General features: G+C 37.8%; 61 protein-coding genes (1 of these 61 running past the window's edge). 54 read left to right on the top strand and 7 right to left on the bottom strand.

Going from position 1 to position 57,671, the window contains the following annotated elements; all coding sequences use genetic code 11:
* Positions 1-121: 121 nt before the first annotated feature.
* A complete protein-coding gene (locus KQI58_RS14110; protein ID WP_253295959.1) occupies positions 122-628 on the bottom strand; it encodes a transposase in 507 nt (168 codons plus the stop codon).
* A 690-nt stretch (positions 629-1,318) separates the two neighbouring features.
* Between KQI58_RS14110 and KQI58_RS14115 the strand changes: the two genes are divergently transcribed.
* From KQI58_RS14115 to KQI58_RS14180, 14 genes are all read left to right on the top strand, one after another.
* Positions 1,319-2,104, top strand: coding sequence for a glycosyltransferase family A protein (locus tag KQI58_RS14115; RefSeq protein WP_216409702.1), 786 nt, complete (start codon positions 1,319-1,321; stop codon positions 2,102-2,104).
* Positions 2,105-2,120: 16 nt separating this feature from the next.
* Complete coding sequence (locus tag KQI58_RS14120) at positions 2,121-2,870, top strand: glycosyltransferase family 2 protein (protein ID WP_437177534.1); 750 nt, start codon at positions 2,121-2,123, stop codon at positions 2,868-2,870.
* Positions 2,860-3,234 carry a DUF2304 domain-containing protein gene (locus KQI58_RS14125; protein ID WP_216409704.1) on the top strand — a complete coding sequence of 125 codons (375 nt, stop codon included), beginning with the start codon at positions 2,860-2,862 and terminating at the stop codon, positions 3,232-3,234. The genes KQI58_RS14120 and KQI58_RS14125 overlap by 11 nt, the downstream gene beginning before the upstream one ends.
* A gap of 168 nt (positions 3,235-3,402) precedes the next feature.
* Positions 3,403-4,311 carry a glycosyltransferase family 2 protein gene (locus tag KQI58_RS14130; protein WP_216409705.1) on the top strand — a complete coding sequence of 303 codons (909 nt, stop codon included), beginning with the start codon at positions 3,403-3,405 and terminating at the stop codon, positions 4,309-4,311.
* 474 nt (positions 4,312-4,785) lie between these two features.
* Positions 4,786-5,631, top strand: coding sequence for a LicD family protein (locus KQI58_RS14135; RefSeq protein ID WP_216409706.1), 846 nt, complete (start codon positions 4,786-4,788; stop codon positions 5,629-5,631).
* A gap of 114 nt (positions 5,632-5,745) precedes the next feature.
* Positions 5,746-7,161, top strand: coding sequence for an oligosaccharide flippase family protein (locus KQI58_RS14140; protein WP_216409707.1), 1,416 nt, complete (start codon positions 5,746-5,748; stop codon positions 7,159-7,161).
* 1,028 nt (positions 7,162-8,189) lie between these two features.
* Positions 8,190-9,362, top strand: a complete 1,173-nt coding sequence (gene mltG, locus KQI58_RS14145) for an endolytic transglycosylase MltG (protein WP_437177539.1) — start codon at positions 8,190-8,192, stop codon at positions 9,360-9,362.
* A 95-nt stretch (positions 9,363-9,457) separates the two neighbouring features.
* Positions 9,458-9,937 (top strand): transcription elongation factor GreA, encoded by a 480-nt coding sequence (gene greA, locus KQI58_RS14150; protein ID WP_216409708.1) that lies wholly within the window; start codon positions 9,458-9,460, stop codon positions 9,935-9,937.
* A gap of 132 nt (positions 9,938-10,069) precedes the next feature.
* Positions 10,070-10,792 carry a cell wall-active antibiotics response protein LiaF gene (gene liaF, locus KQI58_RS14155; protein ID WP_216409709.1) on the top strand — a complete coding sequence of 241 codons (723 nt, stop codon included), beginning with the start codon at positions 10,070-10,072 and terminating at the stop codon, positions 10,790-10,792.
* Positions 10,789-11,856 (top strand): sensor histidine kinase, encoded by a 1,068-nt coding sequence (locus KQI58_RS14160; protein ID WP_216409710.1) that lies wholly within the window; start codon positions 10,789-10,791, stop codon positions 11,854-11,856. The genes liaF and KQI58_RS14160 overlap by 4 nt, the downstream gene beginning before the upstream one ends.
* Positions 11,857-11,912: 56 nt before the next feature.
* Complete coding sequence (locus KQI58_RS14165) at positions 11,913-12,545, top strand: response regulator transcription factor (protein ID WP_016180612.1); 633 nt, start codon at positions 11,913-11,915, stop codon at positions 12,543-12,545.
* A gap of 120 nt (positions 12,546-12,665) precedes the next feature.
* The gene (locus KQI58_RS14170; protein ID WP_016180613.1) at positions 12,666-13,331 is read left to right on the top strand and encodes a potassium channel family protein; all 666 of its coding nucleotides are present in this window, start codon (positions 12,666-12,668) and stop codon (positions 13,329-13,331) included.
* A gap of 11 nt (positions 13,332-13,342) precedes the next feature.
* Positions 13,343-13,636, top strand: coding sequence for a HesB/YadR/YfhF family protein (locus tag KQI58_RS14175; RefSeq protein WP_216409711.1), 294 nt, complete (start codon positions 13,343-13,345; stop codon positions 13,634-13,636).
* Between the two features lie 13 nt (positions 13,637-13,649).
* Positions 13,650-14,582: a glycosyltransferase family 2 protein gene (locus tag KQI58_RS14180; protein ID WP_216409712.1), complete on the top strand. Its 933-nt coding sequence runs from the start codon at positions 13,650-13,652 to the stop codon at positions 14,580-14,582.
* A 12-nt stretch (positions 14,583-14,594) separates the two neighbouring features.
* Here the strand turns inward: KQI58_RS14180 and KQI58_RS14185 are convergent, their stop codons facing one another.
* On the bottom strand, positions 14,595-15,542 hold the full coding sequence (locus KQI58_RS14185; RefSeq protein WP_216409713.1) for a phosphoglycerate dehydrogenase: 948 nt from the start codon (positions 15,540-15,542) through the stop codon (positions 14,595-14,597).
* 237 nt (positions 15,543-15,779) lie between these two features.
* Between KQI58_RS14185 and KQI58_RS14190 the strand changes: the two genes are divergently transcribed.
* Positions 15,780-17,054, top strand: a complete 1,275-nt coding sequence (locus tag KQI58_RS14190) for an ISL3-like element IS1476 family transposase (protein ID WP_216409714.1) — start codon at positions 15,780-15,782, stop codon at positions 17,052-17,054.
* Positions 17,055-17,139: 85 nt separating this feature from the next.
* Here KQI58_RS14190 and KQI58_RS14195 read toward each other — a convergent pair whose 3' ends face one another.
* A complete protein-coding gene (locus KQI58_RS14195; RefSeq protein ID WP_216409715.1) occupies positions 17,140-17,955 on the bottom strand; it encodes a DUF1189 domain-containing protein in 816 nt (271 codons plus the stop codon).
* A gap of 161 nt (positions 17,956-18,116) precedes the next feature.
* Here KQI58_RS14195 and KQI58_RS14200 point away from each other — a divergent pair, with 161 nt between their 5' ends.
* The 3 genes from KQI58_RS14200 (at position 18,117) to KQI58_RS14210 (ending at position 20,739) form a co-directional block, all read left to right on the top strand.
* Entirely contained in the window at positions 18,117-18,584 is a 468-nt protein-coding gene (locus KQI58_RS14200) for a GtrA family protein (protein ID WP_216409716.1), read from the top strand.
* Positions 18,585-18,657: 73 nt separating this feature from the next.
* Complete coding sequence (locus tag KQI58_RS14205) at positions 18,658-19,266, top strand: superoxide dismutase (protein ID WP_216409717.1); 609 nt, start codon at positions 18,658-18,660, stop codon at positions 19,264-19,266.
* A 246-nt stretch (positions 19,267-19,512) separates the two neighbouring features.
* A complete protein-coding gene (locus KQI58_RS14210) occupies positions 19,513-20,739 on the top strand; it encodes an LCP family glycopolymer transferase (protein WP_216409718.1) in 1,227 nt (408 codons plus the stop codon).
* 99 nt (positions 20,740-20,838) lie between these two features.
* Here KQI58_RS14210 and rlmD read toward each other — a convergent pair whose 3' ends face one another.
* On the bottom strand, positions 20,839-22,212 hold the full coding sequence (rlmD, locus tag KQI58_RS14215; protein ID WP_216409719.1) for a 23S rRNA (uracil(1939)-C(5))-methyltransferase RlmD: 1,374 nt from the start codon (positions 22,210-22,212) through the stop codon (positions 20,839-20,841).
* Positions 22,213-22,373: 161 nt separating this feature from the next.
* Between rlmD and recX the strand changes: the two genes are divergently transcribed.
* The 3 genes from recX to ntdP all read left to right on the top strand — a co-directional run bounded on the left by recX (position 22,374) and on the right by ntdP (position 24,946).
* Positions 22,374-23,171 carry a recombination regulator RecX gene (gene recX / locus KQI58_RS14220; protein WP_216409720.1) on the top strand — a complete coding sequence of 266 codons (798 nt, stop codon included), beginning with the start codon at positions 22,374-22,376 and terminating at the stop codon, positions 23,169-23,171.
* Positions 23,164-24,315 carry an A/G-specific adenine glycosylase gene (mutY, locus tag KQI58_RS14225; RefSeq protein ID WP_216409721.1) on the top strand — a complete coding sequence of 384 codons (1,152 nt, stop codon included), beginning with the start codon at positions 23,164-23,166 and terminating at the stop codon, positions 24,313-24,315. Before recX ends, mutY begins: the two co-directional genes overlap by 8 nt.
* 97 nt (positions 24,316-24,412) lie before the next feature.
* Positions 24,413-24,946 (top strand): nucleoside tri-diphosphate phosphatase, encoded by a 534-nt coding sequence (gene ntdP / locus KQI58_RS14230; RefSeq protein ID WP_010740416.1) that lies wholly within the window; start codon positions 24,413-24,415, stop codon positions 24,944-24,946.
* Between the two features lie 78 nt (positions 24,947-25,024).
* Here ntdP and KQI58_RS14235 read toward each other — a convergent pair whose 3' ends face one another.
* Positions 25,025-25,459, bottom strand: coding sequence for a GNAT family N-acetyltransferase (locus KQI58_RS14235; protein ID WP_216409722.1), 435 nt, complete (start codon positions 25,457-25,459; stop codon positions 25,025-25,027).
* A 76-nt stretch (positions 25,460-25,535) separates the two neighbouring features.
* On the opposite strand from KQI58_RS14235, the gene KQI58_RS14240 reads away from it, so the two are divergent.
* The 3 genes from KQI58_RS14240 (at position 25,536) to KQI58_RS14250 (ending at position 29,911) form a co-directional block, all read left to right on the top strand.
* Positions 25,536-26,660, top strand: a complete 1,125-nt coding sequence (locus KQI58_RS14240) for an AI-2E family transporter (protein ID WP_216409723.1) — start codon at positions 25,536-25,538, stop codon at positions 26,658-26,660.
* A gap of 112 nt (positions 26,661-26,772) precedes the next feature.
* Entirely contained in the window at positions 26,773-28,149 is a 1,377-nt protein-coding gene (locus KQI58_RS14245; RefSeq protein ID WP_216409724.1) for a hemolysin family protein, read from the top strand.
* A gap of 184 nt (positions 28,150-28,333) precedes the next feature.
* Complete coding sequence (locus tag KQI58_RS14250; protein ID WP_216409725.1) at positions 28,334-29,911, top strand: peptide chain release factor 3; 1,578 nt, start codon at positions 28,334-28,336, stop codon at positions 29,909-29,911.
* A gap of 72 nt (positions 29,912-29,983) precedes the next feature.
* On the opposite strand, the gene KQI58_RS14255 is transcribed toward KQI58_RS14250, so the two are convergent.
* Together KQI58_RS14255 and KQI58_RS14260 are read right to left on the bottom strand one after the other, a co-directional pair.
* Entirely contained in the window at positions 29,984-30,280 is a 297-nt protein-coding gene (locus KQI58_RS14255; RefSeq protein ID WP_016180631.1) for a DUF1827 family protein, read from the bottom strand.
* A 148-nt stretch (positions 30,281-30,428) separates the two neighbouring features.
* A complete protein-coding gene (locus tag KQI58_RS14260; RefSeq protein WP_216409726.1) occupies positions 30,429-32,648 on the bottom strand; it encodes an ATP-dependent Clp protease ATP-binding subunit in 2,220 nt (739 codons plus the stop codon).
* 439 nt (positions 32,649-33,087) lie between these two features.
* On the opposite strand from KQI58_RS14260, the gene KQI58_RS14265 reads away from it, so the two are divergent.
* The 30 genes from KQI58_RS14265 to KQI58_RS14410 form a co-directional block, all read left to right on the top strand.
* The gene (locus KQI58_RS14265; RefSeq protein ID WP_010740408.1) at positions 33,088-33,354 is read left to right on the top strand and encodes a phosphocarrier protein HPr; all 267 of its coding nucleotides are present in this window, start codon (positions 33,088-33,090) and stop codon (positions 33,352-33,354) included.
* Positions 33,354-35,081 carry a phosphoenolpyruvate--protein phosphotransferase gene (gene ptsP, locus KQI58_RS14270; protein ID WP_216409727.1) on the top strand — a complete coding sequence of 576 codons (1,728 nt, stop codon included), beginning with the start codon at positions 33,354-33,356 and terminating at the stop codon, positions 35,079-35,081. The genes KQI58_RS14265 and ptsP overlap by 1 nt, the downstream gene beginning before the upstream one ends.
* 257 nt (positions 35,082-35,338) lie before the next feature.
* Entirely contained in the window at positions 35,339-36,382 is a 1,044-nt protein-coding gene (locus KQI58_RS14275; protein WP_216409728.1) for a glycosyltransferase, read from the top strand.
* A 15-nt stretch (positions 36,383-36,397) separates the two neighbouring features.
* Complete coding sequence (locus tag KQI58_RS14280) at positions 36,398-37,636, top strand: glycosyltransferase family 4 protein (protein ID WP_216409729.1); 1,239 nt, start codon at positions 36,398-36,400, stop codon at positions 37,634-37,636.
* 63 nt (positions 37,637-37,699) lie between these two features.
* Complete coding sequence (locus tag KQI58_RS14285) at positions 37,700-38,566, top strand: NAD(P)-dependent oxidoreductase (protein ID WP_216409730.1); 867 nt, start codon at positions 37,700-37,702, stop codon at positions 38,564-38,566.
* 104 nt (positions 38,567-38,670) lie between these two features.
* Complete coding sequence (locus KQI58_RS14290) at positions 38,671-38,901, top strand: YkuJ family protein (RefSeq protein WP_016180637.1); 231 nt, start codon at positions 38,671-38,673, stop codon at positions 38,899-38,901.
* A gap of 245 nt (positions 38,902-39,146) precedes the next feature.
* Positions 39,147-40,310, top strand: coding sequence for an SAM-dependent methyltransferase (locus KQI58_RS14295; RefSeq protein ID WP_216409731.1), 1,164 nt, complete (start codon positions 39,147-39,149; stop codon positions 40,308-40,310).
* Positions 40,311-40,513: 203 nt separating this feature from the next.
* On the top strand, positions 40,514-40,954 hold the full coding sequence (fabT, locus tag KQI58_RS14300; RefSeq protein ID WP_216409732.1) for a fatty acid biosynthesis transcriptional regulator FabT: 441 nt from the start codon (positions 40,514-40,516) through the stop codon (positions 40,952-40,954).
* Complete coding sequence (locus KQI58_RS14305) at positions 40,951-41,913, top strand: beta-ketoacyl-ACP synthase III (protein ID WP_216409733.1); 963 nt, start codon at positions 40,951-40,953, stop codon at positions 41,911-41,913. Before fabT ends, KQI58_RS14305 begins: the two co-directional genes overlap by 4 nt.
* A gap of 51 nt (positions 41,914-41,964) precedes the next feature.
* Positions 41,965-42,192, top strand: a complete 228-nt coding sequence (locus KQI58_RS14310; RefSeq protein ID WP_010746005.1) for an acyl carrier protein — start codon at positions 41,965-41,967, stop codon at positions 42,190-42,192.
* Positions 42,193-42,256: 64 nt separating this feature from the next.
* Positions 42,257-43,201 carry an ACP S-malonyltransferase gene (fabD, locus tag KQI58_RS14315; RefSeq protein WP_216409734.1) on the top strand — a complete coding sequence of 315 codons (945 nt, stop codon included), beginning with the start codon at positions 42,257-42,259 and terminating at the stop codon, positions 43,199-43,201.
* A complete protein-coding gene (fabG, locus tag KQI58_RS14320; RefSeq protein ID WP_216409735.1) occupies positions 43,185-43,916 on the top strand; it encodes a 3-oxoacyl-[acyl-carrier-protein] reductase in 732 nt (243 codons plus the stop codon). Before fabD ends, fabG begins: the two co-directional genes overlap by 17 nt.
* Positions 43,917-43,933: 17 nt before the next feature.
* Positions 43,934-45,160 carry a beta-ketoacyl-ACP synthase II gene (fabF, locus tag KQI58_RS14325; protein WP_216409736.1) on the top strand — a complete coding sequence of 409 codons (1,227 nt, stop codon included), beginning with the start codon at positions 43,934-43,936 and terminating at the stop codon, positions 45,158-45,160.
* A gap of 2 nt (positions 45,161-45,162) precedes the next feature.
* The gene (gene accB / locus KQI58_RS14330) at positions 45,163-45,630 is read left to right on the top strand and encodes an acetyl-CoA carboxylase biotin carboxyl carrier protein (RefSeq protein ID WP_216409737.1); all 468 of its coding nucleotides are present in this window, start codon (positions 45,163-45,165) and stop codon (positions 45,628-45,630) included.
* A gap of 15 nt (positions 45,631-45,645) precedes the next feature.
* Positions 45,646-46,068, top strand: a complete 423-nt coding sequence (fabZ, locus tag KQI58_RS14335) for a 3-hydroxyacyl-ACP dehydratase FabZ (protein WP_216409738.1) — start codon at positions 45,646-45,648, stop codon at positions 46,066-46,068.
* 6 nt (positions 46,069-46,074) lie between these two features.
* Positions 46,075-47,439, top strand: coding sequence for an acetyl-CoA carboxylase biotin carboxylase subunit (locus tag KQI58_RS14340; protein WP_216409739.1), 1,365 nt, complete (start codon positions 46,075-46,077; stop codon positions 47,437-47,439).
* An 11-nt stretch (positions 47,440-47,450) separates the two neighbouring features.
* Positions 47,451-48,317, top strand: coding sequence for an acetyl-CoA carboxylase, carboxyltransferase subunit beta (gene accD / locus KQI58_RS14345; RefSeq protein ID WP_216409740.1), 867 nt, complete (start codon positions 47,451-47,453; stop codon positions 48,315-48,317).
* On the top strand, positions 48,317-49,102 hold the full coding sequence (locus KQI58_RS14350) for an acetyl-CoA carboxylase carboxyl transferase subunit alpha (RefSeq protein ID WP_216409761.1): 786 nt from the start codon (positions 48,317-48,319) through the stop codon (positions 49,100-49,102). The genes accD and KQI58_RS14350 overlap by 1 nt, the downstream gene beginning before the upstream one ends.
* Positions 49,103-49,345: 243 nt before the next feature.
* A complete protein-coding gene (locus KQI58_RS14355) occupies positions 49,346-50,188 on the top strand; it encodes a transporter substrate-binding domain-containing protein (RefSeq protein ID WP_216409741.1) in 843 nt (280 codons plus the stop codon).
* Positions 50,189-50,200: 12 nt separating this feature from the next.
* The gene (locus KQI58_RS14360) at positions 50,201-50,890 is read left to right on the top strand and encodes an amino acid ABC transporter permease (protein WP_216409742.1); all 690 of its coding nucleotides are present in this window, start codon (positions 50,201-50,203) and stop codon (positions 50,888-50,890) included.
* An 18-nt stretch (positions 50,891-50,908) separates the two neighbouring features.
* On the top strand, positions 50,909-51,643 hold the full coding sequence (locus KQI58_RS14365; protein ID WP_216409743.1) for an amino acid ABC transporter ATP-binding protein: 735 nt from the start codon (positions 50,909-50,911) through the stop codon (positions 51,641-51,643).
* A 127-nt stretch (positions 51,644-51,770) separates the two neighbouring features.
* Positions 51,771-52,295: a YqeG family HAD IIIA-type phosphatase gene (locus KQI58_RS14370; protein ID WP_216409744.1), complete on the top strand. Its 525-nt coding sequence runs from the start codon at positions 51,771-51,773 to the stop codon at positions 52,293-52,295.
* Entirely contained in the window at positions 52,296-53,405 is a 1,110-nt protein-coding gene (gene yqeH, locus KQI58_RS14375) for a ribosome biogenesis GTPase YqeH (RefSeq protein ID WP_216409745.1), read from the top strand.
* Between the two features lie 29 nt (positions 53,406-53,434).
* Positions 53,435-53,746, top strand: a complete 312-nt coding sequence (yhbY, locus tag KQI58_RS14380) for a ribosome assembly RNA-binding protein YhbY (protein WP_216409746.1) — start codon at positions 53,435-53,437, stop codon at positions 53,744-53,746.
* A gap of 35 nt (positions 53,747-53,781) precedes the next feature.
* Entirely contained in the window at positions 53,782-54,417 is a 636-nt protein-coding gene (locus tag KQI58_RS14385) for a nicotinate-nucleotide adenylyltransferase (protein ID WP_216409747.1), read from the top strand.
* Positions 54,407-55,003, top strand: coding sequence for a bis(5'-nucleosyl)-tetraphosphatase (symmetrical) YqeK (yqeK, locus tag KQI58_RS14390; RefSeq protein ID WP_216409748.1), 597 nt, complete (start codon positions 54,407-54,409; stop codon positions 55,001-55,003). The genes KQI58_RS14385 and yqeK overlap by 11 nt, the downstream gene beginning before the upstream one ends.
* A gap of 58 nt (positions 55,004-55,061) precedes the next feature.
* A complete protein-coding gene (gene rsfS / locus KQI58_RS14395) occupies positions 55,062-55,418 on the top strand; it encodes a ribosome silencing factor (protein ID WP_367397942.1) in 357 nt (118 codons plus the stop codon).
* Positions 55,418-56,146, top strand: coding sequence for a class I SAM-dependent DNA methyltransferase (locus tag KQI58_RS14400; protein ID WP_216409750.1), 729 nt, complete (start codon positions 55,418-55,420; stop codon positions 56,144-56,146). Before rsfS ends, KQI58_RS14400 begins: the two co-directional genes overlap by 1 nt.
* A 75-nt stretch (positions 56,147-56,221) precedes the next feature.
* Positions 56,222-57,361, top strand: coding sequence for a nucleotidyltransferase (locus tag KQI58_RS14405; RefSeq protein ID WP_216409751.1), 1,140 nt, complete (start codon positions 56,222-56,224; stop codon positions 57,359-57,361).
* Between the two features lie 72 nt (positions 57,362-57,433).
* Positions 57,434-57,671, top strand: partial view of a YebC/PmpR family DNA-binding transcriptional regulator gene (locus tag KQI58_RS14410; protein WP_216409752.1) — the 5' end (the start) only. 482 nt of this gene lie beyond the right edge of the window; 238 of the gene's 720 nt are visible here — the first part of the coding sequence; its start codon is at positions 57,434-57,436; its stop codon lies off the right edge, out of view.

The following is a 57,671-nucleotide window of genomic DNA, read 5'->3' on the forward strand; positions in this document are numbered from 1 at the left end:
GAAAGTCATCAAAAGAATCATGTATGGTCGTTGTAGCTTTGAAACGTTAAGGAAAAAGACCATTCAATTAGAATGGATGAGAAAAAAGCGGATTTTCAACTAACGCTGGAAAGAACCACCTTTATCTTGCCACAAACAACAGGAAAGCTTTTACCTTCTCTCCGCTATCCCGATCTATAAGAGATAATGTAGCTCCGGCCCAGTCAACTTCCATGATCTCACCGGGTTTTCTTTTGATCCGCATCGTCGCCTTATGTTTACGAGCATATTCTGTGTAGTACTGACAATAGGTTCGATAAGCATACGGAATCTTGCCTTCGTTTCTGCACCGCGCTTCGTATTCGTAATGCAGGAGAGAGAGCGTGACGTTTGGTTTCGCTAATTCTTGGTGAATGTACTCCAGATCTGGTAACTCGCGGCCTTTGGCTTCTCTTGTTTTAGCAGGGAATAGGGTCTCTGATAACCATGTATCTGTCATCTCTTCAGTCAGCGGACATTCGATGTCTTTTTCTTCCGCGGTCTTAATAATCTCTGCCACTTTTGGTCTTGAATTTCCGGTACTTGCGGCGATATTCCGCATACTATGACCTTGAAAGTGCAACTCCAAAATTTTCCGATAATGAAGCATAAATAAGAACCTCCTATAAAATGAATTTTCATGACTAAAGCATGAGCCTTCATTATATAAGAGGTTCTATTGATTTTCTTAGTGGTCAATTCTTTCGCCGAAGGTGGCTCATTTTAATGCCGAGGGTGATCATTTTTTATGCAGAGGTGGTCAATTCTCTATGCCGCCTTCAGTTGTGATTTAAAGGAAAACTAAATTAGTAAGATCGTCAAGAAATTAGTATCGAAAAAAACGACTATCTTGTCACTTCGATCCGTATAACTACTTAAAAAATTAAAGTAAATTGAGTATGTCTTTTCAAACTAGTTAAGGATATTACTGACGATTTCTTTTCTTGAGATGAAAATAATTTAGATTAGAATGTTATAAGGCATAAACCTGTTTGTTTGGTACCTTATTAAACTGATGAGTTCAAGAAATTCTGATTATTTCATTAGGACGAACTTATTGGATATGTAAAATGAATGGATTTATTATCCGTTTAAAGTCGAGTTTAATAAAATCATCAAGAGTTCATCCTTCCATTAATAATTTAAGTATAAGGATAAAAACGTATACTGTAAAAATTATATGGCTATCTGCTCCAATAATTGATGTATTTTCTCGTATTGAAAAAAGTAGTAATTAAAGTTAGAATGGGCTTTAGTGCAGAAATGCATTATCTTAGAATATTCGTAAGGAGATCGATTCATGGAGAAACATACTTTTGTTATTTGCGCCTTTAGGCAGTCTCCTTATTTGGAAGATTGCATTCAATCTTGTATAAATCAAAATTCAGTTATTACAGGAGAGTCAAAAGTTATTCTTTATACAAGTACACCTAATGATTATATTATTGACCAGTGTAGAAAGTATAATATTCCATTTTTTGAAAAAGAAGGTGGAGGAATTGGTAGAGATTGGAATAACGCGCTCTCTTTTGTTCAAACGAAATATGCTACGATTGCTCATCAAGATGACGTATACCTTCCTGAGTATGGCGAAAAGATTATTAGTGAATTTGAGAAATCAAAGGAATATAATATTGTTTTTTCAGATTATGAAGAAAATGATTCTAACGGGGAAATCAGAAAACGTGGAATAAATTTGAAAATCAAAACAATTGCATTAACATTGATGTTTCTTTTTAAAAATAAGAGATATCAAAGAAGAATTTATTCTTTCGGTAATTTTATTTCTTGCCCTGCTGTTTCATATAATCTTGAGCGATTAAAACATTTTCGCTTTAATGAACAACTAAAAATGACTTTGGATTGGGATGCTTGGGAGCGAATTATGAAATTACCAGGGAAGATTGGCTTTGTCAAAGATAAGTTAATGTATCATCGAATTCATGAAGACTCTGAAACGACAAATAATACAAAAGATCAGACGAGAGAGTTAGAGGAATTTGATATGTACAAACGCTACTGGGGCCCAACAATAGCAAGATTTTTGATGCGCTTTTATGTATTGAACCAAAAAAGCAATCAGTGATAAAAAATTGATAAGGATGAAAAAAATGGATTCGATTAAAATATTATTAATCATACCAGCGTATAACGAATCTGAAGGTATTTTGGACGTAATTCAAAAAGTAGATTCTTATAGGGCAAAATGTGATTATTATTTAGATTATATTGTAATTAACGATGGTTCTACAGATAACGAGGAAGAGATCTTGAAAAAAAATGATATCAACCATGTGGAATTAATTCAAAATCTAGGAATTGGTGGAGCAGTTCAAACAGGATACCTGTATGCATTCGAGAAAGATTATGATATAGCTATTCAGTATGATGGTGATGGACAACATGACATTGAATCTCTACCTAATTTAATTGAACCAATTCTCAAAAATGAGGCGGATTTTACAGTTGGCTCCCGGTTTGTTAGAAATAGTACATCTAAGTTTAAATCTTCTAGTGCACGTCAGTTAGGAATAAAATTTTTGTCTTCCTTAATAAAATTTTTATCTGGAGTAGAAATTAAAGATGTTACAAGTGGTTATCGAGCAGGAAATAAAAGAGTTATCAAACAGTTTGTAGATCGTTATCCAAGTAAATATCCTGAACCTGAAAGTTACATGCATTTGCTTGCACATAAAGTTCGTATCAAAGAAGTTGGAGTGAATATGTTTGAACGAGAAACTGGTGAATCGAGTATTAAGTTAATAAGTGCAATTAATTACATGGTTACCGTTTCTTTATCAATACTATTTGCTACAATAATTGGAAAGAGGGAAAATAAAAATGCCACTTAGACTTCAGATTATCGCTATTATTCTTGCTATAGGTTTCCTTATCTTTACAGTAAGGTTAATTCGCAAAGGAAATGCTGAAATTCGACAAATGGGTAAGTGGCTTGCAGTTTCAGTTATTTTGGTTGTAGGAGCCCTGTTTCCAGGATTAGGAAATGAGATAGCCCATTTTTTTGAAATTACAACTTTAACGTCATTAGCCCTATTTATTACGACTGCAATTTTGATAGTTTTCTCTTTAACTATGCATATTTCATTAATCAATAGAGAGAGGGAGAATAAAAAATTGATTCAAGAAGTTTCTTTAATGAAAAAAGAAATTTATGATTTACAGAAACATCTTAGCAAAGAGAAAAATTCAGAATAAAATTTCAAAGTCATTGTCCAATAGGGAGTCAAATTTTCTTAGTGTGTTTTATTTTATAAGAGTAAGTTATATTTATTTCTGCTTAGAAATGCAATATTGACTGTTTACCTATATTGATTAGCTGTCCAATTTAATTTAAATTTTAATAGGAAGTAAAGAGGTTTAACAATGAAAAAAGTAGCAATACTTATGTCAACCTATAATGGAGAACGATATATTGAAGAACAATTACAAAGTATCATAAATCAAACTTATGAGAACATAGATATTTACATACGAGATGATTGCTCTACTGATGGTACAGTAAAAATTATTGAAAAATATACTTCTTGTAAAAACTTACACTTTATAAAGGGTGTTAAGAACATGGGGTATCCAGAGGGATTTTATTATTTGATGTCTCAAGAAATTGAGGCCGATTACTTTAGTTTTAGTGATCAAGATGATGTATGGGAGCCTCAAAAAATTGAAAGAGCTGTTCAAAGCTTAGAGAAGTTAAACCAAGATATTCCATTATTATATTTTTCGGCATATGAGCTTTGTGATCAGTACTTGAAACCTATTAAGGTACTACCCAATATTAATTTTGAACCAAGTTTTAGAAATTCCTTATTTCAATGTTTAGCCTTAGGATATACTATGGTAATGAATAATAAGGCCAAAGATATTTGTGTCACTAAAAGATCTATCAAAACAATTTCTAAAGATGTTTGGATTGGTATGATCTGTTCCGGATTAGGTGAAATAATTTTTGATCGGAGAAGTTGCGCTAAATATAGACGTAATGATGGCGCCTTTTCTATTAGTGATACTAATTTTTTAGTAGTTCAAAAAGAACGTTTCTATAAATTATTTAAAGGTAATGGATTTGACAATATAACTAAGCTTTTATCAGAGTTTTATGAAGTTTTTTCTGAGGATTTATCACTTGAAAGAAAAAAAGAGTTAGAGCTATTTTTGCCTGGAAAGTACAAAATTCGAAAAACAATTAAAAAAATATTTTATCCCAATAGATTACGATACTCTCTTATAGACGAGATTATGTTAAGATTCATGTTTTTGTTAGGCAGGCTTTAGATGAGAGGGAGATTCATTAATATTGATGAGCGCCATTTTATTTATCTGAACTTTAACTATAGATTCTTTTGTAGTGAAGCACAAACGTTATATTATGACCATTTTAAGTAATTATTTCTAATCTAATCAGTTTAATGCAAAATTAATTTGATAAAGGAATTGGATTTTTTTTATAAAATCTAGTATTTTTGGAAAAGAAAAATTGTGGATTTTAATTAAAGTTTAGATTTGAGGTTATGCGAATGGTTAATTTTTCGCACCTTAATCAAACATATGGATTCTGATTTTATGAGTAACGAATATTTAAGTTTGAATAGTCAAATAATAGAGGCTATCAAATTAGAAATTTACCATCACTATTTATTTTAATTAAAAGTCATGCAAAGGTTAGGAATTTAGGAAGCCTATTTGGTTATTTACTTAGTTTTTAAATTTATTAAAGAATAAATAATTTAGATAAGGATGAATGATCTAATGCTATATGAAACATATGATGAAGAAACTTTAAAACAATTACAACAGATCGAACTAGGTATACTAAAGGAGTTTGATAAACTGTGTGATGAATATGGATTAGATTATTTTTTGATTGGAGGATCAGCAATCGGTGCAATTAGACATCAGGGAATTATTCCTTGGGATGACGATATTGATGTAGGAATGAATAGAGAAGACTATGATAAATTTATTAAAATAGCTAAACAAGATTTTTCAGATAAATATACAGTAGTTAACAACGAAACAAATCCTAATTTTCCTTTGATGAATACTCGTTGGGGGTTAAATGGGACTAAATTTAAAACTAAGGATCTAAAGAATGTACCAGGGGATTTTGGAATTTTTTTAGATATTTTTTGTTTTGACAACATTCCTGATGATGAAGGAAAGATGAAAGTGCAAGCAACTTTAGCATGGCTTTATGGAAAACTACTAGTATTGAGTGTGGTAGACCAACCTGTTTTATATATTGATGGATGGAAAAAACAATTTGTTTTATTGATGTGTAAGTGTGTACATATTATATTCAAATTCTTAAATTTAAAACCGACTTTCTTTTATAAGAAAGCTAAGAAATATATGCTTAAATATCAATATGAAGAAACGGAAAGAATGGCCTATATGTTCGAACCACAGAGATATATAAGCGTTGCTTATAAAAAAGATGTCTATCCAACAAGGAAAATGAAGTTTGAAACTTTTGAGGCAAAAGTTCCGAATAAAATAGAAGGATTTTTAGAAAAAAGATACGGAGATTATCTGACATTACCACCAGAAGAGAAAAGACATAATCATCCGCCTTTTGAATTGAAATTTAAATAATTGAAAAAATATTTCTTATAATGTTTTACTGTTAGATCTTGTAATTGTGGCGAACTTTACAAGGAGTAGTTCAAATTGATAGCAAGACAGAAAAGTTTCTTATGAGGTGTTTTATTGAAAAATAGAAGTATAATGTGGAATTTTTTTTATCAGGCAAGTTACCAGCTTTTAGTTGTAATGCTACCTGTAATAACAGTACCAATAGTTTCTAGAGCATTACAGCCTGAAGGTATTGGTACTTGGAATTATGTTAGTTCCATAGTGAGTTACTTTACATTAGTCGCAGGACTAGGTTTATCTAGTTATGGCGTACGAGAGATTGCTTTTGTTCGCGATGACAAACATCAGTTATCGCGAAAGTTTTGGGAAATTCAAGGATTCAATCTATTTTTTTCAAGTTTTGTTTTTATTATATATATAATATATGCTCTGCTATCTCCTTACAAAGTATTGTTTTTACTTCAAGCAATGGTTGTTTTTGCAACACTGTTAGATATATCTTGGTTTTTTCAAGGCATTGAAGATTTTAAAAGAATATCCCTTATTAATACATTAGTAAAAATCATGACTTTAATTCTAACGGTTTTATTAGTAAGAGAAAAAAATGATTTGAATGCCTATGTTGGTATTATTGGGTTGAGCTCTTTGGCTTCTGGGCTAGCGTTTTGGATTTTTATTCGAGGTAAAATTAAATGGATAAAAGTTTCTCCTAAAGAGATGCTCGCTCATTTCAAACCAGCTTTGAGTTTTTTCATTGTTAAGGCAGCCGCTACATTATTCAATAATTTGAACAAAACTATTTTAGGTATTATGACAACCATGAGCCTAGTGGGGATGTTCTCCAATTCATTGGTGATGATCATGTTGATAACTGCAATTGTGAACTCATTAAATACTGTTTTATTGCCAAGAATGTCTTCCCTTCAGAAAGAAAATCAAGAAAGTGAAATGATAGATTTACTGGGAAAAGCGATTGATATACAAGTATTTATGGCATCAGGTTGTATGTTCATTACTTTGGGAATAATTCGCGGAGTAGTAGAATTATTTCTGGGCTCCAGTTTTATAGATGTTACACATATTGTACCTATTCTTGTACCAGTTATGTTGCTTTCCTCTATTGAGCAAGCAATTGCAAATATGTACCTTGTCCCTAAAAATAAAATGAAATCATATACAAGATCAATAATAATAGCTACTCTGATTAATGTTCTTTTGTGTTTTGTTTTGATACCCCGATTAGGAGCGCATGGGGCGGCCTTCAGTTACACTGCAGGTCAACTTTATTTAGCTTTGTCTAGAGTAACTGTGTTAATTCGGGATACAACATATAGATTCAATTTCGAAAATTTATTTCTATGTTTCCTATCAGGTTCAGTAGCTCTTTTTGCAATTAAGATTATTTCTAGCGTAAATTTGAACATCTTTATGCTTACTTTTTTACAAGGTCTTGTAGGTTTAACAGTTTATATTTTGTTTACTTTTCTTCTTCATGTTAATCCTATGGTTAACGTGTTAAAGCAAAAATAGCCAAGCTTTATGGGGTTTAAACTTTTGTTTAATTCTTTCTAATCTTTTTAGAGTTTTATTTCTAATATAATGACAGCTCAGTTCATTTGAGATTTAATACAGTGAATAATTCCTAACGTATTTTTATTATAATGATTAATCGTACGGATGCGTTGCAATTTATTCTTTTTTTAAATCTAAAATTATGTAAAATACGTTCTAAGTTTTGGTGCACGAAAAGCTATAAAAGTTAAAAGTGAGTGTGTGATATTTGAAAGTTATCACATCGATTTTCTTTTACGTATGTATTTGTGCGAGTTTCAATGATCTGATAATAAACGATTTTGAGTTCCTAACTTTTCTGATATTTGTAACTAAATAGAAATACTATATATTTCCTTAACTAAATAAATTTTACATTTCCCTCCTCTTTCATTTCATGTATAATGGTTTAAGTTATGACATGAAGTAAGGAGGAGTTGTTTTTGTCTGAGGATCAAAACCAACACTCGGAAGAAGGATCTTTTAAAGAGCAGATCATGCGCGCTTTAGAAGAAGGCCGAAAGAATCGTGAAGTAGAACCAACGAAAAAAACGAGCTCGACATCCACTGGACCTTCGAAAATAAAAAAGGATACTAGTGATGATGACGATTTAGCTTCGTCCTATGAGCGTTTATTTGGTAATAGACAAAAGAAAGAATCGACTGCTACTGAGCAAAAGTCTAAGCCGATTGAAAAAGAAATAAAAAAAGAAGAATTTCGGAAGGAACAAAGTCATTCTGAAAAGAAGGTTCCTGATTATGCCTCTGAATCAAAGTCTAAGATAAGAAAAGAGATAAAAAAGTCAAAGGTAGAGAAGACGAGTCCGATAAAAGAAGAGCAAACCAAAGAATCTTCAACAATCCAAGAAAAGAAAGCAGCATCTCGCCATGGCGAATCAAGACGAGCTGATAACCCTGTTCCATCTAAGGAGAAACAGAAATCAGAGTTTATAAAACAGTCGAAGCCTGAGGAGCATGTTGAAGAAGAGCCATCAATTTTCCAACGTATTGGAGAGAAATTTGATGATCTTCGTCATATGGATGAAGATTTTGAAGGTGATTTAAGTGAGGAGAGCAACTTGAAACGAGCAGAACGTCGCAAAGAGGATCGAGTCGTCCGTAAAATTGTTTATATATTGACAATTGGAATTTTGATCGTCGCTGGAATTTTAGCAATCTCAGGATATAACTATGTGAGTGCCGGATTGAAACCATTGGATAAAAATGATAAGAAACTAGTTCAGGTAGAAATCCCAAGTGGCTCATCAAATCGTCAAATTGGTGATATTTTGGAAGATGGAGAGGTTATCCGTGATGGGATGGTCTTCAATTTCTACACGAAATTTAAAAACTTAACAAATTTTCAAGCGGGCTATTATCAATTTTCCCCAAATATGACTCTGGATCAAATTAGTAAAGAATTGCAGCAGGGTGGAAGTGCCGAGCCATTGGATGATGCTTCGAAACTGACTGTACCTGAAGGATATGATGTTGATAAGATCGCTAGCTTAGTCGCGAAGAAAACAGACTTCAAGAAAGAAGACTTTATCAAAGTAATGAAAGACGATAAATTCTTTGAACAGCTTAAGGCACAATATCCGGATCTATTAACGGATGCTGGTAATGCAAAAGATGTACGCTATCGTTTAGAAGGATACTTGTTCCCAGCAACTTATAATGTGCATAAAAATAGAAGCCTAGAGGATCTAGTAACTCAGATGGTGGATACGACAAATCAAATCTTAACTCCTTATTATAGTCAAATTAAGGAAAAAGGGTTAACGGTTCAAGAAGTCATGACTTTAGCATCGTTGGTTGAAAAAGAAGGAGTTACACAATCTGATCGCAAGAAAATTGCTCAAGTCTTCTTTAATCGGATTGAAGCGCAAATGCCGTTGCAATCAGATATTTCTATTCTTTACGCTTTAGGAGAACATAAAGAAGTTGTCACGATTAAGGATACAGAGGTTGATTCGCCATATAACTTATATACGAATACCGGCTTTGGACCTGGTCCGTTTGACAATCCAAGTCAAGAAGCGATCCTAGCTGTCCTTGATCCAACTGAGAATGATTACATTTATTTTGTTGCGGATATCTCAACAGGAAAAGTGTATTATGCTAAGACTTATGAAGAGCATATGGAATTGGTTGAAAAATATGTCAATAAAGAGAAATAAACAATTTACATTACAGTAATTACGTGGTAATCTTTTGTGGATTAAATCTATAAAGGATTACCTTTCGTAATTTTGTTGATTGAAGGAGAAGAAAAATGGTAGAAAAAACATATCCAATGACTCTAGAAGGAAAAGAAAAATTAGAGCAGGAATTAGAAGAACTAAAAACAGTTAAACGCGGAGAAATCATTGAGCGAATTAAAATTGCACGTAGCTTTGGTGATTTATCTGAAAACTCTGAGTATGAATCTGCTAAAGATGAACAAGCATTTGTTGAAGGACGAATCAGCACTTTAGAAAATATGATTCGTTTTGCACAAATTATTGATAATGAGAATGTTGATTCTGATGAAATCTCAATCGGTAAAACAGTTACTTTTGTGGAATTGCCTGATGAAGAAGAGGAAGAATACACGATCGTAGGAAAAGCCGAAGCAGATCCGTTAACTGGAAAGATATCTAACGATTCACCGATCGCGCAAGCATTGATTGGTAAAAGTGTTGGGAATATCGTAACGATCGCGACTCCTGGCGGAAATATGGAAGTTAAGATCGTGGATGTCAAACAAAACTAATAATGGATGAAAGAGGCGCTGGTCGCCTCTTTTCTTTTAGGGTTTAAAGAGGTTGCGACTTTAGACCGATAGTATTTAGAACGTAAAAAAAGTAGAATAAGGTATAAATAAAAAGTTGGGAGGAAAGACAAGATGAAAAGTCCATGGCGCTTTTTCATTGTAATTGAAGCCTTACTTGCAATTTTCTTATTATGGCAATTATCTTCAAACCCTGCGATGTTAATCATGCTGCTTTTTGGCGCATTAAATATATACTGGGCATTGCGAAAACATCGTCGTCGAAAATTTCAATTGATCTTAGGTTCAGTCATTTTGATCATCTGTTTAGTGAATAGTCCTGCGACTTGGTTGATGTTGATTTTTGCAGTAATATTTCTTGGGCTTAAGGGCTTCGAAATTGCGGGTATTTCAATGCCAAACCATTCCTTGAAAAATAAAAAAAGCATTGTAATGGTTGAAACAACTGATCCGACAGGTCATAATGGTGAACGAAGGAAACAAAGCTGGATTGGAAATGATCGAATCGGGACGCAGGTCTTCGAGTGGGATGATATTAATGTAGCGATTTTAGCTGGAGACACAATCGTCGACTTAGGAAATACATTGTTGCCTAAAGAAGATAGTATCGTAATTGTTCGTAAAGGCTTCGGTCGGACACGGATTTTGGTTCCATACGGGATTGGAATTCTTTTCGAACATGCGACGCTTTATGGCAAAGTTGATTTTGATGAGGACACACAAGTTCTACGTAATGAAACAATCAAAATGTATAGCGAGGATTATGATGAGAGTCCTCGGAGATTGAAAATAGTGACCAATACATTGGTAGGAGATGTCGAGGTGATTCGCGTATGATGGGGAAATATTCTCGTTTACAAATTTCCCTTTATTCGGGTTTGATCTCTTTTTTACTGATCCTGACGACGCTCTTTCTCTATATGTATGCGATAGGAAAAAGGCAATTATTCGGACAGTTGTTTGTGGCACGAATTTTTTATATTCCATTATTTGTTCATATCATTGTTATTTCTTTGACGGTATGCGCAGCGGTCTATTTTCTCGTAACATTTTTGGAAAAGCGACAATTGGGAAAAATAGAGGGAAAATTGCAAAATTTAGCTTCCGGTGATTATGAACAACCGTCTTTAGATGTGGCGATTTCACAAAATAAAGCGATGCTATTAGTTGATCATGACATCAAACGAATTAAAGAAAAATTAGTCAGTATGTCACGGGAGCTGCAGCAGTTAAGTAGTCAGCCACAGATGGTGGATGGTACGACGAGAGAAAAAATCTTGGAAGAAGAACGGCATCGTTTAGCACGAGAATTGCACGATTCTGTTTCTCAGCAGCTTTTTGCGGCAATGATGATGATGTCCGCCTTGAATGAACAATCACAGTATTCTGAAGAATTGGAGCCATATAAGAAGCAATTAGCGATGGTAGCCGATATTATCAATGCTGCCCAATCAGAAATGCGAGCATTGTTGCTTCATTTACGTCCGATCAGTTTAGAAGGCAAAAGTTTGCGCCAAGGAATTGAGCAATTATTAAAGGAACTGCAGACCAAAATTCAAATTCAGTTAAAATGGGATGTTCAGGATATTTGCGTTTCGCCTAGTATTGAGGATCAACTGTTTCGCGTAGTACAGGAATTATTATCTAATACACTACGACATGCAAAAGCGACCGAATTAGAGGTTTATCTGAAAATCGTTGGTCAAAGTATTTTGTTGCGCGTGATTGATGATGGTGTCGGATTTGAAGCCAAAGATGAGCATGCGGGTAGTTATGGATTGCGCAACATTCGTGAGCGAATCGCTGGTGTTGGTGGCTCCACTAAAATAATTAGTTTTAAAGGTCAAGGGACCAGTATTGAAATTAAAGTTCCTGTTGTAGAGGACACTGAGCCTGTTTAACGATAAAATAGACAGCATAGAGATAAGATAGATTATTAAGAATTAGGAGGCAGAGGATGATACGAGTATTGTTAGTTGATGATCATGAAATGGTTCGGTTAGGCGTTTCTTCTTACCTATCGATTCAATCAGATGTCGAGGTTGTAGGGGAAGCTGAAAATGGCGAAGATGGCTACGAGAAGGCGATGGCGCTTCGACCAGATGTAATTTTGATGGACTTGGTGATGGAAGTGATGGATGGCATCGAATCAACCAAGAAAATTCTAAAAGAATGGCCCGAAGCAAGGATCTTAATCGTAACTAGTTTTATTGATGACGAAAAAGTTTATCCGGCCATTGAAGCGGGTGCCTCGGGTTATTTATTGAAAACATCGACCGCCCATGAGATCGCCAACGCTATTCGTAAAACCTATAATGGCGAGCGAGTCTTAGAACCAGAGGTAACAACGAAGATGATGGAGCAATTGTCTAATCGTAATCGTCATGTTCTTCATGAAGAATTAACCAATCGTGAACAAGAAATACTACTATTAATTGCTCAAGGGATGAGCAATCAGGAAATTGCGGATGAATTGTTTATCACATTGAAGACAGTCAAGACGCATGTATCGAATATTTTAGCGAAGCTAGAAGTGGAGGATCGTACACAAGCCGCGATCTATGCCTTTAAGCACGGGTTAATAAAATAGAGAGTTCATCTCTGTTTTATTAACCCGCTCTTTGTTATACTAGAAAATGTAAGTTCTGGTATTGATGAAAGTCAAGTTTTTAGTAGCTAGATAAATATCGTGTAAGATTAAGGAGATATCATGAAGCAAAGTTTTGTCATTATTGGTTTAGGAAGATTCGGCGGGAGCATCTGTCGTACATTGGTTGAATCAGGTCAAGAGGTTTTGGCGATTGACAGCAGTGAGGATCGTGTGAATGAGTATATGAATATTGCCACACACGCAGTTGTAGCGAATGCACAAGACGAGATGACGCTTCGTTCTCTAGGGATTCGAAACTTTGATCATGTGATCGTTGCGATAGGCGAAGACATTCAAGCGAGCATTTTAGTGACTTTAATGGTCAAAGAAATGGGTGTGCCGAATATTTTAGCAAAAGCGCAAAACGAATACCATGCCCGTGTATTGGAAAAAATTGGTGCGGATCGTGTAGTTCATCCTGAACGTGATATGGGACAACGGATTGCTCATAACCTCGTTTCAAAGAATATTTTGGATTATTTAGAATTATCTGATGAGTTTTCTTTGGCTGAAATTAATGTTACCAATCGTAAATTTTATGGTAAAACCTTGGATGAATTAGATTTCCGTCAACGATTTGGACTAAATGTAGTAGCTATTCGTCGTGACAATCAAGATCCAATTGTGACACCGCCTGCAGAAGAAGTCGTACAAAAGGACGATCATTTAGTGGTGATCGGTCGCGATGAAGACGTGGATTATTTAGATGAAAAAATGAATGGATAGGTGATTTTCAAATGAAGTTAACAATAACGCCAAAAGCGCAAGAATGGTTCAAACGTGAAATTGAGTTAGGCGATAATCAAGGAATTAAATTTTATGGGAAAGTTTACGGGAAAACTCAGGTTCATGATGGCTTTTCAGTGGGGATGTCGGTGGATACAGTTGATAGTCCACTTGTAAAAACAATTATTGATGATCAATTGTTTTATATTGAAGAATCCGATGAATGGTTTTTTAAAGGATACGACCTGGTTGTTGATTATGATACAGTCTTGGATGAACCAAAGTACGACTTTATCCAAGTTTAGGAGTTGATATAAAATGATATCAGTAATTGTTCCTTGTTTTAATGAAGAGGAAGCAATTCCTCTTTTTTTTGCGGAGATGGAGAAAGTAAAAAAAGAAGTTTCGCATAGCTTCGAATATATTTTTATTAACGATGGTTCAAAGGATGAAACATTGGAAGTTTTGCGAGATTTAGCGAAAAAGAATGATTTTGTTCGTTATGTTTCTTTTTCACGTAATTTTGGTAAAGAAGCTGCATTATATGCCGGGTTACAAGCAGCAACTGGCGATCTTGTAACGGTGATGGATGTTGATCTTCAGGATCCTCCAGAACTTTTGCCACAAATGGTTGAGATGATTGAGAGCTCTGATATTGATTGTGTAGGAACGCGTCGTTCAAACCGCAAAGGAGAACCGCTCATTAGAAATCTATTTGCTAAAGCTTTTTATCATTTGATCAATCAAATCAGCGAAACGGAGATGGTAGACGGTGCTCGAGACTATCGTTTAATGACACGTCAGATGGTTGACGCAGTCTTGGAATTAACCGAACATAATCGATTTTCAAAAGGTTTATTTAGCTGGGTCGGATTTAAAACAGAATACATTTCATTTGAAAACCAAGAAAGAATTGCTGGTAAAACGTCTTGGTCTTTTTGGGAATTGTTCAACTATTCTATCGATGGAATAGTGAATTTTTCTGATGTACCACTTAATATCGCTTCCTTTGTTGGAGCTTTTTCTTGTGTTGCTTCGGGTATAGCAATGATTTTTATCATTATTCGTGCTCTTATTTTTGGTGATCCGACATCTGGATGGCCATCAATGGTAACGATCATTCTTTTTATTGGCGGTGTTCAATTACTGTGCATCGGTATTATCGGAAAGTATATCGGCAAGATTTTTATGGAAACAAAAAAACGTCCAGTTTATATCGTTAAAGAGACTGAAAAAAAGTTGGAGAAATAGTCTCCAACTTTTTTAGTATCCGCGTTTCAACTCAACTTGATTAACTGATAATTCTCTAGTTGAAACGTAGCTCTTTAAATTTGCTAAAAAGATTTTCATAAATTTATTTTGAAAATCAACGGTCATTCCTGAAATATGTGGAGTAATCAAAACATTATCAAATTCCCATAACGGACTTTCTTTTGGCAGTGGCTCTTCTTCAAAAACATCCAGTGCGGCAAAAGCAAAATGTTTTTTTTCAAGTGCTGTTATCAACTCTTTCGTATGAACAGTATCTCCACGTCCGACGTTTACAAATACAGCAGATTTCTTCATTTTCTCGAAAATATCACTATTAAAAATATGATAGGTTTCGTGTGTACCAGGAAGGATGCCCACTACAATGTCCATTTCTGGGACGATCTTCGCCATGTTTTTGATGGAATAGGTTTCTACAAAACCATCGGCAGGGTGTCCGGTAGTATTAATCCCATAAACATTTACACCTAAGCTGTGGATTGATTTTGAAAGCTGTTGACCAATATGTCCGGTCCCAACGACTAGTAAATTTTTTCCAGCAAGCTGGTCGTAATGAATGGATTCTTGAGCCCATTCATTGCGACCTTGTTTTTTTACGGCTTCATTCAATCCGCGATAATAGCCAAGCAGAACGCCGATAATATGCTCACTGATAGAAAGGGCATGAATCCCGCTGCCATTTGATAATAAAATATCCTGTTCTGAAAACTTGTCCAATGGCAAATAGTCTACACCAGCGGAAATAGATTGAACCCATCTTAATTTCTGAGTTGCTAGTAACTGATCTTCGAATTTCTTCGCCCAGCCAACAGATATTTCCACAGCTGCAAAATCTTTTTCAGTCAATGTGTTTTTGATCTGATATTCCGGAGCGAGGGCTTGAATTTTTTCAGTAAATTCCTCGCGAAACGCTTTTTGTAAGAAAATAATTGGTTTTGTCATTGTTGTCCCTCATTTCAATCTTCGAATAGAATTGTCTCATTTATTTTAACAAAGCTTGCTCAAAAAAACTGCTTACAGACTCGTAAGCAGTTAATTGGGGTTCTATAATATTTTGTGTTGGTGGAAAATCGGCTTCGATTTCCTACCAACACTTTTTCTTCGTTTCAACTCAAAAAGAGACTCACTTTTGGTAAAATTTAGTCGACCAAAACATCACCCTACCAAAGGAGTCTCTCAATGGATAATCATACTAGAAAATTACTCGGATTAACAGATAAACATTTATTTTTTGATGAAGAATGGCTGATTGAAAAAGAATATAAAGGCGTTCAAGCGCAGTTTATTAAAGGAAAATTGGATGACTCTCCTTCCTATTGTGAACACTGTAGATCGATTAGTATTATCCGCAACGGTTCCTATACGACACGCACTCAGATGTTGAAAGTCAAAGAAAAGTTGACTATTTTAGAATTAAAACGTACCCGTTTTCTCTGCCATGATTGTGGACGGACCTTCTCTGCGAAAACGGACTTAGTTGATGAACATCATCAACTAACAAAGGAACTGAAGCAGGCGATTCTCATGGAACTGTACGAAAATCAATCACGTAAACTAATCGCTAAAAAGTACTTCGTCTCGGATGGGACGGTGACACGTATCTTGCATGAAGCAACGAAGCATTACCAGCCACGTATGAACTTCCTTCCGACGGTGTTGTGTATGGATGAGTTCAAATCAATGAAGTCTGTTTCTGGTTCCATGAGTTTTATTTGTGTTGATGGGACAACCAATCAGCTATTTACGATCCTTGAAGATCGCAGACTTTACAAACTAACTCAATACTTCTTGCGCTTTCCTAGAAAGGCCCGTTTAAAGGTCAAGTACCTAGTGATGGACATGAATGCCAGCTATTGCCAGTTGCTTAAAACGGTCTTTCCGAATGCGGAGATCGTAACTGACCGCTTTCATATTGTCCAACATATCAATCGCAGCTTCAATCAATTGCGTGTCCAGATCATGAATCGTTTTCGGCCCTCACACTCTGAAAATCAGAAGAAGTACCGTAGGCTCAAGCGATATTGGAAACTCTTACTCAAAGACTCCACGACATTGGAGCCACTCAAAAGACATTATCACTGGCTGTTTAAACGACCAATTAGTCAAACAGAAATCGTCGATGAACTGTTAAGCTACAACGAAGAATTGCGAACAGCGTATCACTTTTGTCAATTATTACGCTATTATTTCGTTAAACGAGATACGGAAGGCTTTCAAGAAACCCTTAAAACAATTTCATCTACGTTACCTCAGTCGTTTAAAAAGAAATTCACGATCTTCCGCCGTTACCAATCGGGCATTTCAAATGCCTTTAAAGTGTCCCACTCAAACGGCGTCACAGAGGGTCTAAACAACAAGATCAAGCTGATCAAACGAATCGCGTTTGGTTATCGCAACTTCTATAACTTTCGGGCACGGATCTATTTACAACAAGGACTGATCTTTGAAAACTAAAAAATATGCGGCGCACAGAACGCGCCGCATATCGGACTAAGTTTTATTCAAATTTGTCTCCACCAACACGATTTGACGAAGAGCCTTAATTGGTTGGTAATTCAATTTTAGGGAAGTAATTGATGACTCGGAAAAAGATAAACAAACTGATAAAAGTAATTAATAAACTTGAGTCAAAGTTTGGTTGAAATAGTAAAACAATGGTTGCTAGGATAGTTGGAATAGTTGCGCAAAAAATAATCGTTTTAAAACACTCAAAAAAGGTCACACGGCGTAGTCTCAATTTTGCTACGATCATACCAGCGATACCAGCGAAGACCAAAGTCACAAATAAATTAATGAATGAGGGATAAATTCCTGCTAGCAGCATTACGAGCGGAGTCCAAACTGGCATCTTCAAATCTTCCAGTCCTGATCTTAATTTATCGCCAGTCATGCTTTTTAGTGGTTCTTGTTTGTAGGAAAATTTAAGGACATTATCGCCAAATAGTGCTGAGCTAACCCCGCCGTAATCTGGGAGGACGACTATAGCCTGATCCTTCAATAATCCAACGCTGAAGTAATTTCCCATCAAGTCTTTTTCGACATCCTGTTGCGTACGTTTGCCTTCTGGGTCGAAGGTTAGGATAATTGAGTTTGTTTGATAAATAAATCCTTTCTCAGGTTTATCTGTTTTAATCTCGCCATCTTCAATTCTAAAATCGGGAATTTTCTCTACGATTTTCAGGCTATCTGTTTTAATCTGATTCATCACCTGAAGGGCTTGATAGACACTAGGAATGGCCAAAAGTAAACTCAAGCCCAGTAGATAAACGATCGATTTCCAGAAGGGTGTATCCTTTGCTGATTTTAGATCCTCAAAATGAATAAGGGATCCTTTGATTAATTGACGAAAAGTCATATGATCGCTCCAATCTTTTATACAAGAGCCATTGTAGCGAAGTAGCATTGAAATAACAAGGAGAACTGTAAAAATGTAAAAAGAATGCAAGAAAGAATTGACTATCAATCTAGGCTTCGCTATCGTGTTTATGAAGGTGGGAAATAAGAAAGTGAGTAATCATGAAATTCTATCGTATGATTAAGGATTATTTAGAAGAGAAAAGACTTTGGGAAGTTTTTATTTATTTATTTTTTGGCGGACTCGCGACCGTTGTAAATATCGTTACTTATTCAATGGCGTATCAATTATTTCACTTTAGTTGGCCAGTATCCAATGCTATCTCATGGATTTGTTCCGTTCTTTTTGCTTATGTTACTAATAAAACTTGGGTTTTTCAATCAAGAACTGTGAGTTTTAAGGAACTAGCTTGGGAATTTGGTAAATTTGTTTTTGCTCGTATGGTATCATTTGGTATGGACATGGGTTGTATGTATCTATTTATTGATATACTGCACACAGGCAATTTGTTCGCCAAAATCATTACTCAAATCGTTGTTGTGATCGCCAATTATATTTTCAGCAAAGTCTTCATTTTCAAAAAAGTCGAGATCATTGAAGATGAGAAAACGAATTCTTCTCCACGCTAGGCAGATGTTTTGAAGAAGTTTGCAATGTTTGTTACAGTTAATACATAAAGATATTTAAGGAGGAACTTGAACTATGGCTTACACTTTACCAGATCTACCTTATGGCTACGATGCATTGGAGCCTTATATCGATGTTGAAACGATGCATTTGCATCATGACAAACACCATAACACTTATGTAACGAATTTGAATGCTGCGATTGAAAAATATCCAGAATTGGGAGAACAATCAATTGAAGAGCTAGTAACGAACCTAAATGAATTTCCTGAAGACATCCGGACTGCTGTACGTAACAATGGCGGCGGACATGCTAACCACAGTTTCTTTTGGAAAATTATGGCTCCAAATGCTGGTGGTGAACCAACTGGTGCAATCAAGGACGCAATTGATCAAGCGTTTGGCAGTTTTGAAAAAATGAAGGAAGAATTCAAGACTGCAGCAACTGGTCGTTTTGGTTCTGGCTGGGCATGGTTAGTATTGAATAATGGAAAATTAGAAATTACTTCTACTGCAAACCAAGACAGCCCATTGACTGATGGCAAAACACCTATCATTGGCTTGGATGTATGGGAACATGCGTATTATTTGAAATACAAAAATGTACGTCCAGACTACATCGCTGCTTTCTGGGATGTTGTAAATTGGGATCAAGCAAACGAAAACTTAGCGAACGCTAAATAATCAAGCATACTATCAAAGAGGAAGATTGGCATGATCAATCTTCCTCTTTTTGTCTTTTTCAGACTAGATTATGAGACCTTCCAAAAATCTTCATAATTTTATGGTATAAATCGTACTTAAAGGGAAGATCAGTTATTAATATTCTTTAAGATTCTGTTATTTGAAATTAATTGTTTTTGGCTGTTGTTGATTAGATAGCTGATATATGAGAAAATAAAACGAAAAAATCGTTGATAGAGGTGTATGATGAGTCGTTGGAAGAAAGTGATCGTAGGGTTATTAGTCCTACTAAATTTGTTTATAGGTGGGATTACCTACTATGCTGTCCAAGTGACAAATGATGCCAGCAAAATGGTTGATAGTATTCGACAGACGGTTAAACGGACAAGTCTGAAGCGAGAAGGCGACAAGCCCAATATAGACAATGCTGAACCTTTTTCGATTTTACTTGCGGGAGTCGATACAGGGGATCTTGGCCGCTCAGATCAAGGAAGATCAGATAGTATGATGGTCGTTACCATCAACCCAAAGCAAAAGAAGTCAACGATTGTCAGTTTAGATAGAGATATTTTAACTAAGATCGTTGGATATGAGACAAATGACAAATTGAATCACGCCTATGCTTTTGGTGGTGTGAAGATGTCGCTGGATACAATTGAGACATTACTAGATATCCCGTTAGATCATTATGTATCAATCAATATGCGTGGATTAAAGGACTTAATTGACGCGGTTGGTGGTATTGAGGTCAATAATAAGATTGATTTCACCTTGGATGGCATTCATGTGCCTAAAGGAAAACAAACGTTGGATGGTGAAAAGGGCTTGGCCTATGCTCGGATGCGTTATGAAGATCCGGAAGGTGATGTTGGACGGCAAAGACGTCAACGGGAAGTAGTAACTAAAATTTTACGAAAAGCGATGTCAATCGACGGTGTAAGTAACTACAGAAAAATATTAAAAGCAGTCGAAAAAAATATGAAAACCGATCTAACTTGGGATGACATGATGGATATCGGTACGAATTATTTAACTGCATTTGACACCATCAAACAAAAACAATTGGTTGGTAAGAGTCAGATGATTGATGAAATTTACTATCAAATATTAGGTACACGTGAATTATTAGATATTCAGAATACATTGAAGAAACAATTAGAATTGCCTACAGCGACTACTTTACCAAACCTGAAGGAACAAGATGCAGATAGCTTATTCTATGATGACTCCGATGGCAAAGCCAGCGAAGATACAAGCCAATTTGCGCCAGGTTATGATAATCCGAATAATTATGACAGCAGTGGCGTTTACGGTGATTCTTCAAGCACGACTAATGACTATCAACAATCCGATGATTATTCTACTCAAAATGATCAAGGATATACAGATCCAAATCAAGGGTACGGGGGCGCTACCGATCCTAACGTAGGACAGCAAAATGATGTTTACGGACAGCCTGCTGCCGGCTACTAAAATAAACGACTAAAACAAGTGAGCGATCTTATTGCTATCAATTACGATAGAAATAAGATCGCTCACTTGTATCTTTTCTTGTTGAAATTCCTATAGTCACTATTTTCTAGATAATTTTACAACGACTTCACAACGTGCTGTTTGCGGAAACATGTCAACAGATTGTAAATAGTCTACGCGATAAATCTTTGCAAGGCTGACAAGATCGCGAGCCAAAGTTGAGACATTACAGGAAATATAAACCATTTGGGGACTTGGTGATTCTTGAATTGCCTTAAGCAATTGATTATCCAGACCTGTTCGTGGCGGATCAACAACAATTGCATCAGGCGAAAAGCCTTCCTTTAACCATTTGGGCAATAAGCTTTCAGCGGTTCCGACTTCGTAATGGGTATTAGTTAGGTTCATTGCTTCTGCATTTTTCTTCGCATCGTCAATGGCTTGCGGGATTATATCCATACCCCGAACTTCTTTGGCTCTTTTAGCTAATGACAGTCCAATTGTGCCGACACCGCAATACGCATCTACTACTGTTTTAGGCGTTGTTAAATCCAGAGCATTGACGGCTTCTTGATAAAGGATCTTCGTTTGCTGCGGATTCAATTGGAAGAACGCTCGCGGCGAAAGCTCAAAGCTGACTTCATTGATTTTTTCGTTGATGACTTCTTTACCCCAAAGATGAACAGTCTCATCTCCCATAATGACCGAGGTTTTCTTCTCTTGGATATTTTGCATGATTGAAACAATTTCTGGTAAACGATTCGTGATTTCTCGAATCAACGCATTTTTTTGCGGCAGCTTCTGTGTTTTTGTAATCAAGACTAGCTGAACCTCACCAGTTTCAACTCCGATTCGAACCATCAATGTACGCAGAATCCCAGAGTTGGAACGTTCATCATAAATCGGAAGATCATATTTTGTTAATAAATTTACAACAGTATTAATGACTTTTTGAGTAGTTGGTTCTTGGACCAAACAATCTTTGATCGGAACCAATTGATGAGAATCTGCCTGATAAAGACCAGCTTCAACCTGATTTGTACGTTTGTTTTTCCGTAATTGAAATTGGGCTTTGTTGCGATAGTGCCAAGGTTCATCCATGCCAATCGTATTGCGCAATTCGAATTTTTGATAGCCTTCAGGTTTATATTTCTCCAAAGCCTGACGCAATAAATCCTTCTTAAAGTCTAACTGTTTGCTGTAGACTAGATGCTGAAGTTGACAACCGCCGCATTCCTCATAAACTGGACATGGAGGGGAGATTCGATCGGGACTTTTTTTCGTAATTTTTACTAAGCGAGCTTCTGCAAAACGAGGCGTTGCTTTTGTAATTCGTGCGATCACCGTTTCATTAGGTAAGGCACCGGTAACAAAAACGATTAAACGTTTATAGTATGCAATACCTTCACCGTTGATACCGAGCCGCTTTATTTTTAGTGTTAATGTTTGATTGGGTTTAAGTTGAACAGCCATAGTTAGCCTCTTTCTCAAAAGTGTATTTTCAGCTTTTAAAGCGCAATTCATTTTAGCATATTTTTATTGATTGGTTGATTATCTGTGATAGAATTAGTTTTTGCAAGGATTGAAAGGCTATTTTTTATAGATTATCCAGGAAATATAAGGGAGGGAATAGGATGCTGACGGTAGTGAAAATCAGTAAAGGGCGTGGGCCTTACTACAAAGTAGAATTTTCTAATGGTGAGAAGCTGCTATTGTCAGAAGATACGGTTGTGCGTCACCGTTTACTCAAAGGCCAAGAGCTTGATGAGAAGATGTTGGAGGAAATTAAGCAGGAAGGTAAAGAAGATCTGGGATTTCAACTTGCCTTAAATTATTTAAGCTATCAATTACGGACGGAAAAAGAGCTTCGAACCTACCTAAAAGAAAATGAAATTGAGAGTGCTGACCGTCAAAAGATTGTTCTTCGACTCAAAGAGATGGATTTATTAAATGATCTTGTCTATGGCGAAAGCTATGTGCGTACTCAGATGCGCTTAGGGGATAAGGGGCCACGAGTTTTACAGCAAAAACTTAAACAAAAAGGGCTCAACGACACTAATATTCAGCAGGCGTTGTATCTTTATGAAGCAGAGGAACAATTTCAAGTGGCCGCCCATACAGCCAAAAAAGCCTTGAAAAAGTTCCATCATAGCAGTCCGCGTGAAGTTCAACGAAAAATTCAGCAATTGCTGATGACGAAAGGCTTCAGCAGTGATATTAGTAAAAATGTACTAGCAGAGCTTGATCTTTCTGAAGTTGAAGAGCAAGAGACAGATGCATTGGCGTTGCAGGGTGAAAAACTTTGGCGTAAAAACCAGCGATTTGAACCAGCCAAGCGTCGGCAGAAGGTCAAACAGAGCCTGTATCAAAAAGGGTTCCAGCTAGATCAGATTGATGCTTTTATTCGTGGAAAAGAGGAAGCAGATGAGTAGAGGTTGGGAAAATTGGACGGTTTCAGATGTAGTAAATTTTCAAGAGGATTTCCTAGAGTGGTACCAGCAGGAAAAACGAAATCTTCCCTGGCGTTATAACCAAGACCCTTATCGTATTTGGATCTCGGAAATTATGTTGCAGCAAACACGTGTCGATACTGTAATTGATTATTTTTATCGATTTATGGAGCAATTTCCAACGATTCAAGCGTTAGCAGAGGCACCAGAGGACAAATTACTGAAAGTTTGGGAAGGGTTAGGTTATTATTCTCGGGCTCGTAATTTGCAGGCTGCGGCAAAGCAGATTATTGAAGAGTTCGGCGGAAAGTTTCCGAAAACGGTCGAAGAGATTCGCTCGCTTAAAGGAATTGGCCCATACACAGCTGGCGCTATTAGCAGTATTGCTTTCGAGATTCCAGAACCCGCAATCGATGGAAATGTGATGCGAGTCGTTAGTAGACTATTTTGCATCGAAGCAGATATTGCGAAAACAAGTAGTCGAACCGTTTTTGATGAAGCGATGCGTAAGATCATCAGTCAAAAGCAGCCAGGCGACTTTAATCAAGCGATGATGGATTTGGGCTCGAGTATTTGTACACCAACGAATCCGCAATGTGAAATTTGTCCGATTCAGCAGTTTTGTCAGGCTTACCGAGAGGGGCGTCAAACCGATTTTCCAGTAAAAACGAAAAAACAAAAACCAAAAGATGTTTATTATGTTGCTGGTATTATTGAAAATAAAGAACAAGAGATTTTTCTTCAACAACGCCCTGAAACAGGCTTGTTAGCAAATATGTGGCTCTTCCCTTTAGAAGAAATTTCAGTAGAACGATTCAGTGAATTGCAGGAGCAATATGATCCTAGCAGTTGGGATTTATTTTCTAGCTCACAGGTTGCAGAAGACAACCCTGATTTCTTTTCAGATCAAAATATTATTTGGCAAAAAAAGATTCTAGGAGAAGTCAAGCATGTCTTCAGTCATTTACGCTGGCACATTCTTGTTTTCTACGGTCGGAGTGCGACGCCTTTAACACTCAAAGGCCATTGGGTGAAACCAAATGAATTTTCAGGATATGTTTTTCCAAAACCACAGCAAAAAATGTTGGAAGTTTTTGAAAATAATTTAGCTGACGACAAAGATTAGTAGGCAATCTTAGATTTTATTGCTATAATAATTCTGATGTCGGTGTGATAACACCCAAACAAATGCGAAAAGAGTTTTCGCTGAGGGAAGGGTAGCTATGGGAGTTCCAAAAGAAGGAGAGTTTGTGACGATTAAAAGTTACAAGCACGACGGCAGTTTGCATCGAACGTGGCGTGATACCATGGTATTAAAAACAAGTGAGTGTTCACTGATCGGCTTAAATGACCATACATTGGTCACTGAATCTGATGGCAGGAGATGGGTCACTCGCGAACCAGCAATCGTTTATTTCCATCAAAAATACTGGTTCAACATAATAGCAATGATTCGAGAGAAGGGAGTTTCTTATTATTGTAATCTAGCATCACCTTATGTATTAGATGACGAGGCACTAAAGTATATTGATTATGATTTAGATGTCAAAGTTTTTCCGGATGGCGAGAAACGTCTGTTAGACGTGGATGAATATGAAGCCCATAGTCAGCAAATGCATTACTCTAAAGAAATTGATTATATTCTCAAGGAAAATGTCAAGATCTTAGTGGACTGGATCAACAATGAAAAGGGGCCTTTTTCCCAAGGCTATATTGATATTTGGTATGATCGTTACAAGCAATTGTCGCGAAAGTAGAAAGAAAAGACTGTGCCAAAATAAATTGGTACAGTCTTTTTTGCTGTTTATACTAACGCTAAAATTTTACTAATGGCTTTATAGTTCTTTCTTCATATGCACATGTTCAATTCCAGCATCTTCGAAAATATCTCCGTAAGTAACGTAACCTAATTTTTGATAAAATTTTTCTGCTGATAATTGCGCACCTAATTCGATTGTTTTGAACTGCTGCTGTTTCGCAAACATTTCGGCTTCAGCAATGATTTCAGTTCCAAGATTTTTACCACGATATTCTTTTAAAACAGCCATCCGCTGTAATTTGAAGGTTTGATCATCCAAAGGCAATAGTCTTACAGTCGCTGCAGGTTTCTTATCATCTGTATATAGAACGAAGTGAACGGAATACGCTTCGTTTCCGTCGATTTCTAGATTAGCAGGTACACCTTGCTCTTGGACAAAGACCTTTTGCCGAATGCGAACGGCATCGAGATAGATCTCGCTCATCGTATCTTTAGTAATTAAAATTTTCATAATGACACCTTCCTCAAGGGGATTTTTCTCCACATGATGTATACTATAAACTAAATCTAAAAAAAGGAGTAGACGGATGTTTGAGAAAATTAAAAATTCAAAATTAATGTTCTGGTCGGTAGAGATTTTGATCATCGCGACATTGATTTTAGTTTCATCAAAAATTGATTTTGTTTTTCAACCAATTGGCACGTTTTTTACCACATTGTTTGCACCGATCTTGATCGCTGGCTTTTTATATTATTTATTGAATCCGTTAGTGAACTTATTAATGAAATTAGGTGTCAAACGTCTAGTGGCAATTGCACTGATTTTTATTTTATTGATCGGAATGATCGTAATAATTTTCATGAGTGTCATCCCTAACTTGGTGGAGCAGTTGGTTTCTTTAGCTAAGAATATTCCAGGATTTGTCAGCAATATGCAAAATTGGCTGCAAGAATTAGCGGATAGAGCAACCCGATTCCCACTCTTTAAGGAATTAGATGTTGATAAATATATCAGCAACTTAGATGTTTCAGCGGGAAGTATTATTCAACAATCCTTAACTGGCGTGACAAATGGCTTAGGCTCTGTCATAGGGAAAATCACGACAGTAGTCTTATTATTGATCACGGTACCGTTCATTTTGTTTTATATGTTAAAGGATGGCGAAAAACTAGTACCGAATATTGAGCGACTTTTCCCAGAAAAGCAAAGAGAAAATATCAAAGGACTCTTACAGCAGTTAAATAAGACGTTGTCTGACTACATTAGCGGCCAAGCAATCGAGTGTTTGTTTGTAGGAACTTTTACCTTTTTAGGATATCTGTTGATCGGTGTTGATTATGCCTTTTTATTTGGAGTAATTGCTGGTTTAACGAATTTAATTCCTTATTTAGGACCTTATCTGGGTCTAGCGCCCGCGTTGATCTATACATTTTTTGATTCACCAACCAAGGCTTTGCTTTGTATATTAATCGTACTGGTCGTACAACAAGTTGATGGTAATGTCATCTATCCAAACGTGATTGGAAAATCCTTGAATATTCATCCATTGACGATTATTTTAATTTTATTAGTAGCTGGGAATCTTTCTGGTATATTAGGTGTCTTTTTAGGGGTACCTGTTTATGCCATTTTACGTACTTTAGTTGTTTTTGTGGTTAAGATCTTTAAGCAAAGTAAGCAAGAAGAGCGTGAACAGGAATTTTTAAGCTAGTCGATCGTTCATCATTCGGAAAAGATTGCATAAAAACAAGTGATGTGATACGATTTTATCGTGGCCTTTGTGCCACTTTTTTTACACTTAAAAATAAGGAGCGAATGCAATTATGAATGCTGACCCCGATAGTCAGTCGTTAATCTTACAACTAGGGTTATTAGTAATTTTAACGTTAATCAACGGATTTTTAGCTGCGGCTGAAATTTCGGTGGTGTCGGTCAATAAAAACCGAGTAGAACAAAAGGCGGATGAAGGGAACCCAAAATCAAAAAGATTATTAGAGGTTATTGAAAGTCCGAATAATTTCTTGTCAACGATCCAAGTTGGGATTACTTTAGTTAACATCTTGTCAGGGGCCTCCTTGGCGGATAGCTTGTCTGCTCGCTTGGCGCCTTTATTAGGTGGAAGTGCAATTGCACGGACAGCTTCTGCCGCGATCGTCATGATATTATTGACCTATGTATCGATTGTATTTGGAGAATTATATCCTAAACGAATTGCCATGACCAAGACCGAAGAAGTAGCGCAAGTAACTTCTGGCGTTGTTCGTAAAATCGGAATAGTCACAAAGCCTTTCGTTTGGTTATTAACGGCTTCAACAAACTTATTAGCGAAAATTACACCGATGAAGTTTGATGATGAAGACACGAAAATGACCCGCGACGAAATGCGTTATATGCTAGAAAATGAAGGCGTGCTGGACAACGACGAGATCGAGATGCTGCAAGGTGTTTTCTCTTTAGACACGAAGGTTGCTCGTGAAGTGATGGTTCCTCGAACAGATTCCTTCATGATCGATATCAATGATCCGGTGTTGGAAAGTATTGATGAGATATTGAGTGAAAGCTATTCACGAATTCCAGTGTATGATGATGATAAGGATAAAGTCGTAGGGATCTTACACACGAAAACTTTATTGAAGGCGGCTCGTCAATTCGGATTTGAAAATGTTAATTTGCAGAAGATTTTACAAGAACCGCTATTTGTACCGGAAACAATTTTCATTGATGATTTGTTATACGAGTTGAAGAAAACCCAAAATCAAATGTCGATACTACTAGATGAGTACGGCGGCATGGTTGGATTAGTAACCTTAGAAGATTTGTTAGAAGAAATCGTTGGAGAGATTGATGATGAATCCGACGAAGTTGAAAAACTTTATGAAAAAGTCGGGGACAACGAATACTTGATCAATGGGAAGATGCTGATTGATGAGTTCAATGAAGAGTTTGGTTTGAACTTGCATATGAGCGATGTCGATACGATGGCAGGTTATCTGATCACAGCTTTAGGAACAATTCCTGATCAAGGGGAAAAACTTTCTTTTGATGTCGATGATTTGACTTTGATCTCAGAAGAAATGGAAGGTTCTCGTGTTTTGACATTGCGTGCAATTTTTCACCCGGAAGAACATGAGAATGCTGAACCAGAAGAAGAACGCCGTTTGTTTACCAAAGATTTTGAAGATGATGAGCCTCGGCGCTAAAAACTTTACAATGAATCAGGGCGCAATCCAATGAAGGAGATTGCGCCCTGATTTTTTCTTCGGTTTTTTTAAGAGTAAGGAATAGCCGTCCCTTAAGAATGAGCATTTCAGCTTTCCATCAGAGTAAAATCCATGCTATACTGATTGGGTTGAAATTTGAAAGATAGATGAATGGAGCAATAGAATGAACAATCCTAATTTAAAACAACAAGTTGATAGTCGTCGTACCTTCGCGATCATTTCCCATCCGGATGCTGGTAAAACGACGATCACTGAACAATTATTATTATTCGGCGGGGCAATTCGTCAAGCCGGAACAGTTAAAGGAAAAAAGACTGGAAATTTTGCGAAATCTGACTGGATGGATATTGAAAAGCAACGTGGTATTTCTGTTACCAGTTCTGTTATGCAGTTTGATTTCGATGGAAAACGAGTAAATATTTTAGATACGCCTGGGCATGAGGATTTCTCTGAGGATACTTATCGGACATTAATGGCAGTCGACAGTGCTGTAATGGTGATTGACAGCGCTAAGGGGATCGAGGCACAAACAAAGAAACTTTTCCAAGTTGTAAAACGTCGAGGGATTCCGATCTTTACTTTCATCAATAAGTTGGACCGTGACGGTCGCGAACCATTAGATTTATTAGAAGAGCTAGAAGAATTATTAGATATTGAGTCTTATCCCATGAATTGGCCGATAGGTATGGGAAAGGGCTTAGAAGGAATTTACGATATCTATAACGAAAGAATTGAATTTTATCGCCCTGAACAATATGAAGGGGAACGATTTGTGAAATTGACGGATGGTGAAATCGCTGGAAATCATCCCTTGAAAGAGAAATCAATTTATGAAGATGTAATCAGTGAAGTAGAGTTAGTTCGAGAAGCTGGAGATCAATTCAATCTTGAAAAAATCCAACGAGGAGATCAAACCCCTGTCTTCTTCGGTTCGGCATTAACAAATTTCGGAGTTGAAACATTTTTGGAAACATTCGTTGATCTTGCGCCCAAGCCACACGCACATAAAACAGAAGAGGGAGAAGCCGTCTCTCCTTACGAAGAAGAATTCTCTGGCTTTGTCTTCAAGATTCAAGCGAATATGAATCCGAATCATCGTGATCGGATTGCTTTTGTGCGAGTCTGCTCAGGTACCTTTGAACGTGGTATGGATGTGACACTTGGTCGAACAGGTAAAAAAATGAAATTGAGTAATGTTACTCAATTCATGGCAGATGCTCGTGAAAATGTTGAGGAAGCTGTTGCCGGTGATATCATCGGTGTCTATGATACGGGAAATTATCAAATCGGTGATACTTTATATGAAGGGAAATTGAAAGTAGCATATGAAGAGTTGCCGTCCTTTACACCAGAACTGTTCATGAAAGTCACTGCTAAAAACGTGATGAAACAAAAATCCTTCCATAAAGGTATTTATCAATTGGTTCAAGAAGGTGCGATCCAATTGTACAAGACCTATTTGACCGATGAGTATATTATCGGTGCGGTGGGTCAATTACAGTTTGAAGTCTTCCAACACCGTATGCTAAATGAATACAATGCGGAAGTAGTTATGACACCAATGGGTAACAAAATCGCTCGCTGGATAGATCCAGAACAATTAGACGAACGAATGAGTTCAAGTCGTAATATTTTGGCGAAAGATCGTTTCGATCAACCACTATTCTTATTCGAAAATCAATTTGCGATGCGCTGGTTTGCGGATAAGTATCCTGAGGTAGAGTTGAAGAGCTTGATGTAAAAAGGTTAATAATTGTTGATCATTATTAAAAGGATTAAAAAAATAGTTGAAGCTAAGTTATTTTAGCTTCAACTATTTTTTGTTGATTGACATTTCAATTAAACCAGGCGACTCCAGATAAGAGATGTTCGCGAAATCATAGGTTCCCTTGTCTAGTTTTCTTTTAAAATATTTATGTACGAAATCAACTTCTGATGGCAGGATGTTACGATTATCGTTTTTTAATACAATTTCAGCATGCTTATAAGCATCCGTATAGATTACAGTAGTATTGCCAATTGTATAGACTTTAATCATGTTTGCATCAGTGTTTTCCAGCTGATTATAAACCAATTGCGAATGACTATTGGTCACGTTAATAAGTTTCATCCTGAAACACCTTCTTCCTAAACCTTACTCCATAATGTAATTATATAAGAAAGATTAAGAAAAAAGAAGGATGTTGCTCATTTTAATTAGAATATTTGAAAAATTTGGTAAAAAGAAAAGGATTCTCGTGAGGGAGAATCCTTTTCTTTTAATCTTTATCTTCTTTGGCTAAGCGTTCAGGCTTTGATGTGATTACGATATGATCTTCTTTATCAAGTTTTGCTTTTAAGTCAGTAATCGTCGGATGATCTAAATAGAATTCGGCGATTCCATCCTCAATATTTTCTTGAATCGTTCGACGTAATGGACGAGCCCCCATTGCAGGATCATAGCCAAGGTCAACTAGTTTTTCTTTGACATTATCTGGAACATCAATGTGAAGTTTTTGCGAAGCCAACATTTCGTTGACGTCATCCAGCATAAGCGAAACGATTTTCATTAAGTTTTCTTTTGACAGCGAGCTGAACTCAATAATACCGTCAAAACGGTTTAAGAATTCAGGAGCAAAGAAGTCTTTTAATTGACCCAAAACAGAGCGGGTAGTTCCTTCTCTAGCAGCTCCGAAACCGACGTTGGCTTCGATCTTGCCAGTTCCAGCGTTACTAGTCATGATAATAATCGTGTCCTTGAAGCTGACTGTTCGACCTTGAGAATCAGTCAAACGTCCATCATCAAGAATTTGCAAGAACATATGAAGTACATCTGGATGAGCCTTTTCTATTTCATCTAGTAAAATCAAACTGTAAGGATGACGACGAACTTGCTCAGTCAATTGTCCAGCTTCTTCGTATCCAACATAACCTGGAGGAGAACCGATCAATTTAGAGACACTGTGTTTTTCCATATATTCACTCATGTCAAAGCGAATCATGGAATCACTAGAGCCAAATAATTCTTCAGCTAATTGACGAGCTAGCTCAGTTTTACCAACACCAGTAGGTCCAACGAATAGGAAAGAACCGATAGGACGATTTTTCTTATTTAAACCGACACGATTACGCCGAATAGCTTTGGCTACTTTATCGACTGCTTCATCTTGTCCAATGACGTGTTGTTTCAAGTCGACGGCAAGATTTTTCAATTGTGTTTGTTCTTTTTCTTTTAGTTCGCCCACCGGAATGCCAGTCCGTTTTTCAACGATCTGCTCCATGTCTTTTTCAGAAATAACCGGAGTTTCTTCATCCGTCAATTGACGATCTTTCATTTTCTGTAACTTATTGATTTGATCACGGTAGTAAGCGGCTTTTTCAAAATCTTCTTCTTGAGAAGCTTGTGATTTTTGTTGTTCAGCTTCCGCTAATTTTTTGTCGATTGTTTTTGGATCGACGATTTGAATCGTTAAGTTTTTCTTCGAACCTGTTTCATCTAATAAGTCGATGGCTTTATCAGGTAAGAAGCGATCTTGGATGTAGCGATTTGATAATTCAGCAGCAGCTTTGATTGCGTCCTCTGTATATTTCACGTGATGATAATCTTCATAACGTGGTTGTAGTCCCTTCAAGATTTCGATGGTTTCTTGAACAGAAGGCTCTTCGACACGAACTGGCTGCATCCGGCGTTCTAACGCCGCGTCTTTTTCGATGATCCGGTATTCGTTTAATGTGGTGGCTCCAACCATTTGCAGTTCACCACGAGCTAAAGCAGGTTTTAGGATATTACCAGCGTCCATGTTGCCATCTCCGGCAGCACCAGCACCGACAATTTCATGTACTTCATCGATGAAGAGGATAATGTTTTCAGCTTGACGAATTTCTTCGATCAATTTTTGCATCCGTTCTTCAAATTGGCCACGGATTCCAGTACCTTGGACAAGGGAAGCAACATCTAAACGGATGACATCCTTATCCATTAATTTTTGCGGAACATCTCCATCAACGATTTTTTGAGCTAACCCTTCGACGACTGCTGTTTTACCAACTCCGGGTTCCCCGATAAGCACCGGATTGTTTTTGGTCCGGCGATTTAAAATCTCGATGACCCGCTGAATTTCATCGTCTCGTCCCACGACTGGATCAATGTTTCCTTCACGAGCCAATCCTGTGATATTGATTCCATATTCACCTAATAGGCCACCACCATTATTACGGGGTGGTTGATTGTTAATACCATTTCCGCCACCAAATTGGGTTGGTGGTGTTTGATCTGCAGCTCCTTGACGTTGTTGCATTTGTTGGGACATCGAGCGGAACAAATCATCTAAACTTCCAAAACCAAAAGGATCATTTCCTGCCATTTGCGGCGCACCTCCAGCTTGATTCTTCAATTTTTGATAGCAATTTTGACAATAATCTAATTGCTTTCGTTGACCATTGACATTTGCGTATAAATGAATCGTTGCTTCATTTTCATGACAATTTTGGCAAAGCATTTTTTTCACCCTTTCAACAGTTAATTGTTTCTTCTATTGTACATCGAGTAAGCGAATCTCGTAAAAAGATACGCTGGCCAGTTGTTTGACTTTCACTGACCTTAAGAATAATTATAGCGAGAATTTCAATAAATGCAAACAGTTTGTTTTATTTTTTAGCAGATGAGGATACAGAGTGCTAAAAAGAAGGTTGGGTTACTTTCTTTTTATACACAGTTGTTATGTAAAAAAGATGAAAACAAGAATAATAAGGGTTTCAACAGTTAATCAAGATATTTTAAGAAAGGGCATACAATTTGCTGGAATAAATCGATTAAAATTGTTGTATCCACCGCAAAAAAATGGTAATCTAAGAAAATGAAGGGCTCAAAATGATGGATGTTATCATTAAAGCCCTAACATAAAAAAACATTTTTTTTTATAAAGGAGAACGGTCAATATGGAAAAAAAAGATTTTCACGTAGTAGCAGAAACAGGGATTCATGCACGTCCCGCAACTTTATTGGTGCAAGCTGCAAGCAAATTTAACTCTGATATTAACTTAGAGTATAAAGGAAAATCAGTTAACCTTAAATCAATCATGGGAGTTATGTCTCTAGGTGTTGGCCAAGGCTCTGACGTGACTATCTCTGCTGAAGGTGCTGACGAAAAAGAAGCAATGGAAGCAATTGTAGAAACAATGAAGAAAGAAGGATTATCTGAATAATGGTTGAATTACTAAAAGGTATTGCCGCAAGTGACGGGGTTGCCGTTGCGAAAGCTTATCTGCTAGTACAACCGGATTTATCTTTCAAACAAAATAATGTAGAAGACACTGCTGCCGAAGAAAAGCGTTTAGACGACGCTTTGGCGGCTTCTTCTGCTGAATTAGGAAAAATTCGGGATAAAGCAGCAAAAAGCTTAGGTGAAGAAGAAGCACAAGTTTTTGATGCTCATTTAATGGTTCTTTCAGATCCAGAAATGATTGGTCAAATCAAACAACATATTCAAGATAATAAAGTGAATGCTGAAAGCTCACTTAAAGAAGTTACTGATATGTATATTGGCATGTTCGAGGCAATGGATGATAACGCTTATATGCAAGAACGTGCAGCAGATATTCGCGACGTAACAAAACGTGTTATGGCGCATTTATTAGGAGTATCTTTACCAGATCCATCAATGATTGACGAAGAAGTTATCGTTGTAGCGCATGACTTGACGCCAAGTGATACTGCGCAACTAGATAAAAATTTCGTTAAAGCCTTTGTTACTGATATCGGCGGACGTACGTCTCACTCAGCAATCATGGCTCGTTCATTAGAAATCCCAGCGATTGTTGGTACGAAAGAAATCACTTCTAAAGTAAAAGAAGGCGATGTACTGGCAGTTAACGGAATCATCGGTGAAACGATCGTTAACCCAACTGACGAACAAGCGGCTGAATACAAAAAGGCCGGCGAAGCTTACGCAACGCAAAAAGCAGAATGGGAAAAATTAAAAGATGCTGAAACAGTTACAGCTGATGGCAAGCATTTTGAATTAGCAGCAAACATCGGTACACCAAAAGATCTTGAAGGTGTTCATAATAATGGCGCTGAAGCGATCGGCTTGTACCGTACTGAATTCTTATACATGGACTCTTCAGATTTCCCAACAGAAGACGATCAATTTGAAGCTTATAAAGCCGTTTTAGAAGGCATAGGCGACAAACCAGTCGTTGTTCGTACAATGGATATCGGTGGAGACAAAGAATTACCTTACTTGACTTTACCTCACGAAATGAATCCATTCTTGGGTTACCGTGCTTTGCGTATTAGTTTATCTGAACTTGGCGATGACATGTTCCGTACACAATTACGTGCATTGTTACGTGCTTCTGTTCACGGTAACTTGCGCATCATGTTCCCAATGGTGGCGACATTAAAAGAATTCCGTGCAGCGAAGAAAATGTTCAACGAAGAAAAAGAAAAATTGGTTAAAGAAGGCGTGAAGGTTTCTGACACGATTCAAGTCGGAATCATGATCGAAATTCCAGCTGCAGCTGTATTAGCTGACAAGTTTGCCAAAGAAGTTGATTTCTTCAGTATCGGAACAAATGACTTAATTCAATACACAATGGCAGCTGACCGTATGAACGAACGCGTTTCTTACCTGTACCAACCATATAACCCATCAATTTTACGCTTGATTAAAAACGTGATTGATGCAGCGCACGCTGAAGGTAAATGGGCTGGTATGTGCGGCGAAATGGCCGGCGATCAAACTGCTGTACCATTGTTGATGGGTATGGGATTAGATGAGTTCTCTATGAGTGCGACATCTGTTCTTAGAACTCGTAGCTTAATGAAACGTCTAACAACGACTAAGATGGCTGAACTAGCTGAAAAAGCGTTGAAAGAATGCGACACAATGGAAGAAGTTCAAGAATTAGTAGAAGAATACGTAAAATAAGATGTATTGTTCAAACCGTTGTCTTTTTAAAGGCAACGGTTTTTTTATATCTTAATGAGTGAAACTAACGCTTTTATTTTAAAATCAGACTATAGGTTGAGAAAAAGCTTAAGGGCTTATGATATAATTGATTTGTTTTAGAAGAATGCTAGATTCTGTAATTTTTTAGGCTAGCAAGATCAGCTAACAAGGTACAACTGAACATAAAAATTAATCTCTTGAAGATTTATTTTATTAGAATATAAAAGGAGGCGCTTATGAAAATACTATTATATTTTGAAGGTCAGAGTGTTATTGGTAAATCTGGCATTGGAAGGGCGCTGAGTCATCAAAAAAGAGCGCTAAGTTCTATGGGTATTGATTATACGTTAGATCCGAAAGCGACTGATTATGATATATTACATATTAATACTTATGGTCCCAAGAGTTTGCAGCTAGTTATGAAAGCAAAACGGCTTGGAAAAAAAGTGATTTTTCATGCGCATTCAACTGAAGAGGATTTTCGAAATTCATTTGTCGGGTCCAATCAGCTTGCTCCATTGTTCAAGAAATGGCTTGTTACTTTGTATCAGCAGGCTGATCATTTGATTACACCGACACCTTATTCTAAAAAATTGTTGCGCGGGTACAGTTTGACGCAACCAATCGCAGCTATTTCCAATGGAATTGATTTAAAAAAATATTATCCAGATAAACATAAAGAAGCCGCTTTTCGTAACTACTTTAACTTAACGGAGACACAAAAAGTTGTGATTTGTGTGGGTCTGTTCTTTGAACGTAAAGGGATTTTAGATTTTGTTGAGATCGCCAAAAAAATGCCTGAATACACGTTTATTTGGTTCGGTGATGTACCAATGATTTCGATACCAATGAATATTCGTCATGTTGTAAAAAAGGATCATCCTGATAACGTCATTTTTCCTGGCTATATCGCTGGGGATTTGATTGAGGGCGCCTATTCGGAAGCGGACTTATTCTTCTTTCCTTCTTATGAAGAAACAGAAGGGATCGTTGTGTTGGAGGCTTTAGCCAGTCAGCAACAAGTATTATTAAGAGATATCCCTGTCTACGATGACTGGATGAAGGATCGGGAAAATTGCTACATGGGTAGCGACAATCGTGAATTTGAACAATTGATTCGTCAATTAGTTAACCATCGTTTGCCAAATCTTTCCATGAATGGTTTTAGGACGGCACAAGAAAAGAGTATTACACAAATTGGTGAAGAATTAAAATCTGTATATCACGCGGTTTTAGAACTACCGTATGATCATCAGGTCTATGCAAGGCTTACAAAATAGTTTGGAGGAGCGGACGTGCGGATCGGTTTTTTTACAGACACTTATTTTCCCCAAGTCAGTGGGGTAGCAACATCAATTAGAACACTAAAAAATGAACTAGAAAAGCAGGGCCATGAAGTTTATATTTTTACAACGACTGATCCTGATGCGGATGAATTCGAAAAGGATATCGTACGGATGCCAAGTGTTCCCTTCATTTCCTTTACTGATCGACGAATCGTCGTACGTGGTCTTTGGTTTGCTTATCAAATCGCTAAGGAATTAGAATTGGAAATTATTCATACGCATACGGAGTTTGGTACTGGTTTTTTAGGGAAAATGGTCGCTAATCGCTTGCGTATCCCGGTCATTCATACTTACCATACTATGTATGAAGACTATCTTCACTATATTGCGAATGGTAAGGTGGTAAGGCCAACACATGTAAAACACTTCATTAAAATGTTTGTTAATCATTCAACGGGTGTCGTTTGTCCAAGTGGACGTGTGGTTGATACATTAAAACGTTACGAAGTTGATGTTCCTATGCGAATTATACCGACTGGAATTGACGTCGCTAGATTTGTTCGATCAGATATCACGAAAGAGGATACAGATCGTCTTCGAGAGAAATTAGGGATTCAAGAAGATGAGCTGATGATTCTCTCACTGAGTAGGATTTCTTACGAAAAAAATATTCATATCATTGTTCAACAGTTTCCAGAGATTTTAATGAGTTTACCTAACGCGCGACTGGTTATTGTCGGGAAAGGACCTTATCGTGAGGATTTGGAGGAACTGACCCGCGATTTAGGAATTACTGACTATGTTCAGTTTACTGGGGAGGTTCCTCATGAAGAAGTTGCCTATTATTATCGTGCCGCAGACTACTTTGTCAGTGCATCAACTTCGGAGACACAAGGATTGACCTATGCTGAAGCGATTGCCTCAGGCACACAGTGTATCGTGGAAGGCAATGACTATTTAAATCAATTATTGAATGATGAGTCTTTGGGGATTACTTTTGAGCAGGATGAAGATTTTAGTGAAAGCTTTATCAGGTATGTTCAGCAACAGATTTCTGTCGATCCCGCAGTTCAACGAAATAAGCTAATTGAAATTTCAGCGGAGCGATTCGGTAACGAGATACTCAAGTTCTATCAAGAAATGATTGCTTATTACGCTGAAAATCACACAGAAGAAAAATTGCCTACTCGGACAGTGCAAAAAATGCGAGTTAGAATTAATTCTCTTAGAAACAACGAAGATAAATAAAGCTCAAATCCATCTCTTCATGTATACTAGAGATGGATTATTTTTATTATGGAGGTTAATAACATGAAAATAGGTTTTATCGGTACTGGTGTAATGGGAAAATCGATTGTTGAGCATTTTCTAGCAGCTGGCCATGAAGTTGCGGTATTTAATCGTACGAAGAGCAAGACTGATGAATTAGTTGCGAAGGGAGCGGTGTGGCAAGATACGCCAGCAGAAGTTACTGTTGTCAGCGAAATAATTTTTTCAATGGTAGGCTACCCTAGTGATGTGGAAGAAATCTATTATGGTTCAAAAGGGATTTTCTCAGTAGATGTTACAAAAAAAATCTTTATTGATTTAACCACCTCTACTCCTACATTGGCTGAAAAGATTTATCAAACGGCTAAAGAAAAAGGCGCGTCTTCATTAGATGCACCAGTTTCTGGGGGTGACTTGGGGGCTCAGAATGGGACTTTAACAATCATGGTAGGCGGTGATCAGACTGCGTATGATCAAGTGATTCTGCTTTTTGATATCATGGGGAAAAGCTATTCTCTTCAAGGCTCAGCCGGAGCGGGACAGCATACGAAGATGGCGAATCAAATCATGATCGCTGGAACAATGACAGGTATGACGGAGATGTTGGTATATGCTAAAGCGGCTAACTTATCTATCGAAAAAGTTTTGGAAACACTAAGTGGTGGAGCAGCTCAAAACTGGTCAATGACAAATTATGCGCCTCGCATTTTAAAGGAAGATTATTCGCCAGGATTTTTCGTCAAACATTTTATTAAAGATTTAAAAATTGCTTTAGATGAAGCAGAAAAAATGCAATTAAATCTGCCTGCTACGAAATTAGCTACTGAATTATATGAACGTTTAGCTGATCAAGGATTCGAGAACGATGGGACGCAAGCGCTAATTAAATTATGGTGGACAAAATCTTAAGTTAGATTTAGCAAAAAAAACATAAATTTATTGATGAAAATCAATGCAAGATACGGTTGGATTTGATACAATAAGACAGAATTGAGAAGAAGGGGGGCACCTAGATGAAACATTCACAATTAGTTGCCATTATTAAACGCTTAGAAGCAATGACTGAATCGACTGATAATGAAGTACAAGTACGTCGTTTTGAAAAAGAGGGCGTAGAAAAATGTACTGTAACTTATGATAATACGACAGAAACATTTGAGCTGACTGAAAGCGACAGCAAACAATCTTATCAATTTGATAACATCGATATTGTTGCGATGGAAATTTATGATTTGATTCAATAAAACGGGGAAACCCGTTTTTTTTGTACACATTTTTCTTGTTTATCCAATAGAAAAAGAGTGCGTTTTTCAAACTAATAGTTGAATTGTTCGCTTTTTCAGTAGAGAGCCTTTCCTTTAGAATAAAGGGTTTTCAGATAATTTTTGATTATAATTTTATGAGGAATTCCTATTTTTAACGCCAACTCAGGACAAATCTTTTGAACTTATTAAGCTTTAGTCAGAAGATATTATGAGGGGGTAATAATATGTTAGACAAAGAAGTATATAATCAACTATTTAAACCATCTTTTTCCAAAAAAACACAAGTTACTTTTTGGGACGGATCTGTTAAGGAGTATGGGGATTCTGAGGGTGAGATCATCTTCAAGATTATTTTTAATGAGAAGATTCCTGTCAAAGAATTAATGAACAACGCTTCTTTAGCGCTGGGTGAAGCGTATATGGAAAAGAAAATAGAGATTGAGGGCAATTTGCAGGCTTTGATTTACGATGTTTATAATCAAGCAAATGGTTTTTTCCATAATACCAATTTTAAAAAATGGATGCCAAAAGAAAAGCATACGAAAAAACAATCGGCTCATGATATTCACAGCCATTATGATTTAGGTAATGATTTTTATGAGATGTGGCTTGATCGAACGTTGACTTATTCTTGTGCTTATTTCGAGAAGCCAACGGATACCTTGGAACAGGCGCAGATTAATAAGGTTCATCACATCTTGAATAAATTATTTATTCAGCCGGGAGATACATTGTTAGATATTGGCTGCGGTTGGGGAACCTTGATACTAACAGCGGCAAAAGAATATAAAGTTAAGGCTAAAGGGATTACACTAAGTGAAGAGCAATATCAACATATTCAAACGATTATTGCTGAAGAACAGTTAGAAGATACTGTTTCAGTAGAACTTATGGATTACCGTGATTTAGCTGGAACTTTCGATCATATTACAAGTGTCGGTATGTTTGAACACGTCGGTGCAGAAAACCTGAAAGAATATTTCAAAGTGGTGGAAAAACACTTGGCACCAAATGGTACGGCTTTAATCCATGGAATCAGTCGGCAACAAGGCGGTGCGAAAAATGCGTGGATTAATCAGTACATTTTCCCAGGTGGCTATATTCCAGGTGTGACAGAGTTAGTTGAACACATTACCGAAAATGATTTGCAATTGATTGATCTTGAAAGCTTGCGTCGCGATTACCAATTGACCTTAGAACACTGGACGAAAAATTTTCATCAAGCTGCTGATAAAGTTATTGAACAAAAGGATGAAGTTTTCTATCGAATGTGGGACTTATATCTACAAGCCTGTGCAGCATCATTTCAGGCTAGCAATATCGATGTCATTCAATATCTGTTGGTTCATCCAAACAATAATACGATTCCGATGCATCGGAATGTTTAAGAAGCGGATATCTGCTTCTTTTTCTTTTGTCATCAATTAATTGCTTTGACGACCAAAGTAATTTTCAACAATAAACACTTATCTGGATTTGACGATAATCATTAATTTTTGGTTAATTGAAAAAATCTTGTTGCATTCAGAAAAAAAATGAGATATAGTTTGAACATCAAATGATTTGATAATCAAACTAATTAGGTGAGGATATGGAAAGAAACTGGGAAGAATTAAATACCTATTTAGTTTCAATTTTCAACGATGTTTTATCGATTGAAGAAAACGAACTAAAAAAATCACAATTCAGCGATTTGACGATTACAGAGATGCACACCATCGATGCAATCGGCATGTATAAGAAAAAGACGACAACTGAAGTTGCTAGAGAATTATTAGTAACTGTCGGAACGCTTACGACATCAATCAATCGCTTAGTGAAAAAGGGCTATGTAGAACGAATTCGCAGCGAAGATGATCGCCGTGTAGTCAAATTAGGTTTGACGAAAAAAGGTCGACTCGTTTTTCGGATTCATCAACATTTTCATCATGAAATGGTCAAAAGCGCCATTAAAGATTTGGATGAGGATGAGCAAGAGGTTTTCTTAAAAACGCTAGTGAATCTATATAGTTACTTAGAGGAGATCAAATGAGTATGAGCTTCGGAAGAATAACGGCAACAGCCCGTTACCTACCTGAGAAAGTCGTGACGAATGATGACTTGGCTGAGTGGATGGATACTTCAGATGAATGGATTCAATCACGGACTGGAATCAAACAGCGTCACGTGGCAGAAACCGAAAATACTTCGGATATGTGTGCGCAGGTAGCAAAAAAATTGATCGATAAATCGGGGATTGATCCTCTAGATTTAGATTTCATTATCGTTGCAACAATGTCGCCTGATTACACTTCGCCTTCTGTAGCTTGTCAAGTACAAGGAGCAGTCGGTGCGAAACAAGCGATGGCCTTTGACGTAGCAGCTGCTTGTGCAGGATTTGTCTATGCGTTGGCAACAGCTGAAAATTTCATGCGTGGTGGAATGCAGCGTGGAATTGTGATAGGCGGCGAGAAAACTTCTAAGTTATTGGATTGGCAGGATCGTTCTTCGGCAGTTCTTTTCGGGGATGGAGCAGCTGGTGTCTTGTTAGAAGCAAATGAAAAAGCTTCTATTATAAAACAAATGCTGCGAGCAGATGGTGAACGTGCCAATGCATTGACCTCTGGCTTCCGGAAAAACAGTAATATCTTTCATGAAGGAATAGAAACTAGTACGGCTTTAGCAATGGATGGTCGCGGAATCTGGAACTTCGCCTTAAATGATGTAACAAAAAGTTTGAAAGAATTTATTGGTGACGAGTCAGTCGAGTATTATCTGCTGCACCAAGCCAATAAGCGAATCATTGAAAAAATTGCTCGTAAGATGAACGAGCCAATTGAGAAGTTTCCTATGAATCTGATGAATTATGGGAACACTTCGGCCGCGAGTATTCCGATCTTACTGGATGAACTCGTTGAAGCAAATGTTCTATCATTAAATAGCGAACAAACAGTGGTATTGACAGGCTATGGCGGTGGATTAGCGTGGGGAAACCTGCTGATTCAGCTGTAAGCTTGTTAAAAATATAAAATTAAAACTTAACATTATCGGAGGAAACAACTTATGACATTCGAAAAAATTCAAGACATCATCGTAGAAGAACTAGGGGTAGAAAAAGAGGAAGTTAAATTAGAAACAAACATCCAAGAAGATTTAGAAGCGGATAGCTTGGATCTATTCCAAATCATTAACGAAATCGAAGACGAGTTTGATGTGAAGATCGAAACAGAAGACGGCATCACAACAGTTAAAGATTTAGTTGAATATGTTGAAAAACAACAAAACGCTTAATTAATAAAATTTCGGGAAAAGGCTAGGCGTAAGGCCTGGCCTTTCCTGCTATTAGGAGACGATCATGAAAACAGCATTCTTGTTCAGCGGGCAGGGCGCACAATATGTTGGAATGGGCAAAGAATTATACCAGCAGGAAAAAATTGTGAAGGAAACATTTGAAGAAGCCAGTGATTTACTTGGTTTTTCAATGGAGGACTTATGTTTTACAGAGAACGACCAGCTTTATGAAACGAAATATACGCAACCAGCAATTTTAACAGTCAGTACCGCTTTTTTGCGTGTGCTTACAGCGAAAGGTTTTCAAGCAGATGCACTAGCAGGTTTAAGCTTGGGAGAATATACAGCACTAGTTGCCTCTGGAGCGTTGACATTTAACGATGCCGTAAAGCTTGTACACCGACGAGGGACATTTATGAGTGAGGCGGCTCCGACAGGCAGTGGGAAAATGGTAGCAGTCATGAATACGGCGGCAGAAGTGATTGAAGACTGCTGTAAGCAAGCGTCAGCTTTAGGCATTGTTTCACCAGCGAACTATAATACTCCGCAACAAATTGTAATTGGCGGTGAAGTAGCCGCAGTTGAAAAAGCGGAAGAATTATTGCAAGCTGCTGGAACAAAACGCATGATTCCTCTGAATGTCAGTGGACCATTCCATACGGCATTGTTGGAGCCTGCTAGCAAACGTTTAAATGAGGAATTGCTATCAGTCGCATTTAGTGAAATGCACATTCCAGTAATTTCTAACACGACTGCTGAGATCATGCCACAAGCTGAAATCGTGCCATTACTGACCAAACAAGTGATGTCTCCGGTTCGTTTTAGCGATAGTGTCCTGAAGTTGAAGGAATTAGGGATTTCACAGTTGATCGAGATTGGACCAGGCAAGACATTAACTGGATTTATCAAAAAAATCGATCGTTCATTAGCTACTAGTCGCGTAGAAGATAAGAAGACATTAGAAGAAACCATCATTTTTTTAGGAGGTTCGAATGGAACTAACGAATAAAACAGTTTTCATTACTGGAAGCAGCCGCGGTATTGGTTGGGGAATAGCAAAAGCCTTTGCAAAAGCTGGTGCTAATATTGTCTTAAACGGTAGAAAAAAAATCCCAACTGACAAAATCGCAGAGATTGAGTCGTATGGCGTGAAATGTACAAGTATCTGTGGCGATATCAGCTCATTTGATGAAGCTGGGAAAATGATCAAACAATGCGAAGAATCTTTAGACTCGATCGACATTCTGATCAACAATGCAGGAATTACTAAGGACCAATTGCTTTTACGAATGAAGCCAGAAGATTTCGATGCGGTTATGGATATCAATTTGAAGGGAACCTTCAACATGACCCAGCAAGTTTTGAAAAAAATGATGAAAAAACGTGCTGGCGTGATCATTAATCTTTCCAGTGTCGTAGGCCTGATTGGAAATGTTGGTCAAAGCAACTATGCGGCCAGCAAGGCTGGTGTAATTGGCTTTACTAAAGCTGTTGCCAGAGAGGTTGCGCCACGAGGAATTACCTGTAATGCAATTGCTCCTGGTTTTATCAAAACAGACATGACAGATGAACTAAACGATAAAGTTAAGGAACAAATGGAAGGGCAAATTCCGCTGAAAAGTTTTGGCAGCGTGGAGGATGTAGCAAATGCCGCGTTGTTCTTAGCTCAAAATAATTATATCACCGGTCAAGTTTTGAACGTTGATGGCGGAATGGTCATGTAAAGAAAGGACGGAAAAATATGAATCGTGTCGTAATTACAGGCTTTGGTGTTGCCTCACCAATTGGAAACGATGAAGAAACATTTTTAAAGAATTTAAAAGAAGGAAATCACGGCTTTGGTCCGATCACGCGTTTTGATGCCAGCGAAACTGGTATTAGCGTTGCGGCGGAAGTCAAAGATTTCCCTTTGGAAAAATATTTTGTTAAAAAAGATACCAAACGGATGGAAACTTACTCGCTGTATGCCATTTATTCTGCAATGGAAGCATTAGAGATGAGCGGTATCAACACAGAAGAGGAAGACATGGAGCGCTTTGGCGTGATGATCGGATCTGGTGTCGGCGGTTTAGGTACTATCCAAGATCAAGTTATAAAAATGGATAAAAAAGGTCCAGCGCGCGTATCACCAATGTTTGTGCCGTTAGCTATTGTAAATATGGCAGCTGGAAATGTTGCTTTGCGTATTGGCGCAAAAGGTATTTGTACAAGTACGGTAACAGCTTGTGCCAGCGGAACGCACTCAATTGGTGAAGCTTTCCGTAACATCAAACATGGGTACTCAGATGTTATCATTGCTGGTGGAGCAGAATCTTGTATCAATAAGATTGGTATTTCTGGTTTTGCGGCGTTGACTGCACTTAGTACTTCAGAAGATCCAGCTCGCGCATCTATTCCATTTGATACGGATCGTAATGGATTTGTTATGGGTGAAGGTGCTGGCGTCTTAGTCTTAGAGTCTTTAGAGCATGCACAAAAACGCGGAGCAAACATTTTAGGTGAAATCGTTGGATATGGTGCGACTTGTGATGCTTACCATATGACTGCCCCATCACCAGATGGCGAGGGAGCAGCTAGAGCGATCAAAGAAGCAGTAAAAGAAGCAGGCATTCAACCTGAAGATGTAAATTACGTGAATGCTCACGGAACCAGTACGCAAGCCAATGATAAGGCCGAAAGTAAAGCAATCGAAGCGGCATTGACTAAAAATGCGTATGTCAGCAGTACGAAATCTTTAACTGGCCATTTATTAGGCGGTGCTGGTGGAGTAGAGGCAGTAGCATCACTGATGGCGTTACAACACCAATTTATTCCGCCAACTGCGAATATCCAAGAAGTAGATCTAGAAATCAAAGCAAATGTTGTTGTGAATGAAGCAAAAGAAACACCAGTTAATTACGCTGTAAGTAATTCTCTAGGTTTTGGCGGTCACAACGCTGTGATCTGTTTGAAACGCTGGGAGGCATAACAATGGAAATCAACGAAGTCAAAGAACTGTTGAATCAATTTAACGATTCGAACCTCACTGAATTTGATTTACGCGAGGGCAGTTTTGAATTATATATGAATAAAAATCAAACAAGTCGTCAAACTGCGGCACCTATACAAACGGAACAATCCGTGGAAGTGCCAGTCGCTGCAGCAACTCCAACTAGTTCGACAACGGCTGAACCGGAAGTAGAACCAACTGTGACAAAAGGAGATGGTCAAGTCATCACTTCACCAATCGTTGGGATTGTTTACTTGCAGCCATCACCAGAACAAGCGGCATATAAATCAGTCGGAGATGCAGTGAAGCAAGGCGAAACAGTCTGCATCATTGAAGCGATGAAACTATTGAATGAAATCACGAGTGATTTTGACGGTACCATCACTGAGATTTTGGTAGAAAATGAAGACGTTGTTGAATACGGCCAACCATTATTTCGAATTGGCTAAATAGGAGGATTTAAAATGTTAACAATTGAAGAAATCAAAGAAATCATCCCGCATCGCTATCCAATGTTGTTGATCGATCGCGTGGAAGAATTAGAAGCAGGAAAAAGCATCAAAGCGAAGAAAAATGTTTCTGTTAATGAACCATTCTTCCAAGGACATTTCCCTCACGAACCAGTGATGCCTGGTGTATTAATCGTCGAAGCAATGGCTCAAGCAGGTGCCGTCGCTTTATTGTCGATGGATGAGTTCAAAGGTAAAACAGCTTATTTTGGCGGAATCGATAAGGCGAAATTCCGTAAGAAAGTCGTTCCAGGAGATACTTTAGTTTTAGAAGTAGAATTAACAAAAGTTCGTTCTTCAGCAGGTTGCGGAAAAGGCATCGCTTATGTCGATGGTAAAAAAGTAGCCGAAGCAGAATTGACTTTTATGATTGGATAGATGTCTATGTTTTCAAAAATTTTGATCGCCAATCGCGGCGAAATTGCTGTACGAATAATCCGTGCCTGTCGTGAATTAGGAATTCAGACAGTTGCGGTTTATTCTGAGGCAGATAAAGAAGCGTTGCATACGGAGATGGCGGATGAAGCGATTTGTATCGGTCCGGCTCGTTCAAGTGAATCCTATTTGAATATGCAGGAAATTTTAAGTGCGGCGATTGTGACGAATGCTGAAGCGATCCATCCCGGCTTTGGTTTTCTATCAGAAAATAGTTTGTTTGCGACGATGTGCGCAGAATGCAATATTAAATTTATAGGACCTAGTGAAAAAACGATTGACGCCATGGGGAATAAAATCCATGCGCGACAGTTAATGAAAGAAGCCGGTGTTCCGGTAATTCCTGGTAGTGATGGTGCGATCGATACCTTAGAAGAAGCTGAAAAGCTTGCCGACAAAATCGGTTATCCGGTCATGTTAAAGGCCGCTGCTGGCGGTGGCGGAAAAGGTATTCGTAAGGTTCCAAAAAAAAGTGAACTAGAAAAGCATTTCCTATCAGCAAAATCAGAGGCGAAAGCAGCTTTTGGCGATGACGCCATGTACATGGAAAAAATCATTTATCCAGCACGTCATATCGAAGTGCAGATCCTTGGTGATCAGCAGGGTGATGTGATCCATCTTGGTGAACGGGATTGCTCATTACAACGGAACAATCAAAAGGTTTTAGAAGAAGCGCCTTCTGTGGTGATTGGCGAAGAGAATCGTAAGATGCTTGGAGACATTGCCGTTAAAGCAGGGAAGGCTGTAAATTACGAAAGTGCCGGAACGATTGAGTTTTTACGCGATGAAGATGGAAGCTTCTACTTTATGGAGATGAATACGCGTATCCAAGTCGAGCATCCCATCACAGAAATGATCACAGGAATTGATATTGTCAAAAAGCAAATCAAGATTGCCGCTGGTGAACCTTTGGGTCTAAAACAATCAGATGTGAAATTCAAAGGCCATTCTATCGAGTGTCGAATCAATGCTGAAAATCCAGCATTCAACTTCGCGCCTTCTCCAGGAAAGATCAAAACGCTGCTATTACCTAGCGGTGGGTTAGGACTGCGCGTAGATAGTGCGATGTACAGCGGGGTGACAATCCCGCCATATTATGATTCAATGATTGCAAAGATCATCGTTCATGGAGAAGATCGCTTTGATGCTTTGATGAAGATGCAAAGAGCCCTAGGTGAATTTGTGTCAGATGGTGTGATCACAAATGTTGAGTTTCAAATGGATCTGATCAGTCATCCAAGCGTTCTCTTTGGGGATTATGATACAAGCTTCTTACAAAAAACATTTTTACCTGAGTGGCAACAAAGCGAGTAGGAGGAATTTAGGTGGGCCTTTTTAATAAGAAAAAAAACTACATTCGGATCAATCCTAATCGCGACAGTGCACCGACGACGAAGCCAACTGTGCCTGACGATATGTGGGCGAAATGTCCAAATTGTAAACGAACACTCTATAAAAAAGAGATGGGTGCCGAAAAGGTTTGTCCGCATTGCGGATATAGCTTCCGTATCAGCGCTTGGGAACGATTGGCGCTGACGATCGATGAAAAAAGTTTTATCGATTGGGACAATGATTTAGCTCAAAAAAATCCGATTGATTTTCCTGATTATTTGGCTAAAATCGATAAAATGAAAGAAACAACCGGGTTGGATGAAGCTGTTATAACAGGTAAGGCGACCATCAATGATCAAACTGTCGCAATTGGTGTAATGGATGCCAACTTTATCATGGGAAGCATGGGAACCGTGGTAGGTGAAAAAATCACACGGCTCTTTGAAAAAGCAGTTGTTGAAGAATTACCAGTCGTGCTTTTTACGGCCTCTGGTGGTGCTCGAATGCAGGAAGGAATTTTTTCTTTAATGCAAATGGTTAAAATTTCTGCGGCGGTAAAGCGTCATAGTAATGCTGGCTTGCTTTATATTACCGTTCTTACTGATCCGACCACTGGTGGTGTCACAGCCAGTTTCGCGATGGAAGGCGATATTATTTTAGCTGAACCACAAACTTTAGTCGGGTTTGCCGGCCGACGGGTGATCGAACAAACGATTCGTCAACAGCTGCCGGATGATTTCCAAAAAGCGGAATTTCTTTTACAGCATGGATTTATAGATCAAATCGTTCCACGTTTAGAGCTGCGCGATCGTTTAACGCAATTATTATCATTTCATCAACAGAAAGGCTGGTGCGAATAATGGGTCTGACTGCTGGAGAAATTGTAAAATTAGCGAGGCATCAAGAACGTTTGACTAGTCTGGATTATATCGAAAAGATTTTTACTGACTTTCAAGAATTCCATGGCGATCGATTATTTGGTGACGATCCTGCGATCGTTGGCGGAATCGCCAACCTTGCAGAAAAGCCAGTCACAGTGATCGGGATTCAAAAAGGAAATGATCTGAAAGAGAATATGGAGCGTAATTTCGGTCAACCCAATCCGGAAGGTTATCGTAAGGCGTTACGTTTAATGAAGCAGGCGGAAAAATTCAATCGACCTGTGATTTGTTTCGTGAATACGCCTGGCGCCTTCTGTGGGGTTGAAGCCGAAGAGCGTGGTGAAGGGGAAGCCATTGCTCGCAATCTTATGGAAATGTCTGATTTGAAGGTTCCGATTATTTCAATCGTAACAGGCGAAGGAGGCAGCGGAGGCGCTTTAGCCTTGGCTGTAGCTGATGAAGTGTGGATGATGGAATATAGTATTTATGCGATTTTATCGCCAGAAGGTTTTGCTTCGATCCTCTGGAAAGATGGAAAACGAGCAGACGAGGCGGCTGATTTGATGAAAATCACCGCAGCTGAACTTTTAGAGTTAGAGGTTATTGAACGAGTCATTCCCGAAACGTTGAGAGGAAAAAAACTCAGCGAGGATAAAATCATCCGTATGATGAAAAAATCATTGATTGAAAAAATTACTGAACTATCAAAAATTTCTACTAAAGAATTGATTGAAAACAGATATCAACGATTTCGTAAATTTTAATCAAACATTTGACGACGGCAAAGGCCGTCGTCTTTGCTTTTATATAATGAAAATTGGGAGTAGTCAGAAGTTTTCTATCAACAATGGTGAAAATATTTATACATCTATTGGCAAATTATATGCAACAATAGAACTTATATCCAAAAGCTTTTTAATATTTATACATAAAAATGCTTGTTTTATGAAAATTTCATGCTATAATAAATTCATTGAAAAAAGCATTCAAAAATAGGAGGAATTAGGATGAAAAAGATTACCGGCTTAGTTATGACATTAGTAGCATTATTTACTCTAGCAGCATGTGGTGGAGGCGGCGATAAATCATCGGACTCATCAAGTGCTAAAACAGAGGATCAATTAGCAGCAATCAAAAAGGCGGGTGTGTTAAAAGTTGCAACGTCAGCGGATTATGCACCGTTTGAGTTCCATACTATGGTAGACGGCAAAGACAAAATTGTCGGTGCAGATATTGATTTAGTTAATGAGATCGCTAAGCAATTAGGCGTAAAAGCAGAAGTTTCGGATATGAGCTTTAACACTGTTTTAGCCTCATTGAAGGAAGGAAAATCAGATATCGCCATCTCAGCAATCTCGGCGACAAAAGAACGTCAGGAACAATTTAACTTTACTGATAATTACTACAATCCACCACAAGTGTTAATTATCAATAAAAAGAATGAAAATAAATTTACGAGTTTAGATACATTAAAAGATAAAAATGTCGGTGCGCAAAAAGGTTCGATTCAAGAAGATGTTGTAAAAACACAAATCAAAGATGCAAAACTTGTTTCAATCGAAAAGGTACCGAATATGGTAATTGAAGTGAACAGTGGTTCATTGGATGCAATGGTTGTAGAAAAAACAATCGCAGAATCTTATGTTCAACAAAATCCTGAATTAATGATCGCTAATATTGATTTGAAGGCAAATGAAGATGAAGCTTTTGCGATTGCTTTGCCAAAAGACGGTAGCGATAAACTACAAACAGAAATCAATAAAATCATTAAGAAGTTAAATGATGAAGGTAAGATTGATGAGTATGTACAACAAAATCATGAATTAGCCGAAAAATCAGCAGAAGAATAGAGGAAACACGTTTTGAACTTTTCTTTTTTGGATAAATACTTATCTTATTTCGTTTCAGGAGCGGGAATCACTGTTATTATCTCGCTAGTTACAGTCTGCCTAGGGACTTTGATTGGTCTTGCGATGGCGCTATTGAAACTATCTAAACACAAGCCCTTAAACTGGTTAGCGAATATTTACATCGAAGTGCTTCGTGGCACTCCGATGTTATTGCAGATTACGATCGGATTTCTATTATTGCAAGGTTTTTTCCCTTCTAAAGATTTAGATGTCGGTGTGTTGACAGTCAGTTTGAGTCGTTTATTTCCGGGGATGATTGTTTTATCTTTAAACTCTGGAGCTTATGTTGCAGAAATTATTCGCGGTGGTATTACTGCGGTGAATTATGGTCAGACAGAAGCGGCTCATTCATTAGGATTACGGCCAGCGCAAACAATGCGCTATGTAATCTTACCGCAGGCGTTGAGAAATATTTTACCACCGTTAGGAAATGAATTTATTACTTTGATTAAGGATTCATCTTTGCTTGCAACGATTGGAATCAATGAGTTAATGGGTTCTGCCCAAATTGTTGTCTCAAATTCTTATATTCCTTTGGAACCATTAATTGTCGCAGCGGCTGTTTACTTCGTGATGACCTTCATCACTTCCCGTTTGGTGAATTTATGGGAGAAAAAACTTGGAAAAGGTTATCAGCGATAAGGAGCAGAGGTGAACATAATGACAGAAGCACTAATTCAAATTGAACATTTAAATAAAAAATTCGGCGACAATGAGGTTCTTAAGGATATATCTGCAGAGATTCTTCCTGGTGAAGTTGTTGTAATTATTGGCCCGTCTGGTTCAGGGAAAAGTACATTTTTACGATGTGTCAATTTATTGGAAGTTCCGACTTCAGGAACTATTAGATTCGAAGGAACGGATATTACTGATAAAAAGAACGACATTTTCAAAACACGTGAAAAAATGGGAATGGTTTTCCAACAGTTCAACTTATTTCCCAACATGACGGTTTTAGACAACATCACTTTATCACCGATCAAGGTTAAAGGATTGGCAAAATCTGAAGCGGAAACGATCGCCAAAGAATTGCTGGAAAAAGTTGGCTTGTCAGAAAAGGCAGTGGCCTACCCGCAATCGTTATCAGGTGGACAACAGCAACGTATTGCTATCGCACGTGCATTAGCGATGCAACCAGATGTTATGTTGTTTGATGAACCTACTTCGGCACTTGATCCTGAAATGGTCGGCGATGTATTAGAAGTTATGCAACAGTTGGCGAAAGAGGGCATGACCATGATGATCGTGACTCATGAAATGGGATTTGCTAAAGAAGTTGGTGACCGTGTGATCTTTATGGATGGCGGCGTGATCGTAGAAGAAGGAACACCAGAGGACGTTTTTGACCATACGAAAAGCCCTCGAACGATTGATTTTTTGTCAAAAGTATTATAAAAATAGTGAGACTAGGCAAAGAAAGCCTAGTCTTTTTTTAAACCTTTGTAGTGAAATGTAGAGTTTTCAAAAAAATTGCGTTATAATCAGGTTTTGTAGAAGTACAAATAAAGTTATAGGAGTTGCGATGTTAGATAAATACAAACCAACGTGGATGGTTGAAGCCATTTATCAAATAACCCCAGAGCAATTGAAAGCTCATGGACTCAAAGCGGTACTGACGGATTTAGATAATACTCTGATTGCTTGGAACAATCCCAACGGTACAAAAGAGCTAATTGATTGGCTAAAAATGATGGACGAGGCAGGAATTCCTGTAGTCGTTGTTTCAAATAACAAGGCTAGCCGTGTAGCTAAAGCGTTAGAAAGTTTTCAACTAGATTTTGTTGCGCGGGCAATGAAACCATTTTCGGTTGGGATAAAGAATGCTCAGCAGCAATTAGGCGTTTCAAAAGATGAGATTGTCATGATTGGTGATCAGGTGATGACTGACATTCGCGGAGCTAGTGCGGCTGGCATCCGAAGTATTCTGGTTCGTCCAATTTTGAATACAGATGGTTGGAATACACGAATTAATCGTTTTTTTGAACGTCGTGTGATGCATGTTTTGTTGCGCAAGGATCCTGAGATGAAATGGAAGAGTGAACTATAAATGGAAGAAGAATTATTTTGTATCGGTTGCGGCGCGAAGATTCAAACAGAGCACCCAAATGAATTAGGCTATACACCGCTTTCAGCTTTAGAAAAAGGTTTAGCAAATGGTGAGGTATATTGTCAGCGTTGTTTCCGTCTGCGTCATTACAATGAAATTCAAGATGTCTCATTGACCGATGATGACTTTTTACGTTTATTAAATGAATTAGGAAAAGCAGACGCTTTGATTGTGAATGTGGTGGATATCTTTGACTTTAATGGCTCATTGATTCCAGGATTACATCGATTTGTCGGCGATAATCCTGTACAGCTAGTAGGGAATAAAGTCGATTTATTACCGAAATCATTAAAAAGAGGTCGTTTGACTCAATGGATGCGAGAACGTGCTCATGAAGAAGGCTTGCGTCCAGTGGACATTCTATTAACAAGTGCGCGTAAACCAAATGAAATGGCTGATTTGTTAGAAAAAATTGAAGAGTACCGGAACGGGCGTGATGTCTACGTCGTTGGTGTTACTAACGTTGGAAAATCGACATTGATCAATCAAATCATCAAGCAAACTGCTGGTGTACAAGATTTAATTACAACTTCGCAGTTTCCTGGTACGACTTTAGACAAGATTGAGATTCCATTAGATGATGGACATTACCTTTTTGATACACCGGGAATCATTCATCGTCATCAGATGGCGCATTATCTTGGAAAAAAAGACTTGAAGATTATTGCACCTCATAAAGAAATTAAGCCTAAAGTTTATCAATTAAATGCTGGTCAAACATTGTTTTTAGGTGGGTTAGCTCGATTCGATTTCATTCAAGGGGATCGCGCTTCATTTGTTGCTTATGTATCAAATGATATTGAACCGCACCGGACGAAATTGGAAAAAGCGGATGCCTTCTATGAAAAACATGTCGGAGGATTATTGCAGCCGCCACGTCCAGATGAGGTCGAAAGTTTCCCAGAACTGGTCCGTTTTGAATTTTCTATCAAAGAAAAGACAGACATCGTTTTTGCAGGTCTCGGCTGGGTAACAGTGACAAAGCCGGCTGTCGTAGCTGGTTGGGCACCGAAAGGCGTAGATGTTTTGACCCGTAAAGCACTGATTTAAAATCTATCATCCGAATAAGGGGAGTATGAATGGAATTAAGAGGAAAACAAAAACGTTTCTTACGTAGTCAGGCACACCATTTACAACCGATTTTTCAAATTGGAAAAAATGGGATCAATGACGCAGTAATTGTTCAGATCAATGAAGCATTGGAAAAAAGAGAATTGATCAAGATCAATTTATTACAAAATACTGATGAGATCGCTGAAGATGTGGCTCACGTATTAGAAGAAAAAATCAATTGCAAGATTGTCCAAATTATTGGGCGTGTCTTGGTTTTGTACAAAGCTTCAAGTAAAGAAAAGTATCAAAAAATCTCAAAAGAAGTTCAAGGTATTTAATCATCATTTTTTAGAATAATGAGGGGGAGTAACTGTTGTATCAAGATGTCTTAACGATTCCAAAAGTCAAACCAATGACGGATACAATGATGCCTAAAAAGCAGGTTGGTCTATTGGGTGGTAATTTTAATCCGATTCATAATGCACACTTAATGATTGCAGAACAGGTCGGGCAAAAAATGGGATTTGATGAAGTACATCTGCTGCCAAGTTATTTACCACCGCATGTAGATGAGAAGAAAACGATCGATAGTAAGCATCGATTGGCGATGGCTAAATTGGCAATTGAAGATAACTCTTTTTTATCAGTAGATACAAGAGAGCTTGCTCGTAAAGGTAAAAGCTATACGATTGATACAATGCTGGAAATGACCGCTGAAAACCCTGATACGGAGTACTATTTCATTATTGGCGGGGATGAGGTCGCTTATTTACCTAAATGGCATCGAATTGATGAACTGGTTCGCCTTGTCAATTTTGTAGGAGTGAAGCGCGCAGGCTATTCAACGGAGAGCCCATATCCAATCATTTGGGTTGATGTACCAGAAATTCAGTTGTCGTCTTCTTACATTCGAAAACAGGTTAAACAAGGTTGTTCGATTCGATACCTTGTACCAGATCGGGTGCGAGAATACATCTTGGAAGAAGGACTGTATCTAGATGAAATATAGCGAGAAGTATACAGCACTGGATCGTGAAGCCTTAATGCAAGCCGTTCAGATGCGCATGAGCGAACGCCGTTTCAAGCACGTTTTAGGTGTTGAAGAAACAGCGGTGGCGTTGGCAGAACGCTATGGTAGTTCACCTGAGCAGGCTAGCATTGCTGCGTTAACACATGACTATGCGAAGGAACGTTCTGATGAAGAATTTAAATTAGCAATTACTCAGGGAAATTATGAAGACAAAACAGAGCTGTTAAAGTATGGAAATGCTATCTGGCATGGGCTTGTCGGTGCTGACTTTGTTGCGCGTGAGTTAGAGATCTCAGATGAAGAGATATTGAATGCGATTCGATTGCACACCACAGGATCAGCAGAAATGACGTTGCTGGATAAAATCATTTATGTAGCAGATTATATCGAGCCAGGTAGAAATTTTCCAGGGGTAGAGGACGCTCGTGTTATCGCTTTTAGCGATCTAGATCAGGCTGTTGCTTTTGAAACAAAACATACGTTGGCTCATCTAATCGAAAGTGAAACGCCAGTTTATCCTAAAACGATTGATACATATAATCGTTGGGTAGCTGGAATACAGTAGTAAATGACAATGCTAGAAAAATTAAATAAGCAAGGAATATGAAATAAGGAGGAGAATTATCATAGATAGTAAAAATATGTTAGAAATCGCCGTGAAAGCAGCTGACTCGAAACGAGCAGTTGATATCGTGGCATTAAATGTCTCACAAGTCTCATTATTGGCGGATTATTTCCTGATTTGTTCAGCAAATTCAGATCGTCAAATCAACGCAATTGTTGATGAGGTCATCGATAAAGAAGAAGAAGCACAAGTAGAAGTGAAACGTGTTGAAGGAAAAGACGGTGGAAAATGGGTCTTGATCGATTTAGGGGATGTGATTGTTCACGTCTTCAGTACTTCTGAACGCGAATTTTATAATTTAGAAAAATTATGGTCAGATGCTCCGCTTGAAAATATCGAGGCTTGGTTAGACTAATGGCTTACGAAACATTCGCCTTTGTATATGATGAGATAATGGATGATTCGTTATACCAGCAATGGTTGGATTTTTCATTACGCCATCTGCCAAAAACGACAAACCAGGTCTTAGAACTAGCTTGTGGAACTGGGGCGTTAGCGGTAGAATTTGCTAAAAACGGTTTTGATGTAACTGGACTGGACCTGTCTGAGGAAATGCTGACGTTGGCCAGTGATCGTGCCACTCAAGAAAATGTCTCTATTAATTGGATTGCTGGAGATATGCTGGACTTAACAGATATCGGGAACTATCAAGCGGTGACCTGCTTTTCAGATTCGCTTTGTTATATGCAGGATGCAACACAAGTCAAACAAGTTTTAGAAGGTGTCTATCAGTTATTGGAGACCTCAGGAACATTCATATTTGACGTTCATTCGACGTATCAAATGGATGAAATTTTCCTGGATTACAGTTTTCATGATCAAACGGAAGATTTTGCCTTTCTGTGGGATAGCTATCCAGGCGATTTTCCACATAGTATTGAACACTTTTTGACATTCTTTGTAAAAAGAGAAGGCGAAATGTTTGAACGAATAGATGAATTGCATAAGGAACGGACATATCCATTAGAAACATATCAGAAGATGTTGACTGAGGTTGGTTTTAAGTTTGAAGTTTTTGCAGACTTTACAGATGAAGCACCGAATGAGACAAGTAAACGTTGGTTTTTTGTCTGTCAAAAATAGCCGAGAGAAATCTCGGCTTTTTTGTGAATTTACCTTCATTACTTTAGTGAAATGAAAGAGAAGAGGAGGGCCAATATGCGCAGCTGTGGAATTGTAGTAGAGTACAATCCCTTTCATAACGGGCATCGATATCATGCGGAAAAAGCACGTGAACTAAGTGGTGCTGATGTGGTGGTGGCTGTTATGAGTGGGAATTTTTTACAACGAGGAGAACCGGCAATCATAGACAAATGGGCACGAACAAAGACAGCCTTGCAAAATGGGGTTGATCTCGTAGTGGAACTGCCCTTTTCATGGGCGGTACAATCTGCAGATTATTTCGCTAGAGGCAGTATTAAGCTATTGCAAGCTTTGAAGTGTGATGCCCTATGTTTTGGTACAGATAGTGATTCTCTTTTTGATTACGCCGAATACGGTCGTTTCTTCATTGAAGAAAAATCAGCGATTGATCAGCTTTTTCACGAACTTCCCATTGGTTGGAGCTATCCGGAAAAGATGGCTGAAGTTGTTTCTCGTTTGTATCCAAAAGCGAAGACGTTTCCTCCTAACCATATTTTAGGTTTAAGTTATGCAAAGGAAAATGCAACGTACGATCGACCAATGGAAATTTTCCCCCTAGCGCGTAAAGACCAGGGCTACCATGATGAGCAGTTAGTAATTGATCAATTTGCAAGTGCAACGGGGATTCGACAAGCTATTTTGGCGAGAGAAGATATATCAGCTTTTGTACCAGAGGAGACACAAGCTGAAGTGAGTCAGCTTCATATTTCGTGGTCAGATTTTTGGTATTATTTAGATTATCAGCTGCGGGCAAGTTCGGTGGACAAACTGCGAGATATTTACCAGATGAGAGAGGGTCTTGAGCATCGCTTAGTTGAACGAGGGTTTGATAATTTTTCGGATTATCTGAGAGAAATCAGTACGAAACGTTACACTCAGCCTCGGCTACAACGTCTTTTAACGTATGTTTTACTCCAAGTCAAAGAAGTCGAGATAAAAGCGGAGCAGGAGAATTCAATGCTGCATATTTTGGGCTTTACTGAAAAAGGACAAGCTTATTTGAATAGCAAGAAAAAACAATTTACTTTACCAGTAGCAGCAAAAATAGGGCAGAAAGAGAAAGGCAAGCATTTTTTAACCTATCGTGCAGATCAAATTTACCAATTAGTTCATCCTCAGGAACAAACGATTGGGCGATTTCCAATCCGAGTATAAAAAATACTTTGCAAAGCGCAAGTGAGTCGTTATAATGAGAAAGTATGAAATTAACGAAAGAGAAGTGAAAACATGGGACGTAAATGGGCGAATATCGTAGCTAAGAAAACTGCGAAAGATGCAAACAACAGTAAAATTTACGCTAAATTTGGAATTGAGATTTATGCAGCTGCAAAATCGGGCGAGCCTGATCCGCATGCCAATCAAAAATTACGTTTTGTTATCGAACGTGCGAAAACGTATAATGTTCCAAAACATATTATTGATCGAGCAATTGAAAAAGCAAAAGGTTCTGGCGATGAAACGTTCC

This window comes from Enterococcus raffinosus (genome assembly GCF_018917525.1).
GTDB classification, from domain to species: Bacteria; Bacillota; Bacilli; order Lactobacillales; family Enterococcaceae; genus Enterococcus_A; species Enterococcus_A raffinosus_A.

Bases quoted from the DNA above. Each gene is read 5' to 3' on its own strand.
- KQI58_RS14110 (WP_253295959.1), bottom strand. From the start codon at position 628: ATGCTTCATTATCGGAAAATTTTGGAGTTGCACTTTCAAGGTCATAGT.
- KQI58_RS14115 (WP_216409702.1), top strand. From the start codon at position 1,319: ATGGAGAAACATACTTTTGTTATTTGCGCCTTTAGGCAGTCTCCTTAT.
- KQI58_RS14120 (WP_437177534.1), top strand. From the start codon at position 2,121: ATGAAAAAAATGGATTCGATTAAAATATTATTAATCATACCAGCGTAT.
- KQI58_RS14125 (WP_216409704.1), top strand. From the start codon at position 2,860: ATGCCACTTAGACTTCAGATTATCGCTATTATTCTTGCTATAGGTTTC.
- KQI58_RS14130 (WP_216409705.1), top strand. From the start codon at position 3,403: ATGAAAAAAGTAGCAATACTTATGTCAACCTATAATGGAGAACGATAT.
- KQI58_RS14135 (WP_216409706.1), top strand. From the start codon at position 4,786: ATGCTATATGAAACATATGATGAAGAAACTTTAAAACAATTACAACAG.
- greA (WP_216409708.1), top strand. From the start codon at position 9,458: ATGGTAGAAAAAACATATCCAATGACTCTAGAAGGAAAAGAAAAATTA.
- liaF (WP_216409709.1), top strand. From the start codon at position 10,070: ATGAAAAGTCCATGGCGCTTTTTCATTGTAATTGAAGCCTTACTTGCA.
- KQI58_RS14160 (WP_216409710.1), top strand. From the start codon at position 10,789: ATGATGGGGAAATATTCTCGTTTACAAATTTCCCTTTATTCGGGTTTG.
- KQI58_RS14165 (WP_016180612.1), top strand. From the start codon at position 11,913: ATGATACGAGTATTGTTAGTTGATGATCATGAAATGGTTCGGTTAGGC.
- KQI58_RS14170 (WP_016180613.1), top strand. From the start codon at position 12,666: ATGAAGCAAAGTTTTGTCATTATTGGTTTAGGAAGATTCGGCGGGAGC.
- KQI58_RS14175 (WP_216409711.1), top strand. From the start codon at position 13,343: ATGAAGTTAACAATAACGCCAAAAGCGCAAGAATGGTTCAAACGTGAA.
- KQI58_RS14180 (WP_216409712.1), top strand. From the start codon at position 13,650: ATGATATCAGTAATTGTTCCTTGTTTTAATGAAGAGGAAGCAATTCCT.
- KQI58_RS14185 (WP_216409713.1), bottom strand. From the start codon at position 15,542: ATGACAAAACCAATTATTTTCTTACAAAAAGCGTTTCGCGAGGAATTT.
- KQI58_RS14190 (WP_216409714.1), top strand. From the start codon at position 15,780: ATGGATAATCATACTAGAAAATTACTCGGATTAACAGATAAACATTTA.
- KQI58_RS14195 (WP_216409715.1), bottom strand. From the start codon at position 17,955: ATGACTTTTCGTCAATTAATCAAAGGATCCCTTATTCATTTTGAGGAT.
- KQI58_RS14200 (WP_216409716.1), top strand. From the start codon at position 18,117: ATGAAATTCTATCGTATGATTAAGGATTATTTAGAAGAGAAAAGACTT.
- KQI58_RS14205 (WP_216409717.1), top strand. From the start codon at position 18,658: ATGGCTTACACTTTACCAGATCTACCTTATGGCTACGATGCATTGGAG.
- KQI58_RS14210 (WP_216409718.1), top strand. From the start codon at position 19,513: ATGAGTCGTTGGAAGAAAGTGATCGTAGGGTTATTAGTCCTACTAAAT.
- rlmD (WP_216409719.1), bottom strand. From the start codon at position 22,212: ATGGCTGTTCAACTTAAACCCAATCAAACATTAACACTAAAAATAAAG.
- recX (WP_216409720.1), top strand. From the start codon at position 22,374: ATGCTGACGGTAGTGAAAATCAGTAAAGGGCGTGGGCCTTACTACAAA.
- mutY (WP_216409721.1), top strand. From the start codon at position 23,164: ATGAGTAGAGGTTGGGAAAATTGGACGGTTTCAGATGTAGTAAATTTT.
- ntdP (WP_010740416.1), top strand. From the start codon at position 24,413: ATGGGAGTTCCAAAAGAAGGAGAGTTTGTGACGATTAAAAGTTACAAG.
- KQI58_RS14235 (WP_216409722.1), bottom strand. From the start codon at position 25,459: ATGAAAATTTTAATTACTAAAGATACGATGAGCGAGATCTATCTCGAT.
- KQI58_RS14240 (WP_216409723.1), top strand. From the start codon at position 25,536: ATGTTTGAGAAAATTAAAAATTCAAAATTAATGTTCTGGTCGGTAGAG.
- KQI58_RS14245 (WP_216409724.1), top strand. From the start codon at position 26,773: ATGAATGCTGACCCCGATAGTCAGTCGTTAATCTTACAACTAGGGTTA.
- KQI58_RS14250 (WP_216409725.1), top strand. From the start codon at position 28,334: ATGAACAATCCTAATTTAAAACAACAAGTTGATAGTCGTCGTACCTTC.
- KQI58_RS14255 (WP_016180631.1), bottom strand. From the start codon at position 30,280: ATGAAACTTATTAACGTGACCAATAGTCATTCGCAATTGGTTTATAAT.
- KQI58_RS14260 (WP_216409726.1), bottom strand. From the start codon at position 32,648: ATGCTTTGCCAAAATTGTCATGAAAATGAAGCAACGATTCATTTATAC.
- KQI58_RS14265 (WP_010740408.1), top strand. From the start codon at position 33,088: ATGGAAAAAAAAGATTTTCACGTAGTAGCAGAAACAGGGATTCATGCA.
- ptsP (WP_216409727.1), top strand. From the start codon at position 33,354: ATGGTTGAATTACTAAAAGGTATTGCCGCAAGTGACGGGGTTGCCGTT.
- KQI58_RS14275 (WP_216409728.1), top strand. From the start codon at position 35,339: ATGAAAATACTATTATATTTTGAAGGTCAGAGTGTTATTGGTAAATCT.
- KQI58_RS14285 (WP_216409730.1), top strand. From the start codon at position 37,700: ATGAAAATAGGTTTTATCGGTACTGGTGTAATGGGAAAATCGATTGTT.
- KQI58_RS14290 (WP_016180637.1), top strand. From the start codon at position 38,671: ATGAAACATTCACAATTAGTTGCCATTATTAAACGCTTAGAAGCAATG.
- KQI58_RS14295 (WP_216409731.1), top strand. From the start codon at position 39,147: ATGTTAGACAAAGAAGTATATAATCAACTATTTAAACCATCTTTTTCC.
- fabT (WP_216409732.1), top strand. From the start codon at position 40,514: ATGGAAAGAAACTGGGAAGAATTAAATACCTATTTAGTTTCAATTTTC.
- KQI58_RS14305 (WP_216409733.1), top strand. From the start codon at position 40,951: ATGAGTATGAGCTTCGGAAGAATAACGGCAACAGCCCGTTACCTACCT.
- KQI58_RS14310 (WP_010746005.1), top strand. From the start codon at position 41,965: ATGACATTCGAAAAAATTCAAGACATCATCGTAGAAGAACTAGGGGTA.
- fabD (WP_216409734.1), top strand. From the start codon at position 42,257: ATGAAAACAGCATTCTTGTTCAGCGGGCAGGGCGCACAATATGTTGGA.
- fabG (WP_216409735.1), top strand. From the start codon at position 43,185: ATGGAACTAACGAATAAAACAGTTTTCATTACTGGAAGCAGCCGCGGT.
- fabF (WP_216409736.1), top strand. From the start codon at position 43,934: ATGAATCGTGTCGTAATTACAGGCTTTGGTGTTGCCTCACCAATTGGA.
- accB (WP_216409737.1), top strand. From the start codon at position 45,163: ATGGAAATCAACGAAGTCAAAGAACTGTTGAATCAATTTAACGATTCG.
- fabZ (WP_216409738.1), top strand. From the start codon at position 45,646: ATGTTAACAATTGAAGAAATCAAAGAAATCATCCCGCATCGCTATCCA.
- KQI58_RS14340 (WP_216409739.1), top strand. From the start codon at position 46,075: ATGTTTTCAAAAATTTTGATCGCCAATCGCGGCGAAATTGCTGTACGA.
- KQI58_RS14350 (WP_216409761.1), top strand. From the start codon at position 48,317: ATGGGTCTGACTGCTGGAGAAATTGTAAAATTAGCGAGGCATCAAGAA.
- KQI58_RS14355 (WP_216409741.1), top strand. From the start codon at position 49,346: ATGAAAAAGATTACCGGCTTAGTTATGACATTAGTAGCATTATTTACT.
- KQI58_RS14365 (WP_216409743.1), top strand. From the start codon at position 50,909: ATGACAGAAGCACTAATTCAAATTGAACATTTAAATAAAAAATTCGGC.
- KQI58_RS14370 (WP_216409744.1), top strand. From the start codon at position 51,771: ATGTTAGATAAATACAAACCAACGTGGATGGTTGAAGCCATTTATCAA.
- yqeH (WP_216409745.1), top strand. From the start codon at position 52,296: ATGGAAGAAGAATTATTTTGTATCGGTTGCGGCGCGAAGATTCAAACA.
- yhbY (WP_216409746.1), top strand. From the start codon at position 53,435: ATGGAATTAAGAGGAAAACAAAAACGTTTCTTACGTAGTCAGGCACAC.
- yqeK (WP_216409748.1), top strand. From the start codon at position 54,407: ATGAAATATAGCGAGAAGTATACAGCACTGGATCGTGAAGCCTTAATG.
- KQI58_RS14400 (WP_216409750.1), top strand. From the start codon at position 55,418: ATGGCTTACGAAACATTCGCCTTTGTATATGATGAGATAATGGATGAT.
- KQI58_RS14405 (WP_216409751.1), top strand. From the start codon at position 56,222: ATGCGCAGCTGTGGAATTGTAGTAGAGTACAATCCCTTTCATAACGGG.